Here is a 55,707-nt window from a genome sequence, read left to right as displayed (position 1 = left end):
GGGGAGCGCGCGGGCCTGCTCCGCGCCGAGGGCGTCGAGTTCCACCCCGGGGGTGCGGCCTGCGAGCACCCCTGAGGTGTTGGCGGTGGACCGTCCGTGGCGGACGAGGAGGAGCGTGGGCATGTCTGCCAGCGTACGACCGAGCTCTCGCGGCGCGGAGCCCTCCGGCGCCCGTAACTCCGGGACCGGTGCGGGCGTTGTGCCCCGTGACGGCCGTGGCGGGGAGACCCCGAGCCCCCACCACGGCCGTGGGACTTCACTCTTTCCGGGCGGATCGGCACCGGGCCGCCGCCGGCCCTTCCCGCCCGTCCGCGGTCGGCGCCCGTTCAGCCCGCCGCCCCCGCGCTCGGGCCGCTTCCGGCACCTCAGAGCTTCTTCCGGCACCTCAGGGCTTCGGCGGAGTTCGCGGTCCGGGGCGGCCCGGATCAGGCCGCGCCGGACCGCTCCAGGGCTTCCACTCCCGCCCGCAGCGCGGTGATCCGCTCCTCCAGGCTGAAGCCCGCCGGTGCCAGCGACAGGGTGCCGACACCCGCCTCCGCGTAGGCGCGCATCCGGTCCGCGATGCGGTCGACCGGGCCCAACAGCGTGGTGGAGTCGATGAGTTGCTCCGGTACGGCGGCGCCCGCCGCCTCCTTCTCGCCCGCCAGGTACTTGTCCTGGATCTCGGCGGCCTCCTTCTCGTACCCCATGCGCTGGGCGAGGCGGTTGTAGAAGTTCTGCCTGCGGCTGCCCATGCCGCCCACATAGAGCGCGGTGTAGGGACGGAACATGTCGGCCAGCGCGCTGACGTCCTCGCCCACCGCCATGGGGACGGTCGGGCAGACGTCGAAGCCCTCCAGCGTCTTCCCGGCCTTCTCCCGGCCCGCGCGCACCGGTCCGAGTGTCGTGGTCTCGGCGTGCTCGGGGGCGAAGAGCACCAGCAGCGCGCCGTCGGCGATCTCGCCGGTCTGCTCCAGGTTCTTGGGGCCGATCGCCGCGATGTAGAGCGGAATGCGCTCACGCTCCGGGTGCACGGTGAGCTTGATCGGCTTACCCGGACCGTCGGGCAGCGGCAGCGTCCAGTGCTCGCCCTCGTGGGTCAGTCGCTCGCGGGCCATCGCCTTGCGGACGATCTCCACGTACTCACGGGTGCGGGCGAGGGGCTTGTCGAACTTGACGCCGTACCAGCCCTCGGAGACCTGCGGGCCGGAGACGCCCAGGCCCAGCCGGAACCGGCCGCCGGAGAGCGTGTCCAGGGTCGCGGCGGTCATCGCGGTCATCGCGGGGGCGCGGGCGGGGATCTGGAAGATGCCCGAACCGACGTCGATGCGTTCGGTGTGGGCGGCCACCCAGCTGAGCACGGTGGGGGCGTCCGAGCCGTACGCCTCCGCGGCCCAGCAGACCTCGTAGCCCAGCCGGTCCGCCTCCTTGGCCACCTCCAGGTTGTCCCGGTCCATGCCGACACCCCAGTAGCCGAGGTTGATGCCGAGCCGCATGAGGGCTCCTCTCGTCGTTGAGCCTTACCCATCAGTAACGTTGCTGCCCCTGGGACTGTAGCGACTGCCCGAACTAGTCTCAACGCCCATGGAGCTAAGGCAACTGGGGCGCACCGGCCTCCGTGTCTCCAGGATCGGCCTGGGCACACTCACCTGGGGCAGGGAGTCCTCCGACCAGGAGGCGGCGCGCCTGCTGAAGACCTTCTGGGAGGCGGGCGGCACCCTCGTCGACACCGCCGACGTCTACGCGGACGGCGGCGCCGAGTGCCTGCTGGGGCGCCTGATGGAGACCCTGATCCCGCGCCGCGACCTGGTCATCGCGACCAAGGCGGGCTGCGTACCCGACCCCCAGCGGCCCACCGACGGCTCCAGAGGACATCTGCTGGCGGCACTCGACGCCTCCCTGCAACGGCTGGGCACCTCCCACGTGGACCTGTGGCAGGTGCACGCCTTCGATCCGCACACCCCGTTGGAGGAAACGCTCCAGGCGGTGGATCTCGCGGTGCGCAGCGGACGGGCCCGGTACGCCGGGGTGTGCGGGTTCAGCGGCTGGCAGCTCGCGAAGGCGGCCACCTGGCAGTTGGCGGGGGGCGAGTCGCGGATCCGGCTGTCCGGTGCGCAGTTGGAGTACTCGCTGCTCCAACGCGGCCCGGAGCGCGAGGTGTTGCCGGCGGCGCTGGACCTGGGAGTCGGGCTGCTGCCGTCCTCGCCGCTGGGACGCGGGGTGCTGACGGGCAAGTACCGGGAGGGCGCCAGGCCCCAGCACTCGCGCGGGGCGTCCGAGCGCATGGCAGGGTTCGTCGACCCCTATCTCGACGCCGCTTCGGAGCGGGTGGTCGAGGCCGTGCGCACCGCGGCGGACGGACTGGCCGTCAGTCCGCTGCAGGTGGCGCTCGCCTGGGTCCGCGACCGGCCCGCGGTCGCCGCCCCGCTGGTCGGCGCGCGCACAGCGAAGCAGCTGGGACAGGCGTTGTCAGTGGAGGCACTTACGCTTCCTGACGAGATAACCAGGGCGTTGGACGACGTGTCGGCGCCCGAGCACCGCTATCCTGATCAGGACTGGAGCACCCAGTGACCACTCCTCCCCCGACTCCCGGCTCCGGGGCCGGGCCGAGCGACGCCGACCACCCGCCGAGCGACGGCGCGGCTACAGGCACGGCGGACGGCGCGGCAGGCACCACCGACGAGCGGAGCGCGCCGAGCGGGCGGGCTGCCGAGCTGATGGCGGCGGTGCGAGCAGTGGAGAGCGGGGAGCGCGCCGCGACCGACTTCTTCGCCGCTCCCGCGCCGCCGCCCCGGGCTGCTCGGCGCGCCGCACCACCGGTGGCGCCCGCAGCGCCGCACGCCGCCGCGCCGCCGGAGGTGCCCGGTGAGGTCCACGAGCTCTTGGCCCGCGCCGGCGCGCCGGCAGCGTTGGCCGCTCCAGTGGTGCTCGCACTCGGCCCGCAGGCGGCGGAGGTGCTGCTGGAGGACCCGTGGCAGCTGCTCCTGGTCCCCGGCGTACGTCCCGAGCAGGCGGACGCGTTCGCCCGGGCGCTGCCCGGCGAGGAGCGCAGTCCGGACAGCCCCGCGCGCGGCCGGGCGCTCGCGGTGTGGCTGCTTTCCCGGGCCGCCCGCCAGGGCCACACGGTGCTCGAAGTGGGCATGCTGGCGCAGCAGTTGGCCGCCTTCTCGGTGAGCGAGGCGGAGGCCGCCGTGTACGCAGCGGCCGAGGAGGGGCTGCTGCTCGCCTTCGCCCCCGAGCAGGCACAGACGGACGAGCAGGCACCGGCTGACGGCACAGAGGCGGCGGAGCCCGCCGGCGACGGCGCGGCGGCGGAGCCCGCGGGGCCGGTGCTGGTCGGTCTCGAACGCTGGGCTCTGGCCGAGGAGAGCCTCGCCGAGGGCGTCCAGCGGCTGCTGACCACCTTCACCCCGGGCACCGAGGGCCGTGAGGAGTGGGAGAAGGCGGCAGCGTCCGTCTCCGGGCCCTCCGCCCGGGAGTTGATCGGCGCGGTCGCCGGCGCGGCGCTGGTGCTGCACTCCGGCGGCGAGAGCGCCAAGGCCGAGCCTGCCGCGCTGGCGAGCGCGGCAGCCGCGCTCGGGCTGCGCGTCTGTGTGGCCGCGTGGAGCGAGGAGGACCGCGAGCGGCTGCGTGTCGCGGCGACGGACGGGGCGGGGCGGGAGGATGCCTGCACCACGGTCACCGTCGCCGGGCTACTCGGCGGGAGCGAGGGGCCCGGCCGGGACGAGGAGGGCTGCTTCACGGTCGACCTGCTGATCGTCACCGATGCGGGCCTGCTGGGCACCGAGACCGCCGCCGCACTCGTCGAATCGCTGCCCGAGGGCGCGCGGCTGGTGCTGAGCGGCGATCCGCAGCTGCTCGGCTCGGCGGGCGCCGGGCAGGTGCTGGGCGATCTGTTCGCCGCACGGATCTGCCCGCAGGTCGTCTCCCGCACGCCCGACCCGGGCCCGCTCGGCGAGCTGGTGTCGAGCATCGGGATCGGTGAGCTGCCCCGGGTGGAGGCGCCCGACCACGAGGTGGTGATCGTCCCGGTGCGGGACGCGGGCGAGGCGGTGCACCGCAGCGTCCAGTTGGTGGCTGATTCGGTGCCGCGGGCGGTCGGTGTGCCGGCCGAGCAGACCCAGGTCGTCACCGTCGGTCAGGAGGGCGGCGCGGGCACCAAGGCGCTCAACGCCGCGCTCAAGCAGCGTCTCAACCCCGGGACCGGCGCTTTCGACGGCTTCGACGCCGGGGACCGGGTGCTGCACACCCCGCAGCCGGGCCGTTCGGTGCCTGCCACCGTCCTCGGCGCCGACGACGCCGGCCTGCGGCTGGAGTGCTTCGGCCAACAGGTCACGGTGCCCAGGGAGTTGCTGGCCGAGACCGTGCGGCACGGCTGGGCGATCACCGCGCACCAGGCGGCCGGCCGGCGATGGCCCGCCGCGGTCGTCGTGCTGCCGGGGGACGCGGGTGCGCTGCTGGACCGCCGCTGGGTCTACACGGCCTTCGGGCGCGGCGTACGGCACGTTTCGGTCGTCCAGGGGCTCGGTCCCGAGCTGGACCGGATCGTCGCCGAGCGGCCCGGCGCACCGCGCGTCACCAGGCTGCGGTCCCTGCTCACCGCCCAACGGGCGGAGCAGCAGCGGGCGGAGCAGTAGCGAGCGGGCGTCAGGGCTCGGGCCACCGCGGTGGCCCGAGCCCCTGCCCGTCGCGCATGCAGGCGGGGCGGGTGCGGCGGCCCCGGAGCGCCCGTTGCGGGTCTCGGATCGCCCTGCCCGTCCGGCCCCAGCAGCCCCGGTGGGCCCGGGAGTTCAGTGCCGGCGGTCCCGGGAGTCGTAGAGCTCGTCCTCGTCGAAGACGGAGCTGACGTCGAAGCGGCAGATGACGCGCTCGGGGTCGGCGGCGTCGAAGGGCGCGCTCAGCCACTCCCCCGCCTCGGCCGGTTCGTCCGCCGCCAGCACCCAGAGCGTGGAGTCGCCCTCCTCGAGCCCGAACTCCTTGTGCCTGGTGGAGATCTCGTCCGGCTCGAACTCCCCGAACAGCACGCCGAGCGCGGCGTGCACGCTGCTGCCGGCCTCCTCGCCGTCCTCCTCCTCGGCGTCGACCGAGTCGGGATCGAGCTCGCTGATGCGTCGTGCCTGTGCGAGCAGCCGCAGCGGCTCGGCGACGGTGTAGTCCCGGCGCACCAGGACGCTCATGGCGCTCGGGTCGTCCGGCCCCATGTACGGCGGGAGGCTGTCCGCGCCCGGGATCTCGAACGGCGTGACCTCGTCGTGGGCGTCGTAGAGCAGCGCGTCGTACACCTCGCCGGCGGCGGCCAGTTCGTTGAAGGCCGCGTAGACAGCGGCGTCCTCCTCGGGGCCGGCGGCATCGGAACCGTCCCGTTCCTCGATGGCGTCGAGGTGACGGTCCAGCGCGGTCTTCAGGGCTTCGACGGCGGCTCGTACCTCGGCAGCGGCGGGCTGCGCAGCATCAGACATACAGCAGACGCTATCCGTAGTCGGGCCCCGCCCGCACAATAGATGCGATGCCGGAACACAAGAATCGTCCGGCAGGCTCCGGCCCGACCCGCCACCGGGCCCCGGAGAGCCGGTCGGCGGGCCGTTCCGGGGCGGCCGGGTGTCCGCGCCCGCGTCCCGTACCGCTCCCACTCCGCACCGGCCCAGCGCTCTCCTGCGACGCCCCGGCGTCGGGCACCGCCGCGGTCCCGTCGGCCGGCCGTGGCGGCGGCACCCGCCGGACGGCCCCACGAGGACGCAGGCATGTCCGGCGTGATGCGGGTACCTCGGAAGTACGAGGTACCCGCATCGGGTTGACGCCTCCACAGTGGTCGGTGCGTACCTGTGGGGGGCGCGGCGGCGGGCAGGTGACGCCGTCTGTCCAGGGAAAATGGGGGCAACTATGAAGAAGGCCCGAGCACTGGCCGCCGCCGCTGCGGCCACCGCCGCCGGAGCGGCGATCCTCATCGCGCCGGGCACTGCCCAGGCCGCGGAGGACACGAGGGCGCAGGCCGCGTGGAACTGCGCCAAGGGCAATGTGTGCTTCTACTCGGGGGCCGGTGGCACCGGAGTCTCGTGCCGCAGCGACGGCACGGAAGCGAGGTGGGTCAACCAGACCTGCCTGAACACCACCTTCAAGTCGTTCTACAACAACGGCTATGTGGGTCCGCTGGACCACGTGAGGGCCTACACCGGCTTCAACTTCACCGGCACTTCGTACTGCCTACACGTCGGCTGGGACGAGGGCCGAGGGTCCTTCCCGGGGTCCGGGGTCAAGCTCAAGTCGCACAAGTGGTTCACCGGCGAGTGCTGAGCCGGTACTCCGCCCGACAGCAGCAGGCCTGCTGCTGAGGGTGCTCCGCAGCAGAGTGCGGATGTAACGGGTACGGGCCCCGGGAGCGGATCGCCGCTCCCGGGGCCCGTACCCGTTGCCGCCTCCCGGGCCGCCCCCTCGCGCCCGTACCGTCGCTGCCGACTGCGGTCCCGGCGGACACGACACGCGGACTCGCTTCCGGCCGCCGTCCGGATCACGCAGACTTGGCCCCGCCCGGCACGTGTACGTTCGCCCGGACCGGGAGAGTCTGAGGGAAGTGCCGAGAAGCTGGACGATCTCCTGCGACGTCTCTTCTAGCCCAGCGCGGGACGACCTGTGAGCGGATCGTGGTCGCACGTCTCTGAACTGGGAGATTGGATCGGTTTCACGTTCGATGCCGGAATACGAGTTTCGCGATGTGTACGTCCCCCGAGGCGTCTCCCGGAGCGCCGCGACGCGTCTGCTCACCGAGCACGCGGAGTACGGGCACTGGGAGCTGGACAGGTTGCGGCTGCATCCGGACGGGAGTCGGCGGGTACGGCTGCGTCGGCGGATCATCCGCCAGCTGCGCGCGACCTGGTGAGGCGGGAGCGCAGACAGCGGGAGCGGGCCCCGCGACTGCGGGACCCGCTCCTGGTGTGCTTACGGGCGCCGCGTCCGTTCCCAACCGGGTGCACCCGCGGCGCCTGCTGTGTCAGCGCTGGGCGACGCGGCCCCGCCTGAACAGCACATAGCCGCCGAGCATCATCGCGACGGCCACGGGAGCCGCAGCTCCGAGGGCCGGGGCCCCGGTCTGCGCCAACTCGGGCTGCGACTGCTCGGTCTGGGGCTCGACGACCCGCTCGGGGGTCTCCTTCTCCGGAGCCTCGGGCTTCTCGGGAGCAGGCTTCTCCGGAGCTTCGGGCTTCTCCGGGTGCTCCGGCTTCTCGGGGGCCGGCTTCTCGGGGGTCGAGTCGTTGACGCACTCGTTGCCGATTGCCGGGTTCAGCGCGCCGACGACGTTGACGCTGTTGCCGCAGGCGTTGATCGGTACGTCGACCGGGACCTGGACGTTGTTGCCGGACAGCACGCCCGGCGAGCCCTTGGCGACGCCCTGGGCTCCGGCACCGCCGGAACCGCTCTCGTTGCCGCCGCCGGACCGCGTCTGGGTGGCGGAGGAGTCACTGCCGTCCTGGGCGGCGCGGTGCTCGCCGTGGCCGCCCTTGTGCGAGCTGTCGCTCACGTTGGCGCAGAAGTTGCCCACGGCCGGGTTCAGGAGTCCGATCACGGACACCGTGTTGCCGCAGATGTTCACCTGCACGTTCACGGGTACCTGGACGTTGTTGCCGGACAGCACGCCGGGAGAACCCTCGGCGACTGACTGGGCGCCCGAGTCCGCGTACGCGGTACCGCTCGCCAGTGCGAGCACGCCGCCCGCGGCGGCAACGGACACCAAGCTCTTTCTGGTGACCTGTCGCATGGTTGTTTCCTGCCTTATCTGCTTGCGAGTACGCGAGCGGGGCGTGGCATTGCGCCGGCAGTCGCACCTGCTCGCCCGGAACCCGGCGACCCCGGAGCGCATGGCGCGCGCTCCGGGGTCGCGGCGTTAATCCCTGGGGGATCGAGTCAACAGATCTCAGTCGTTGACGCAGGTGTTGCCGAAGGCGGGGTTCAGCAGCCCGATGACGCTGATGGAGTTGCCGCAGACGTTCACGGGCACGTGGACCGGAATCTGGATAACGTTGCCCGACACGACGCCCGGGGAGTGCACAGCGGCACCCTGCGCACCGGAGTCGGCGACGGCGGCACCCGCGCCTGCGAGAACCAGACCACCGGTGGCAGCCGCGGCTGCGACGACCTTCTTGAGCATTTTTCCTCCTAGTTGGCAAAGCGATCCAACCTGCGGACCGCATCACGTGTAACGAGGAGTACGGGGGCGGGCTACGACCTGCCGCCGCGATTCACTCTTCCTGAGTAAGCACGCACACCCGCCCGAATTCGCCTGCCGCGCACGGCACTTCGGCCCGCGACCGGTCCGTCCCGCGTCTCACGCCTGGTCGAGGAAACGGTCCAGGACCCGTACGCCGAACTTGAGCCCGTCCACCGGTACCCGCTCGTCCACCCCGTGGAACATCCCGGCGAAGTCCAGCTCCGGCGGGAGTTGGAGCGGCGCGAAGCCGAAGCACCGGATGCCGAGGTCGTCGAAGTGCTTGGCGTCCGTACCGCCGGAGAGCATGTACGGCACCGCGCGGGCGATCGGGTCCTCGGCCCGCAGCGCGTTCTGCATCGCGTCGACCAGCGCTCCGTCGAAGGTGGTCTCCAGCGCGCGGTCGGCGTGCTCGTCCACCCGTTTGACCCGCGGCCCTAGCACCTTGTCCAGCTCGGCGAGGAACTCCTCCTCGTGGCCGGGCAGGAAGCGGCCGTCGACGTGCGCGGTGGCCTGGCCGGGGATGACGTTGACCTTGTAGCCGGCACCGAGCTGGGTGGGCGCGGCGGTGTTCTGGAGAGTCGCGCCGATGATCTTTGCGATGCCGCCGAGCTTGGCGAGCGTCTCCTCCATGTCCTCGGGGTCGAGCTCGGTGCCGAGGGCGTCGGAGAGCTCGTCGAGGAAGGAGCGAACTGTCTTGGTCATCCGGACCGGGAACTTGTGCCGGCCGAGGCGGGCGACGGCCTCGCAGAGCTCGGTGATGGCGTTGTCGTTGTTGGTCATCGAACCGTGGCCCGCGGTCCCCTCGACCGTCAGGCGCATCCAGTGCATGCCCTTCTGGGCCGTCTCCACGAGGTAGAGGCGGAGATTCTCGTTGACGGTGAAGGAGAACCCGCCGACCTCGCCGATCGCCTCGGTGACGCCCTCGAAGCGATCGCGGTGGTGGTCCACCAGGTGCCGCGCCCCGTAGAGGCCGCCCGCCTCCTCGTCGGCCATGAAAGCGAGCACCACGTCGCGCGGGGGCTTGCGCCCGCTGCGCATCCGCTCCCGCACGACCGCCAGGGTCATCGCGTCCATGTCCTTCATGTCGACCGCGCCCCGCCCCCACAGGCAGCCGTCGGCGATCTCGCCGGAGAACGGGTCATGGGTCCAGTCCGCCGCGTTCGCCGGGACGACGTCGGTGTGACCGTGGATCAGCAGCGCAGGGCGAGAGGGGTCCTCACCCTCGATGCGGGCCACGGTGGACGCCCGCCCGGGAGCGGACTCGAAGATCTCCGGCTCGAGGCCGACCTCGGCCAGCTTCTCGGCGACGTACTCGGCCGCCGCGCGCTCACCTCTGGCCTCCCCACCGCCGAAGTTGCTCGTGTCGATCCGAATCAGATCGCGGCACAGGTCGACGACCTCGTCCTCATCTGTGATGTTCCCACCGGCCGAAGGGCCCGATGCGCTCACGCTGCCTCCCTGAAGTAGCTTCTCGCCCCATCCTCCCGCTTTCCCCCGCACCGCCCAAGAGCACCCGTGATCGAGGACGTCGATCGCAGTGTTATCGTTGACCCCGTCGCAGGCCAACGGCCTGTGGACCACCGGTCCGGGTGGCGGAATGGCAGACGCGCTAGCTTGAGGTGCTAGTGCCCTTTATCGGGCGTGGGGGTTCAAGTCCCCCCTCGGACACAGAATCGGCGGCCGGTCGGGAGAGATTCCCGACCGGCCGCTTCGTCGTGCGCCCGGGAGCCTGCGGCTCAGCGCTGCCGAGCGAGCGGCTTCGCCGGCTCGGCGGGACGCGGCAGCCTGGCGGCGCGCGGGCCGGCGAGGTGGCGGCGCACATCGCGCACCAGACGTTCGGCGGTGAAGGTCGCGCCGTGGACGAAGCGCATGGCCGGCCCGAACGCGGGCGCGGCGAGCAGCCCGGCGAAGTAGAGCCCGGGGAGCGAGGACTCGAAGCCCGCGCCCAGCTTCGGTGCCCGGCTCGCCCCCAGCTTGCGGAGCGCCGCCCGGGTCGCCGGGTTGAGCAGCGCCAGCCGGTCCAGGTCGGGTACGAAGCCGGTGGCCGCGACCACGTGGTCGGTCTCGATCCGCTCCCGGCCGCCGTCGGCGGTGCGCAGCTCCAGCCCGACGCGGCGTCCCCGCAGTGCGGCGCTGCGCAACGTACGGCCCAGCCGCACCGGTACGCAGTCCTCGCAGCGCTCCCGCAGCCACCAGGCGCCGGCCGGGCCGAGCGCGCGGTCGGCGATGCGCAGCCGGGCGGCGGCCGGCAGTGCGCGCACCGCCCAGGGCGCCTCGGACCAGACCCAGCTCGGCCAGCCGGTGCCCAACCCGCAGTGGGGGTCGCGCAGTCGGCGCAGCAGCGGGCGCTTCAGCGGTTGCGGAGCGGTGTTCCAGGCGAGTCCGGCGGAGCGGGCGACGACCCGGGGGCGGGCCCCCTCCTCCGCCAGCAGGGTGGCGGTCTCCAGCGCGGCCTGCCCGGCACCGAGGACGGTGACGTCCAGATCGCGGAAGGCGGCCGGATCGCGCAGATCACTGCTGTGCGAGACGTACTGCGCGGGCAACTCCCGTACCTCTTCGGGGAGATGGGCGAAGGGCAGCACGCCGACCGCGAGCGCGACGGTACGGGTGTAGATCACCTCGCCGTCGTCGGTTCGGGCCTGGTAGTGGTCGAGGTAGGGCCGCACCGAGGTCACGGTGCGCTCCTCGACCGGCGGCACCGCCTGCTGGGCGAACCACAGACCGTAGCGGGTGAAGGTGTCGATCGGCAGCGGTTCGCCGTGCCCCGCGGCGACTCCACGGTCCGCGCAGTAGGCGGCCAGCGTGTGCACGGCGGCGGGGTCGGAGAGGTTGGAGGACCAGGGCTCGGACTTCAGGTACATGCCGCGCGGCATGTGGTCGCGCCAGGCGGCCATGGGACGGCCGAAGATCCGTACCCGCAGCCCGGCACTCGCGGCGTGCGCGGCGATGGACAGGCCGTAGGGGCCGGCGCCCACGACTAGCAGGTCATGCATCGGTGTTCTCCCCTGGAGGTGGTGCCGCCCGGTGTGCGTACCGGGGCGGACGGGGCGGGACGGGGCACGGCGGGGATCCGCACCGGGTGGCTCGGGTGGCGCGGACGCCCCGGACGCTGCGGGGTGGCGGGGGCGCGGCGCCCGCGGCACGGGGTCGGCGGGCCCACGCGTCTCGGCTCCCGCCGCGCCGCGGGCGCCGCTCCGGTCCGCGGCGCGCGTACCAGCCGTGCTCCGGGTACGGTCCACGGCGCGGGTACGAGCCGGCGGGACGGCCGGGGTACGGCGGCGCAGCGTCCGCCGCAGCCGGCAGAACAGCCGCGTGGCCAGGCGGCGTTGGAGCGCCGCGAGCAGCGCCAGGAACGGCAGCGGGTCGTCCCGTGCGTACCAGGCGGTCTCGCGACCGGTCGTGCGCGGGCGCCGGCAGGACGGGTCGGAGCGGCGCACGGGGGCGAGCAGGGTGGCGGCGAGGGCGTACTGCTCGACCACGAGCCGCCGTCCGGGCAGCGGAGTGTGCACGGGCACGGGGCGGCCGGTGAGGTCGAGATAGGCGGCGCGCACGACGTCGAGGCCGTTGGCGTCGGTGAAGAGCCGGAACTGTGCGCCGGGGCGGGGGTTGAAGTCCAGCAGGTGGTACGTGTCGCCGGCGGCCTCGTGGCGGAAGTCCAGGTCGAGGATGCCTCGGTAGCCGATGGCGGCGGCGAACCCGGTGGCGATGCGTTCGAGGCGGGAGTTGGGGACCCAGCGGCCGGTGGCGGTGAGCCCTGCCGACGGCGGCCAGCAGCGTTCCTTTCGGCCGGTGCCGCCGGCCAACAGCCGGCCCGCCGCGTCGATGTAGCCGTGAAAGAACCAGTCGCAGCCCGGCCTGGCGGGCAGTCGGCGCTGGAGCAGCAGCCGGCCGCCGCCGTGTTCCTCCCCGGGACCGCTGCCGTCCGACGCGGCGGAGTCGCCCGGCCCGTACGGCATCCGGGCGGCACCGGCCTCGTGGAGCGCGTGCGCCTGGCGGGGCTCGTACAGCACCGTCGTGCTGCGCAACCCGGAGCCGGGCGGCAGCTGCCAGGGCCTGCTCCATTTGGCGACCACCGGCAGTCCGAGTTCGCGGGCGGCGCGGGCGGCCTCGGAGGCGCTGCGGGGGCTGCGGGTCTCCGGGTGAGCGATGCCGTGCGCGGCGCAGAGCGCGGCCAACTCGCCCTTGTCCGCGACCCGTTCGAGCAGGGCGGGGTCCGGGTGGCGCAGCAGGTAGTGGCCCGCGAGGTGCTCGCAGAGCCGGGCGACGGCGAGCGCGCCGCGGTCGTCCAGGGGCAGGAGTACGGCCGGTCGGCCGATCTCCGCCGCGATCTCACGCAGTCGGCGCAGCAGTGGGGCGGTCCCGGCGGTGCCCTCGGGGCCCGGACGGTGGAGGCGGGTGAGGTGGCGGGAGCGTCCGAGGGGACCGACCGGTCCGTCGAGCAGGACGTGCGTCTCCACGCCCGCGCGCCCAAGTGAGCGGACGGCGGCGAGAGTTCCGTGGTGGAAGGGGTTCGCATCGAGACGGAGCAGCAGTGCGGGCACCGGGTTGTCGTACGACGGCATCGCGTCGGTCCTTCACGTCAATGGGCCGAGTGGGGGACACATTCCTCGAATGGGCTACGGGCCGGAGAACCGAACAGCCCATTAGGGCGATCGGCTGATTACGTTCAGTCGTGCGCCGAACGGTGCAACAGCCGGTCCGGAAGGAGTCCCACATGACCCACAGGCGTCGCTGGTTGACGGGCGGCTGCGCGGTGGTCGCGGCAGCCGGCCTGCTGTTCGCGGGCCCGTACGACCTCGACCGGGACCGGGACGGGCTCGGTGACGCCCGCAGCGACGCGGCTCCCCCGCCGAACACGGCGAACCCACCGGGCGGTTCCAGCGGTCCGGCAGCCGGGCCGGGCGCGCCGAGGGCGGGCGGCGGGCAGCAGGTCCCCGGCGCGGTCGGCGCCTTTCTGGCCTCGGGGCCCGAAACCATTCCGCGCCTCGGCGCGATGGAGCGCTGGCTGGGCGACTCGGGGCTGCGCGTGGGCCACACCTACCTGCCGGGCGATCTGTGGTCCAACATCGAGGGGACGCCGGGGCTGCTGGAGGGCTGGGCCCGCTGGCGGCAGGAGAAGCAGGACCGGCTGTTCGTGCTGAACGTGCCCATGCTGGAGCGCAACGAGGAGAACGTCCCCGACCACGAGGTGCGCGAGCTGCTCAGGGCGGGCGCCGACGGGCAGTTCGACCGGCACTTCACGAAGCTGGCCCGGCGCCTGGTCGACCTCGGCGTGCCGGACACCATCGTGGTGCTGGGCTGGGAGATGAACGGCACGACCTACACCCACCGCTGCGGGCCGGATCCGGACGCGTGGAAGGCCTACTGGAAGCGCATCGTGGGCGCGATGCGCGGCGTGGCGGGCCAGGACTTCCGCTTCGACTTCGCCCCCAACCGCGGCACCGACGACATCCCCTGGACCAAGTGCTACCCGGGCGACCACGTCGTCGACATCATCGGTATGGACTCCTACGACCAGCCGCCGGGCGACGACTTCGACGACCACATCAACCAGCCCTACGGTCTGCGGCACCAGGTCGACTTCGCCGCCGCACGCGGCAAGCCGATCTCCTATCCGGAGTGGGGCCTCTTCCGCAACGGCGACAACGACGACTACATGCGGCGGATGCTGGACTGGATGAAGGAGCACCGGCCGCTGTACCAGACGATCTCCGACTACTGCCCGCACGGAGTCTGGCAGTGCTCGGAGAACCCGCGCTCCGCGGCGATCTTCCGCAAGGAGATCGCCGAACGGCTGGTCGAGCACGCCGGGCGAGAGGAGGGCGTACGCCCCGACCCGTCCGTCTCCGGCGCCGCCCGCTGTCCGACGCTGCCGCTGCACGAGTGGGCCGGGCGCGGTGACGAACAGGGGTGCGCACGACCGGAGTTGCCGGCCGAGACCCCCGAGGGAAGCCGCCGGGAGGCCTCCGACTGAGGCCGGGTGCACGGGCGGTGCGGCTCCCCGCCCGTGCACCGGCCGCGCCCTGCCGCGAACGCGCGGACCACCCGTGCGTGGTGTGGCCCTGCGCGAGCCGACCCCGTGCGGACCGGCCCCGTGCGGACCGGCCCCGTGCGAGCCGACCCTGTGCGAGCCGACCCTGCGCGAGCCGACCCCGTGCGGACCGGCCCCGTGCGGACCGGTCGGGCCGGCGACGGGTTCGCGGGAGGAGCGTACGGCGGCGACACGCGGGCTCACCCCGTACCGCCGGCCGACCACGGGACCGCTGCGCGCAGTCGCTCGGCCCGACGCCGCAGCTCCGGCAGCCGGTCCCGTACGGCGTCGGCCAACCGGTCGCGTGCGTCCAGTCGGGCCAGATGCACCAGCAGCGCCGGGGCCGTGGTCCGACCGGACAGCAACAGCCGCTGGTTGACGACCCGTTCGGGGCGCCAGTGCTGCTTGTACGGTTCGGTGCCGCGCAGCATGCTCAGCACTCGTCGCCCGCTCTCGGTCACCTGGCGGGCGTCGTGCCGCAACAGCATTGTCGTGATGTCGACCTTCTGCTCGCGCAGCTCGGGGTGCGCACCGTAGAGGTAGCCGCCCGCCAACTCCGCGGAGAGCAGCGTCACATCACCCGCCACCACCCGGCCGCCGAGCCGGAACTCGGTGAGCACGGCGTCGCCGCTGCGCACCATCTGGCTGGTGGCCCGCACCAGGTGCTCGGCGAACCGGGGCCGCAGATGCTCGGGGGTCACACCGCGCCCGCGCCACTGCATACCGTGCAGTCGGAGCATGGTGCCCACCGCGCCGGCGACCTCGTGCGGCGGCACGGTGCGCTCCTCGATACCGAGCGCCTCCAGCCTCCGCAGCTTGGCCCGGAACCGACGGGCGTTGCGTCCCGGCAGGCGCTGGAGCAGCTCCGGCAGCGGTGCGCCGGGCAGTTCCAGGCAGACCGAGTCGGCGCGCCGCCGCGTGGGCCCGTCCCACTCCCGGTGGACCCGTTCGACGGCGGCGTGCGGGCGCACCTCGCGCAGATCCAGCAGCGCGGTGCGGGCGAGCCGCTCCAGCCCCCGGGTCAGCGCCCGTCCGGCGGGGCCGGCCCGGTCGTCGTCGAGCAGGACGTCGAAGAAGTCCGAGATCCCCCCGCCCAGCGGCACCAGTACCGGGTACGGCTGGTGGGTCAGCATCAGCGGCGCCGCGCCCACCAGTCGGTCGCCCTCGCGCACCAGGACCACCCGCAGCCGGTTCGGTACGCCGTAGGAGAGCCACCAGGAGTGCAGCCAGGCATGGCTCTGGAAGGGGGTCGCGGTCCCACAGGCGCGGTGCAGTCGCGCCCACTCCGGCGCGAGCGCGGCGAGCCCGTCCGGGTCGCGGCACAACGTCACCCGCATCGCGGACGGTTCGGCCCCGCTCACCGTGCCGCTCCGTTCGGGGTCTCCTCGGAGGCGGCGGTCGTGAGCTGTTCCTGCGCGGGCGTGCGGGACTGTTCGACGGGCCCGGTGCGCCGCGGCGTCGTGCGCTTGCGGCTCCTCCCACCGGAGGTCGCGCCCTGCTTCCCGGCTGCGGTCGTCCCGCTCGCCGTCACGTCCGCCTGCCCTTCCGAGGTGGTGGCCGTGGTGTCGTCCGAGGTCCTGGGCCGGGTTCGGGCGGAGGACTTCGTCGGGGAGGTGGGCGAGGACTTCGTCGGGGGCTTGCGCAGGGCTTTGGTCGACGACTTCGCCGGAGCGGGGTCGCGGCGAGTGGTGAAACGGCCCTCCGGCGCGGACGCCGCGACGGCCTCGAACGAACCGACCGCAGCAGACGGCTCGTTCCCGCCGACCGGCCCGGGGTCGTCGAGCAGGCCGGGGTCGTCGGTCCGTGGCTGCTCCGGTGTCGCCGCGGTGCGTCCGCCGGCTCGTCCCCCGGGGCGCACCAGCAGGGCGAGGCCGCCGACCAGTCCGCCGGTGCAGGCGCCGACCGCGGTGGCCACCGGGGTGGCCGGGGAGCTGGGCGCGGTCGGCGCGTGGGCGGCGGTCAGCACCGTCAGCCGTACGCCGGTGCTGCGCGCCGCGTCCCGGCTGGAGTCGGTCAGTGCGGCGGCGACCGCGTTGGCGGTCGACGCAGCCCGCTGCGGGTGGGTGGCGGTGCCGGTGATCTCGATCATCGGAGCGTCGGGAGAGGTGGCCGACCGTACCCGCTCGCGCAGTTCGGGCAACGGCACCCCGGAGGTGCGCTGGGCGGCAGCGAGTACGGCGGGGCTGGTCGCGATCCGGCCGTACGCCTGGGCGAAGCCGAGCGCGGTCGCCGGGTCGCCCCGCTCACCCGGCACCGCCACGACGTAACCGGTCGCGCTGTACTCCGGGGTGGCGACTGTCCCGTACCCGGCTCCGCACAGGGCCCCCAGCGCGACACCCGCGGCCAGCGGCCACCAGCGCGGCAACGTCAACCGCCGCAGCCGCGCCGCAGCCGCGCCGACCCGTCCGCGCGGCGCGGCTGCGGCGGTTGACGTTGCCGCGCTGGTGGCCGCTGGCCGCGGGTGTCGCGCTGGGGGCCCTGTGCGGAGCCGGGTACGGGACAGTCGCCACCCCGGAGGTGCGCTGGGCGGCAGCGAGTACGGCGGGGCTGGTCGCGATCCGGCCGTACGCCTGGGCGTTGGGCCTGCCGACCCGCCTGCCCGTACCCCGTGCGGTCGAGCGCTACGACATCTCCCGCAGCGCCGACCGCGGTGGCCACCGCGGTCGGCGCCTGCACCGGCGGACTGGTCGGCGGCCTCGCCCTGCTGGTGCGCCCCGGGGGACGCGGAGTCGCCGCGGCCCTCCGGTCCCCCGGGCCCGGGGGCGGACTCGGAGGCGGGGGGCGCCTGTTCGGTCTGCGTCATCGTTCACTCACCTGGTTGCCGATGCGTGCGCCGGCGGCACGCTCGTAGATGGCCATCTACGAGCGTGCCGCCGGCGCACGCATCGGCAACCAGGTGAGTGAACGATGACGCAGACCGAACAGGCGCCCCCCGCCTCCGAGTCCGCCCCCGGGCCCGGGGGCGGACTCGGAGGCGGGGGGCGCCTGTTCGGTCTGCGTCATCGTTCACTCACCTGGTTGCCGATGCGTGCGCCGGCGGCACGCTCGTAGATGGCCATCAGTCGGTCGGCGCTGCGGGAGATGTCGTAGCGCTCGACCGCACGGGGTACGGGCAGGCGGGTCGGCAGGCCCAACGCCCAGGCGCGGTGGTGCTGTTGCAGCGCCGCGTCGAGGTCGGCGGGCTCCGGGCCGATACGGCGGGCTCCGGGCGCCTCGTTGGCCGGGAGTTCGTCGATCGCCGGGCAGGTGACGTGCAGTACCGGCAGGCCGGCGGCGAGCGCCTCCAACACCACCAGTCCGAACGCCTCCTCGCGGGACGGGGAGGCCAGCACGTCCATCGCGGCCAGCAGTACCGGCAGCGGAGGTGCGCTGCTGGACGGCAGATCGCTGCTCTCGCCCGGCAGCAGCATCCGATCCGCACAGCCCAGTTCCGACGCCAGCCGCAGCAGGTTCTCCCGCTCCGGTCCGTCGCCGACCAGCAGCAGCCGTGCCTGCGGGAGTGCGGAGACCGACCGCAGCAGCCCGTCGAACCGCTTGCCCGGCACCAGGCGGCCCACCGCACCCACCACGTAGGCGCCGGGCGGGATGCCGAGCAGCGCCCGTGCTCCCTTGCGCGCGGCGGGGGCGAAGCGGAAGCGCGCCGCCTCGATGCCGTTGGGCACGGTCTCGATGCGCGGCCTGGGCACGCCCCAGTCGCGCAGCCGCCGGGCGACGGTGTCGGAGACCGCGACGGTGGTGGCGCCGAGCCGCTCGGAAGCGAGGTAGAGCGCCTGGTTGCCGAGGCTGAGCGGGCGGCCCTCGATCTGCGCGGCGCCCAGGGAGTGTTCGGTGGCGATGACCGCACGCACACCGGCGAGCCGGGCGGCGGCCCTGCCGTAGACACAGGCCCGGTAGAGATGGGTGTGGACCACGTCGTAGCGGCCGTGCCGGATGAGTCCGGTGAGCCTGGGCAGTGCGGACAGGTCGCGGTTGCCCCGCATGTCGAGGTGGAAGACGCGTCGTCCGTCGGCCCGGATGCCGGTGGCGACCGGGCCGGGGTTGGTGAGGGTCGCCACGTCGCAGTCCAGTGGGAGATGGCGCAGCAGCAGCCGCAGCTGCTGCTCGGCGCCGCCCACTCCCAGACCGGTGATGATGTGCAGCGCTCTCATCGGCTCGCCTCCCTGCCGACGGTGGGCAGTTGGGGCTCCTCGCCGAGCGGGCGCCGGCGCAGCGGGTGCAGCATGCGCTTGAGCTGGAGCCGCAACCGTCCGTCGTTCTGGCCGATGTAGGCGCGGGGCAGGGCGTACGGGCCGGTGAGCGTGCCGGGGTCGATGGCGCAGGCGTAGCTGTACCCGGCCCTGCGCACCGCCAGCGCCGAGCGTTCGTCGACCGCGCCGTAGGGGTAGCAGAAGCCCTCGGGCGCCCGGCCGGTGATGTCGCGGAGCAACTGCCTGCTGTAGGCGGTCTCCTGCTTGCGCACGGTGTCGTCGCCGGCCGGGAGGTTCGCGTGCTGGAGCCCGTGCGAGCCGATCTCGACGCCGGCGCGGGCCGCCGCCCGGATGCCCTCCGCCGTCAGCAGCGGTTTGCGCGGCCCGAGCGGGTCCCAGGCGTTGTCCTTGCCGAGCCTGCCGGGCAGTACGAAGAGAGTGGCCCCGAAGTCGTGTCGCCGCAGCAGCGGCAGCGCGTGCTCGACGAAGTCGGCGTAGCCGTCGTCAAAGGTCAGCCCGACCAGTCCCGAGCCGCGTCCGGCCGCCCTGGCGCGCAGCAGTTCGCGCACGCTGACACCCGTCAGACCGCTGCGGGCGAGCCAGTGCAGCTGCTGGTCGAGGCGGTGCGGGGAGACGGTGATCTGGTACGGGTCCTGCGCGGTCAGGGCGACGGAGTGGTACATCAGGATCCACGGCGGCAGCGGTGTGCGGCGCGCGCGCGGAATGGGGTTGCGGTGTGCGGACGCCTGGTCAGCGGACATGACGCACCTTTCGTTCGACTCGGGTGACGGCTCGCCCCACGGCGCGGCGAGCGGCGGACATCAGTGGCGGCACCTCAGGTGCGCGCAGCAGCAGCGCGGCGGCGGTGAAGACCGCGGCCACCAGCGCCGCCCCGAGCACCGCCGCGGGCAGCGCGGCGCCGCCGAAGAGCGGGACGGCGAGCAGCCCGGCGCCGGCTGCCGCGGCGGCGGCCACCAGCAGTCGGCCGACACCGCCCAGCACCGCGGGCACCTCGATGGCGATCATGCGGCGGCTGAGACCGCGCAGCAGGAGCAGCGCGGCAAGGGTGATGCCGGCGGCGTTGGCCCCGGCGATGCCGTGGATCCCCCAGTGCGGCGTGGCGAACGCTCCGAGGGCGATGGTGGCGGCGAGCCCCGTGCCCATGGCCAGCGCCGGGTACCAGGTCGGGCGCGCGGCGGAGAAGAACGGCCGGGCCAGCGCTCCGACCATGCTGTGGCCGAGCAGCCCGAGCGCGTACACCCGCATCACCGCTGCGGTGGCGGCGGTGTCGGAGGCGGTGAACGCGCCGCGCTGGAAGAGGACTTCGACGATCTGCGGGGCCAGCGCCAGGACGTACGCGCTGCCCAGCAGCACGATCAGCGCGGCGAGCGAGAGGTCGCGCTCCACCCGTCGGCGGGCGTCCTCCCGCCGGCCCTCGGCCATCGCCCTGGCCACCACCGGGAAGGTGACCGTGCAGACCATCAGCGAGAGCACCATGGGCAGTTGGGCGATCTTCTGCGCGTAGTTCAGGTGCGAGATCGCGCCCGCGGGCAATTCTGAGCCGAGGAACCGTTCGACCAGCACCTGCGCCTGGCGGCCCAGTGCGAACGTCACCACCGGCGCCAGCAGCCCGACGCTGATCAGCGACCGGGGTGCCCGGGCACGGCCGCGCAGCCGGGGTGCGGGGCTTCGGCGCGGCAGTCTGCGCAGGAACGACGGCAGCTGGACGAGCGTCATCAGCGCACCGCCGACCGCGACACCGGCCGCGGCGGCCACCACGCCCCAGCGGTCGTGCAGCAGCAGGACGGTGGCGATGATGCCGAGGTTGTACACGGCGTACACGGCCGCGGGCGGCAGATAGCAGTGGTGGGCGCGCAGGGTGGCGCTGAAGTAGCCGGTGATGCCGAAGCTCAGCAGCGTCAGTGCGGTCAACCGGGTGCATTGAACGGCCAGTTGAGGGTCTTCCAGGCCGGGAGCCAGAGCCGCGACGAACAGCGGCGCGCCCAGCGCCGCGCACCCCGCCACGGCGGCCAGTACGAGCGCCAGACGCGGCAGGGTGCCGGCGACCAGCTCGCGCACCGGGTCCAGCGGGCGGCCCGACTGCTCGGCGCGCCGGGCGAGCGCCAGGCTGACCGCCGGGACCAGGACCAGCGCCATCGCATCCTCGATCAGGAGGGTGGAGGCGAACTCCGGCACCGTCCAGGCGACGAGGAACGCGTCGGTGTCGCTGCCCGCACCGAAGAGGTGGGCGATGGTCTGGTCCCGGATGAGTCCCAGCAGTGAGCCGAGCGCGGTGAGCGCGGCGGTCCAGACGGCGGCGCGCGCGAGCACCCGACCCAGCGGCGAGGTGTCGGTGGGTCTGTCGGCGGGCTTCGGGGGGCCGGTGGCGAGCCGATCGGGCTCCGGGGCGGGCCGGTCCGGCGGCGGTTCGGGCCGCTCAGGGTGCTCGGGTGGCTCGGGTGGCTCGGGTGCCTCGGGTGCCTCGGGTGGCTCGCCGAGGGCGGTCGGGTCGTGCCCGGTCGGGTCCTGGGCGATCGGGCCGGGTGCGGTCGGGTCCTGTGCGGTCGGGTCCTGTGCGGTGCGGTCGTTCATCGCGCGGCTCCGGCGGGCGGCACCGTGTCCGCGCCGCGCAGCGCCCACCAGGCCACCAGCCCGAGCACCAGCGCGGTCAGCACCGTCGACGGGCCGCCGATGTCGGCGTAGAGGAAGTCGACCAGCTGCCACACGAGCAGTCCGACGGCGGCGGCCCCGCAGGCGGGAGGAGCCCCGTACGCCCGCCGTTCGGCCCGCAGCGACCGCAGGCCCAGCAGCAGCAGCGCCGCCCAGCTCCCTGCCAGGGCGGTCAGTCCGAGCAGCCCCTGCTCGCTGAGGACCAGCAGGTACATGTTGTGCGGGGAGAGCAGCGGCTCGCGGTGGAAGTCGCTGCCGGCGCCCGCGGTGTCGCCTCCCGAGGAGAGCGCCAGCGAGGCGTTGCCGTCGCGGTGTTCGGGGAAGCCCCTCGGCCCCACGCCGGTCAGGGGTTCGCGCTGCCACATGGACACGGCAGCCGCCCACATGCTGTACCGGTCGGTCACGGACTGGTCGGGGGCGTCGGCCACCTCGGTGATGCTGCCGAGCCGTTCGCCGACAAGCTCGCCCCCCACTCCCGCGCCGCCGACCAGCACCACGGCCAGCGCGCCCGTCACCGCGAGGGTGCGCAGCGCCAACCTCCGCCCGGACAGCAGCAGTACGGCCAGTACGGCCGCCCCGGTGGCGATCCACGCACCCCGGCTGAAGGACAGCACCAGCGGCACCGCGAGCAGTCCGGCGGCGGCCAGCGCGAACACGCGAAGCCGGCGGTTGCTGCCCGGCGGGGGCAGCAGCCCGAGAGCGAGGGCGAGGACCAGTCCGTAGGAGACAAGCGTGGACATGCCCATCACATCGACGGCTCCGAAGGTGCCGACCGCGCGGATGTCCGCGCCCCGGTACGAGGCACCGGTACCGGTGGCGTACTGGTGGACGCCGACCGCTCCCTGAAAGAGGGCGAGCACGACGAGCGCGCCGCCCAGCACCGCGAAGTCCCGTCGGTCGCGCAGCAGCAGCACCACCGCGGCCGGAACCAGCACGAAGATCTGGAGCGTCCGGACATAACCGGGCAGGCCGGCCGCCGGATCGAAGGAGGCGATCGTCGCCACGGTGACGCCGAGCGCGGGCAGGGCCAGCAGCAGCGCCGCACGGGCGGTGAGCGGCCTGGCGCCGCGGCGCACCAGGGTGAGCGCCATCCAGCCGACGAGTACCGCCGAGGCGAGGTCCGCCGGGCCGACGGTCGCGCCCTGCCCCGGGTCCGCGCCGCCGGCCGGGGCGCAGACCAGCACCACGACCGCGAGCGCCGGCAGCAGCGGCAGCGACCGCCGCACCCGGAGACGCCACCCGCCCGCCGAGGGCCCGGGCGCCGTACGCGACACAGGCGGCCGTGCGGGGGCGTGCGCGGACGCGGGCGCCGGACGCGGCGCGGACGCGGGCGCCGGACGCGACGCGGACGCGGGCACAGGCGCGGACGCGGGCGCCGGACGCGACGCAGGTGGCGGGGGCGCCGTACGCGACGCAGGTGGCGGGGGCGCCGTCGGCGGGCACTGACGCACGCTCAGCTCCCGCCCTGCCGAAAGACGGAGCCGACGGTGCGCAGCAGAATGGACATGTCCAGCCACGGCGACCAGGTGTCGATGTAGTGGTTGTCGAAGCGCGCCCGGTCCTCGATGGAGGTGTCGCCGCGCAGGCCGTGGACCTGGGCCAGGCCGGTGATGCCGACGGGCATCCGGTGCCGGGCCCCGTAGTGCGGATGGACCTCGCTGAACCGTGCGACGAAGAAGGGGCGTTCGGGCCGCGGCCCGACCAGGCTCATATCGCCGCGCAGCACGTTCCACAGCTGCGGCAGCTCGTCCAGCGAGGTACGGCGCATCCAGTGTCCGACTGCGCTCATCCGCCGGTCGTCCGCAACGCTCCACCGAGTGGCCGCCTCGTACGGGTCGGTGGGGCGCAGGGTGCGGAACTTCAGCACCGTGAAGGGGCGTCCGTCCCGGCCCACCCGCTCCTGCCGGAAGAGGACGCCGGGTCCGTCGGACAGCCGTACCGCGAGGGCGCAGAGCGCCAGCAGCGGCGAGAGCAGCAGCAGCGCGAGACCGGACGAGGCCATGTCGAAGGCCCTCTTGCCCGTGTGCGCGGGGGTGCGCGCGGGCGGCGGCAGGATCCGGCTGCAGGCGAAGCCCCAGAGCTGGCCGGCGGGCCTGGCTGCGGGGAGTTGGGGCCCGCCGACGCACCACACCGCGCAACCGAGCGAGGCGAGGTGGTCGACGAGCGCGGCGAGCTCCGGTCCCGCCGGCGGCCGGGTGAGGACCGCGTCCCGCACGCTGTTCTGGATCACGGCCCGGGTGACGTCCTCGGAGGTGCGCAGCACCGGCAGCCTCGGTGGCTCGCCGACGTGTTGCTCGCCCGGGCCGCACGCGACCAGCCCCACCGGCCGCATCGCGTACTCCGGCCGGGCGAGCAGCGCCGCCGCCAGAGTCCTGGAGGTCGGCCCGAGCCCGACGATCAGAGTGGAGCGCGGCCGGCGCCTGCCGCGCACCCGGCGCAGCCGGTACGTCGCGGACCGGCCGGCGGTCGCCAGCACCGTGTGCAGGGTCAGCAGCGACAGCAGGGCGGGCAGCGCCATGGCGTGCTCGGGGTCGGCCGACGCGGCGAGAGCGGCGGTCACGGCCCATGCCAGCGCGGCGCTCGCGAACAGCGCCGGCACCTCGTCGAGGCCGGAGGGCGACGGGCGGCTGCGGTAGAGACCTGCCTGCCTGTTCAGGGCGAGGACCGCGAGCAGCCCCGCGGCGAGCGCAGTCGGCGGGAGCGTGGTGGTCTCGGAGGCGACGAGCGTCAGGGCGGCCGTCATCGCCAGGCAGTCCGAGACCAGCGCCGCCCGTACGGACGGCCCTCGGCGGGGGCGGCGCCGCGCAGCGCCGGGGTCGGCCGCGGTGCGCGGCGGCGGGAAGGGGAGCGGGCTCTTTCGCGGGGGGCCCGCGGGGCCGGTGAGCGGTCCTGAGGTCTCGGTGCTGTCTGCGGTCATCGGGCGAGGCGCTCCCTGCGGTCCTGGTGCGGGCGCCGGAGCAGTTCGCGGTACAGGTCCCCCACCTCCGCGGCGCTCCGGCGCACATCGTGGTTCGTGGTGACATGGGCGCGGGCCTCGATCCCGGCGGCGACGAGGCGCCGGGGTTCGGCCAGCAGCTCGCCCAGCGCGCGGCCCAGAGTGAACGGGTCGTCGGCGGGCACCAGTTGACGGGCGGCGTGGCCGTTCGGCAGGCACTCGCGCGCGCCCGCGACATCGGTCAGCAGCACCGGTCGGCCGCACGCCATCGCCTCCAGCGGGGCGAGTGCCATCCCCTCCCACCGCGAGGGCAGCACGACCAGGTCGGCGGCCTGGTACCAGGTCCGCACCGTGCGGACGGCGCCGGCGAACACCACGCCCGCGGGTGCCGCCGCCCGGAGCGTCCCGGCAGCCGGGCCGTCGCCCACCAGCACCAGCAGCGCGTGCGGATGCCGGGCGGTGACGGTGGGCCAGGAACGCAGCAGCACGTCCTGGCCCTTCTGCTCGCTGAGCCTGCCGACGCAGACCACCAGGGGCGCCTCGGGCGGCAGCGCGGCGCACTCGGGCAGCGCGGCGCGGGCGGTACGGCGGCTGTCGGTGGCGGTGGTGAGGTCGAGCGGATAGCGGCCCAGGTCGATGCCGTTGGGCACCACCGTCCAGTCGCCGAGCACACCCGCGTCCTCGCCGCGACGTCGCTCCGCCTCGCTGACACACAGCAGACGGCCGGTCCAACGCGCGGCCCGGCGCTCCCACTTCAGCGCCAGCGCGCGGGCGGTGCCGGTAACGGCCTCGAAGGACCAGGCATGTGGCTGGAACACGGTCGGAACCCGTCCGCGTGCGGCCAGCCGACCGGCGAGGCCCGCCTCGGCACTGTGCAGATGCAGCAGGTCCGGGCGGAGCCTGTCCAGGAGACCGGCGATCCGGCAGACCTCCGTGAACAGACCGGGGCCCGGTCCGCGGCCAGCGGGCCAGTCGTGCACCCGCGCACCGGCAGCCCGGGCGGACTCCCCGAGCGGCCCCGGCGGGCACCCCAGGTGCACCTCCAGGCCCGCCCGCCGCTGAGCCGCGACCAGATCGGTGACGACCGTGGCGACCCCTCCCTCGACCGGCTGGGAGAGATGCAGCACGCTGGGCCGGCGGCGGACGCCCGGCACCCGGGGTTCGGCTGTCGCGGTCTGCTGTGCTCGGTGGCGCGGGCCGTGGAACCGTCCGTCCGGCGGCCCGCCGAACTGTCCGTCGTACGACACGTATTGATCTCCCCCGGGTGCACCGGCCAGTGGAATTGGTTTCCGGTGGCGTCGGAACTCCGGAATTTCAGCTCCCGGTTGTCGCCGCCACGGCGAGCACACCGAGGTGAAAACCGTCGGCGCCGGGCGTGAAATAGAAGGAGAGGGAATCCGCGCCGTGCTTGACCGCGGCAGTGACGTCGAACCGGTCGGAGTCGTATCCGAGCGTGTTCTCGTGGGCCGGCTCTCGGCTTTTCACCGGCCGACCCAGATCACTGATGGTGGAATTCATCGCGTCCGCCGCGGGGTTGGCCGAATTGTTGAGTCGCATCGGGGATTTCCCCTTGGCCGCGATCTGCCAGCCGTCGCCGGTGACGCCGCGGTCACCGTCGTAGGCCACCACGGACGCGGTGCCGCGCGAGCCCGCGGGAATACCGAGCCCGGTGAGTGTGACGCGTGCGTCTCCCCCCTTGGGGGTGACGCTGCGGTAACCGTCCCACAGGGCCAGCCGGCGTTCGGGCGAGCGGTCGTTCTCGTAGGCGGCCACCATCGTCCAACCGCCCCAGGCGCCCGCGGCGGAGTGGCCCATCGCGACGTTCAACTGGGCGACGGTGTAGGAGCCCGAGCCGCTGCGGCGGACCAGGTCGGTGACGTCGGCCGAGGCCTGGTAGGAGTCGGTCAGCTTCGTGGTGCGGTGCGCGATCACGGAGTCGGCGAACACCTCCGTGTAGGAACCGCCCTGCTCGGCGAGGAGTACGCGGCCGTTGTCCTTCGGCGGCTTCTGCTCGCCGACGCGCAGGTTGCCTCCCCAGTACAGCCGGGCGTGGGTGACTCTCGACCCGGACGGCAGCTTCAGCTGCGCACGGCTGGAGTTGTAGGTGTCCGGATCGTCGTCGACGTCGATGTAGAACATCTCGTAGTCGCCGTTGACGCCCGCGCCGCGCTGGGCGGCCGGGCACGGACCGGCGCCCTTCCTCACCATCGACCGGCAGGTGATCGCGGAGTTGGCCGCCTGCGCGAACCCGCCGTGCTGCACTGTCGAGTACCGCTGGGTGAAGGGGAGTTGCTCCTTCACCCCGGGCGCCGAAACCGCGGCGCTCGGCAGCACCGACACGGCAAGCGCCGTCGCGAGCACACACCAGGCACCGCGACCCGCAGAACTGAAATTCGTTCGCACGACGTGCTCTCCGATTTCTGTGAACGACCTACCTCAGCAGTAGTGCAGAGTGACAGAAAGAAAGTGGCAACTCACGTCAGACGCGCTGATTGGGGAAATGCATGTTGGTCGCACCAACTGGGGCGGGAGTACGTCGTGTTGACCGAACCGTCAACACTGTGCCTCTTTTCGTAATCCCGCTACGCCATTTGTGCACGGCGCCGTATCCCGACCGACGGCCGTTCGTTGACTGCGGTGACCCCTTTTCACCTCGGTTGAGGAGTAAGTCATGAAGCACATCGTGAAGGTCGGGACCATGGTCGCCGCCGGTTGCGCGCTCGCCCTGGGCAGCGCGGGCGGCGCGGTGGCGCACGAGGGTTCGGGCGCGGGCGCGCAGGGCGTCGCCGCGCACTCCCCCGGCGTCCTCAGCGGCAACGTCATCCAGGTTCCGGTGAGCATCCCGATCAACCTCTGCGGCAACTCCGTGAACGTCATCGGTGCGCTCAACCCCGCGTTCGGCAACACCTGCATCAACAAGTGAGCTGAGCGCGCCCGTTCGGCGCGCGAGGCCCGCACGCGCGAGAGGCGGGCGGAGGACTCTTCCTCCGCCCGCCTCTTCGCACGCCCGCCTCCGCCCGCCTCACGCCCGCCGCTCGGCGCGGGCTCTCGGGCGTGCGGGTCCTCAAACGCGTGCGGTCTCCTCCGGCGCGTGCGGTTGCCGCGCTCCCGTGCCCGTGCTCCCCCGCGCCCGCCTCGCCGTACGTGTGTGCGCCCGCCTTCGCGTCAGTCGCTGCTGCGGGCCCGACTGGGTTGTACGCGCTTGGGTTCTCCGCGCATCTTGGGATGGTCGGGCGGGTACGGCATGTCCTCCTGGCCGTGGTCGCGGCGGTGTCGCTCGGCCAGCTCCAGCACGGTCTCCAGTCGGCCGGGTGCATCGTCCATGCCCGCGTGCACATCGCCCTCCCGCGCGTACCTCTCCGGCATGGTCGCCAGATCGAAGTCGGCGGGCTCCGCGTCCGCCAACTCCTCCCAGCGCAGCGGCGCGGAGACGGTGGCGTGGGGCGTCGGACGCACGGAGTACGCGGCGGCGATGGTGCGGTCCCTGGCCATCTGGTTGTAGTCGACGAAGATCCTGGCGCCGCGCTCCTCCTTCCACCAGGCGATGGTGATCCGGTCGGGGGCGCGGCGCTCGAGTTCGCGGCCGATGGCGATGGCGGCCCTGCGGACGTCGACGAAGGTCCACAGCGGCTCGATCGGCACATAGACGTGCAGCCCCCGGCCGCCGGAGGTCTTGGGCCAGCCGCGAAGGCCCAACTCCTCCAGCAGCTCGCGCAGTTCGCCCGCCGCGGCCCGGGCGTCGGCGAAGTCGGTGCCGGGCTGCGGGTCCAGGTCGATGCGCAGTTCGTCGGGGTGATCGGGGCGTTCGCGGCGTACCGGCCAGGGGTGGAAGGTGAGACAGCCGAGGTTCGCGGCCCACAGGACCGCGGCAGTCTCGGCGGGGCAGATCTCGTCCGCGTGACGCCCGCTGGGGAAGGAGATCCGGGCGGTGTCGATCCAGGAGGGCAGGTTCTTCGGTGCCCGTTTCTGGAAGAAGGACTCGCCGTCCACTCCGTCCGGGAAGCGTTGCAGGGTGGTCGGGCGGTCGCGGAGCGCGCGGGTGATGCCGTCCCCGACAGCCAGGTAGTACCGGGCGAGATCCAGCTTGGTGAAGCCCCTCGCGGGGAAGTACACCTTGTCCGGGTGGGAGAGGCGCACCGTCCGCTCGCCCGCCCGCAGTTCCACGCTGTCGGCCATCCGTCCACGCTAGCCCCGGGCGATCGCGTGCGCCGCTCGGCGGGCGGGGGCTCGGCCGCGGGCGGACAATCGCCGCATGGACCTCCCGGTGATGCCGCCGCTGAAGCCGATGCTCGCCAGAGCCGCGGCCCGTATCCCGCCCGGAATGCACTACGAGGCGAAGTGGGACGGCTTCAGGGCCCTGGTCTTCCGCGACGGCGACGAGGTCGAGCTGACCAGCCGCTCGACCAACTCCCTGACCCGCTACTTCCCCGAACTCCTGGACGCGCTGCGCCGGTCACTGCCCCCGCGTTGTGTGGTCGACGGCGAGATCGTCGTCGTGCGCGGCGACCGGCTGGACTTCGAGGCCCTGCTGGAGCGCATCCACCCCGCGGACTCGCGGGTGCGGAAACTGGCGGCGGAGCACCCCGCCGCCTTCGTCGCGTTCGACCTGTTGGCACTGGAGGACCGTTCGCTGCTGGAGGCCCCGCTGGTCGACCGCAGACGGTTGCTTGCCGAGGCGCTGCACGGGGCCGACGGTTCGGTGCGGCTGGCCCCGGCCACCGACGACCCGGAGGTCGCGCGCCATTGGTTCGAGCGCTTCGAGGGCGCCGGGCTGGACGGCATCGTCGCCAAGCGCCCCGACCTTCCGTACGGGCCGGACCAGCGGCTCATGGTGAAGATCAAGCACGAGCGGACCGCGGACTGCGTGCTGGCGGGGCTGCGGCACCACAAGAGCGGTCCGGTCGTCGGTTCGCTGCTGCTCGGGCTCTACGACGAGTCGGGCGTGCTCCAGCACGTCGGGGTGTGCGCGAGCTTCCCGATGCGGCGGCGGGAGGAGCTGATGACGGAACTGGCGCCGCTGCGCACGGACTCGGCGGACCACCCCTGGGGCGCCTGGCAGGACGATGCCGCGCACGAGCACAGCCGGATGCCCGGCGGTCCGAGCCGCTGGACGGGGAAGAAGGACCTGTCGTGGGTGCCGCTGCGTCCCGAACGAGTGGTGGAGGTGGCGTACGACCACATGCAGGGCGACCGCTTCCGCCACACCACGCAGTTCAGGCGCTGGCGACCGGACCGCGAACCGCGCCAGTGCACCTACGCCCAGCTCGAGGAGCCGGTCCGCTACGACCTGGCCGAGGCCCTGGGCGGCCGACCCAGGGACTGACGCACCGGCGCGCCCCTACGGGCCTGCGCGAGTGCAGGCCGGCGGACGTCCGTCCCGGGCCGCCGCGCGGGGGCCGTACCGGCCCGTACGAACTGCCCGGGACGGGCGGCGCCGGTCCGTGGGACCACGGCGCACGTCCCCGTACGCCCGCCGGGGTTGCGGCTACCCGCCGATCGCCTTGGCGGCCTCCCGGCCCGCCGTGCGGCCGGAGAAGAGGCAGCCGCCGAGGAACGTCCCCTCCAGCGAGCGGTACCCGTGCACACCGCCACCGCCGAATCCGGCCGCCTCGCCCGCCGCGTACACGCCGGGCAGCGGGGTGCCGTCCTCGGTGAGCACCCGCGCGGACAGGTCGGTCTCCAGCCCGCCGAGGCTCTTGCGCGTCAGGATGTTCAGCCGTACGGCGACCAGCGGGCCGGCCTTGGGGTCCAGCAGCCGGTGCGGCGAGGCGACCCGGATCAGCTTGTCGCCCAAGTAGTTGCGGGCGCCCCGGATGGCGGTGACCTGGAGGTCCTTGGTGAAGGTGTTGTCGATCTCGCGGTCGCGGGCGGAGATCTCGCGGTGCAGCGCGCTCTCGTCGATCAGCGAGTCACCGGACAGCTCGTTCATCCGGGCGACCAGCCGGCCGAGGTCCTGCTCCACGATGAAGTCGGCGCCCTTGTCCATGAAAGCCTGCACGGGGCCGGGCGGGCCGCCGCGGGCCCGGCCGAGCACATCGCGGATGCTGCGCCCGGTGAGGTCGGGGTTCTGCTCCGAGCCGGAGAGGGCGAACTCCTTCTCGATGATCTTCCTGGTGAGGACGAACCAGGTGTAGTCGTAGCCGGTCCGCTGGATGTGTTCCAGGGTGCCGAGCGTGTCGAAACCGGGGAAGAGCGGGACCGGCAGCCGCTTGCCGGTGGCGTCGAGCCAGAGGCTGGAGGGGCCGGGCAGGATGCGGATGGCGTGTTTCGGCCAGATCGGGTTCCAGTTCTCGATGCCCTCGACGTAGTGCCACATCCGGTCCCCGTTGATCAGCCGGCCGCCCGCACCCTCGGCGATCGCGAGCATTTTGCCGTCGACGTGCTCGGGCACCCCGCTGAGCATCTTCTTCGGCGGAGTCCCCAGCCGCCGGGGCCAGTTGGCGCGTACGAGGTCGTGGTTGCCGCCGATGCCGCCGGTGGTGACGATGACCGCCTGGGCCCGCAGTTCGAAGCTCTCGTCGCTCTCCCGGCCGCTCGGAGTGCCGCGCGGCGCCGCGCTCGGCGCCAGCACCTCTCCGGAGACGGTGTCGACGGTCCCGCCGGTCCGGCTCAGCCCGGTCACCCGGTGCCGGAACCGCAGTTCCACGCGGCCCGCCGCGACACCCGCACGCACCCGGCGCTCGAAGGGCTCCACGACACCCGGCCCGGTCCCCCAGGTGATGTGGAAGCGGGGTACGGAGTTGCCGTGGCCCGTGGCGTCGTAACCGCCGCGCTCGGCCCAGCCGACGACGGGGAAGAGCTTGAGACCCTGCTGCCGAAGCCAGGAGCGCTTCTCACCGGCGGCGAAGTTTACGTACGCCTCCGCCCAGCGGCGCGGCCAGTGGTCCTCGTCGCGGTCGAAGCCGGCGGTGCCGAGCCAGTCCTGCCAGGCGAGTTCGAAGCTGTCGCGGATGCGCATCCGGCGCTGCTCCGGGGAGTCCACGAAGAACAACCCGCCGAAGGACCAGTGCGCCTGCCCTCCGATCGACTGCTCTGGCTCCTGGTCGAGAAGGATGACCCTCCGCCCGGCCTCGGAGAGTTCGGCGGTGGCGGCGAGACCCGCCAGGCCCGCACCGATCACGATGACGTCCGCGTCGTACGACATGCGCGAAGAATTACTTGTGGGTAGGTGCACCGTCAAGATTTCTGCGCCAACGGATGGCCCCGCGGACGGGTTCCGTCCGCCGCGTCGTCCGGACACGGCGGCACGGCTCGGGCGCGCGCGGGCGGCACGGCTCGGGCGCGCGCGGGCGGCGCGGGTGGGGCGCGCAGGGGCGCGGCGGCGCGGGTTGGGCGGCGCGCGCCCCGATGGCGGATGATCCACGGGACGCGGGCGTCGACCGACTCGCGGACGGCGAGGCACGAAGGAGTGCGAGTGATGGGCGGCAGGCTGCGCCAGGACGTGATGCTGTGGGTCTCGCCCCGGCGGATGGAGGCGGAGGGCAGTGCGCCGGACTTCCGGTTCTCGCTGGCCAACGAACGCACCTTCCTCGCCTGGATACGGACCGCGCTCGCGCTGGTCGCCGGCGGGCTGGCGGTCGACCAGTTCCTGACCGGACTCGCGCACCTGCCCCGGACCGTCCTCGCGGTGGCGCTGCTGGCCGGCGGCGCGCTGTGCGCGGTACGGGCGATCCACCACTGGGCCCGGTGCGAGCGTGCGATGCGCCGCGGTGAGCCGCTGCCCGCCTCGCACTTCCCGGCGCTGCTGGCCGTAAGCACGGCCCTCGCCTCGCTGCTGGTCGCCGCGGCGCTGGTGTTCGGCCCGGACCGGTGAGCGGGGTACGCGATCCGGGCGCCCAGCCCGAACGCACCCGGCTCGCCTGGCGGCGCACGACGCTCGCCGCGACGGTCGTGCTGCTGCTCACGGTGCGCCACCAACTCGTCGCCTCCGGCGGGGTGTTGGGCTGGGCGGCGGTGGCGGTCGCGGTCGCGGCGTGGCTGGGGCTGCTGGTGGCGGCGCACCGCAGGCTGCGCCGCCTGCTGTGCGCCGCGCCCGTCGCGGCGCGCCCCCGGCATCTCGCGCTGGTCTGCGGCTGCGCGATCGCGCCGGCCGCGGCGGGCGCCGGACTGCTGCTCCTGCGGGGCGGATAGCGCGCGGTTCAAGCCCCGGGGCCGGAAGGGGCTGGACTGCGTACCGGCCAGTCGGCAGGATCATGAAGACGTCCCGCGGGACCTGCGCCGACGACGGTCCCGCGGATCGGCGCCGCAGCCCGCCGTCCGACCGCGTACCACCCGGAGGTGGCCCCATGCCCGAGCAGAACCCGCCCGGCCTCGACCCGGAGCGGCTGCGCACCCATCTGGAGCGGGAGCTGCCCGGCACGGTCGCCGGTCCGCTGAGCGCGACGCTGATCCAGGGCGGCCGGTCCAACCTCACCTACCGGGTCGGCGACGGCACGCACCAGTGGGTGCTGAGGCGTCCGCCGCTGGGCCATGTGCTGGCCACCGCGCACGACATGGCCAGGGAGTTCCGGGTCATCGGTGCACTCGGCCCGACCGGGGTGCCGGTGCCCGAGGTCCTGCACCTGTGCGAGGACACCGAGGTGCTGGGCGCACCCTTCTATCTGATGGAGTACGTGCCCGGCACTCCGTACCGCACCGCCGAGGAGCTGACGGCGATCGGCCCCGAGCGCACCCGCGAGGTCGTGCTCTCGCTGCCGGACACCCTGCTGGCCCTGCACGCGGTGGACCCGGCGCAGGTCGGGCTGGCCGACTTCGGGCGGCCCGAGGGATTCCTGGAACGGCAACTGCGGCGCTGGAACAAGCAGTTGGACGCCTCCCGCAGCCGGGAGCTGCCCGGCGTCGAGGAGTTGCAGCGGGCGCTCGTCGAGCAGTTGCCCGTCTCCCCCGCCGCGGGCGTGGTGCACGGCGACTTCCGGTTGGACAACGTGCTCGTCACCCCGGACGACCGGGTCTCGGCCGTGCTGGACTGGGAGATGTCCACGCTCGGGGATCCGCTCACCGACCTCGGCCTGCTGGTGATGTACAGCAGCCTGCCGGCCCTGCCCGGTTCGCCGATCAGCACCACCTCCGGCGCGCCCGGACACCCCGGCACCGACGAGCTGGTGCAGCGGTACGCGGCCGGCTCGGGGCGGGACGTCTCCCGGATCGGCTGGTACACCGCGTTCGCCCATTTCAAGCTCGCCGTCATCGCGGAGGGCATCCACTACCGCTACACGCTCGGGCAGACCGTCGGCGAGGGGTTCGACCGGGTGGGCGCGGTCGTACCGATGCTCACCGAACGCGGCCTGGACGAGCTGGGGAAGGACTGAGCGGCGATGGACTTCGGCCACGACGCGCGCACCGAGGAGCTTCGCACCCGGCTGCGCGACTTCCTGCGCGAACGGGTGCACCCCGCCGAGGAGGTCGCCGAACAGCAGCGGGCCGAGCAGGACTCGCCCTGGCGGACACCGCCGGTGGTCGAGGAGCTCAAGGACGAGGCACGCCGGCTCGGCCTGTGGAACCTCTTCCTCCCGGACGGCGAGTACGGCGCGGGGCTGACCAACCTCCAGTACGCCCCGCTCGCCGAACTCACCGGCCACAGCCCCGATCTGGCGCCCACCGCGGTCAACTGCGCGGCACCCGACACCGGCAACATGGAGCTGCTGCGCGACTTCGGCAGCGCAGAGCAGCGTCGCCGCTGGCTGGAACCGCTGCTGGCGGGCGAGATCCGGTCGGCCTTCGCGATGACCGAGCCCGAAGTCGCCTCCTCGGACGCCACCAACATCACCACGCGGATCGAGCGGTCCGGCGACTCGTACGTGATCACCGGACGCAAGTGGTACATCTCCGGCGCCATGAACCCGGACTGCGCCGTCTTCGTCGTGATGGGCCTGACCGATCCGGACGCCGAGGTGCGACGGCGGCAGTCGATGGTGCTCGTTCCCCGGGACACTCCCGGCCTCACCGTGCGCCGCGCGATGCGCGTGTACGGGTACGAGGACCACGCGCACGGCGGCCACGCCGAGGTCGTCCTCGACGGCGTACGGGTGCCGCGCGACCACCTGGTGGGCGAGGAAGGCGGCGGATTCGCCATCGCCCAGGCGCGGTTGGGCCCGGGGCGGATCCACCACTGCATGCGGCTGATCGGCATGGCCGAGCGCGCGATCGAGCTGATGTGCCGCCGGGCAGTGTCCCGCACGGCCTTCGGCGGGCCGCTCGCCGAGCAGGGCGTGGTGCGCAACTGGATCGCCGACGCCCGGGTCACCGTGGAGCAGTTGCGGCTGCTGGTGCTCAAGACGGCCTGGCTGATGGACACCGTCGGCAACAGGGGCGCGCACACCGAGATCCAGGCGATCAAGATCGCGGTGCCCCGGGCGGTCGTCTCGATCCTCGACCGCGCGGTGCAGCTGCACGGCGCGGGCGGCGTCAGCCAGGACACCCCGTTGGCGCATCTGTGGGCCGCGGCCCGCACACTCCAACTGGCGGACGGCCCGGACGAGGTGCACCAGCGTTCCCTGGCACGGCGCGAACTGCGGCCCTACGAGCAGGAGTTGCGCGGCTGAAGCCGGAGCGACGCTCCTCACGGCGGACGGACGGGAAGGAACGGGCGGGCGGGACTGACGGGGCGCGGCAGTTGCTCCTCGGCGCCGCGACCGAGGCAGCACGCGCCCCCGGATTCACGGCACGCATCCCCGGATTCACGGCACGCATCCCCGGGTTCACCGCACGCGCCCCCCGGCTCACCACGCGCGGCCCGGATTCACGACGCGTCCCGCGGGGGCGCCTCGAGCTTCTGCTGGAGGCGGTTCATGCCGCTCAGCCAAGCGTCCGGGTCGGCGGCCCGGGCGGCGGCGTATCCGGCGACCTCGGGGTGCGGCAGTACGAGGAAGCGGCCTTCGGCGATCGCCTCCCGCAGCGCCTGCGCCACCTCGACGGCCTCGATCGCACTGGGCGCCAGCACCAGTTCGCCGGTGCGGCCGGTGGCGGCGAGCATGTCGGTGCGCACCCCCTGCGGGCAGACGGCGTGCACCTCGACGCCGCGGTGCCGGTGGGTGACGGAGAGCCATTCGGCGAACGCCAGCGCGGCGTGCTTGGACACGCTGTAGGGAGCCGAGCCGACCATCGTCAGCACCCCGGCGGCGGAGACCGTCGCCACGAACCGCCCCGCGCCCCGTTCCAGCCAGCCCGGCAGCAGTGCCCGGGCGGCCCGTACATGGGCCATCACGTTGAGGTCCCAGGACGCCTGCCACTGGGAGTCCGACGCCTCCGGGCCGCCCTCGGTGGCGACTCCGGCGTTGGCACAGTAGACGTCGACGCGTCCGTCCAGCAGGGCGAGCGACCGCTCGGCGGCGGTGGCGGCGTCACCCGGCAGGGCGATTCCGTCGATCTCGCGGGCCAGCGCGTGCGCCCGTTCGGCGTCCAGGTCGTTGACCACCACCCGCGCACCGGTGTCGGCGAACATACGGGCGTACGCGGCGCCGATGCCGCTGCCCGCGCCTGTCACCACGACGTTGCCGACCGCCGTGGACGGGCTGCTGACCGCTGTTTCCGCATCGCTCCCGCGCGCCGTCATTCGGATCCGTCCTCCGTGTTCGGGGCAAGTGACTGCGGAGACTAACCGGTCGGCACGAGCCCGCGGAAGACGGAGAAAAGTCGACCCCCGGGAACGGGAGCCGATTCGCCTTCGTATACGTCACATCCCCAACGACTCCGGTCTACCCTCTCGGAGGTGGAAACCTTGGCCGGTTTCAGAGCACTCGCCGCCCAGGTCCGCGACCCCGGCCGCGAGCTGTCCCAACGACGAAGGGCGCTGCGCAAGTGCCTTGAGCGCTTCGCCCCCTACGGACACCGCGCAACCTGGCACCATCTGTGCGAGCGTGCCGGCTTCGACCCGCGCGAGCGTGTTCCCGATCCTGCGCTGCTGCTGGCAGCGCTGGAGGAGCTGGAGGAGGCGCGGGCCGTGTGGCTGCGCCACGAGCGGGAGTTCGCCCACCGCCGCAGGCGCCAGAAGCACGACGGTATCCGGCAGCCGACAGCACCCGACGACTGGCACACGCACACCTGGGGCGGCCGAGCGCTGCTGCTCCTGGACGACCCGAAGCATCCGCCGCGGGTACGGCTCGCGGTGGTGCTGCGGCGGCTCATCGCCACCATGGAGGGCAGCGAGCGCGGGCCGACAACCCGCGTCGTGCGCCAGGTGGCGTTCGCCGGCTGATCCCGCGCCGCCGCGGGAACCGGGCACCGGCCTTTCGCCGAGCAGCGGCGCGAGGGAGCGGCTCCGTCACGGGGACGGGGCCGCTCCCTCGTACCCGCACGCACTCCACCCCTGTCGGCACTCCGCTCGCGTCAACAGGCCGTTGACAGCACCGGTGGCACCGCTCATGCTGAGCGGGCGCTTAGCAGGTGCCCGGAGAGTTTTACGGAGAGGTGAGCAGACGTGGCGGCGGAGTCCAGGACCTTCGGGTCGGCGGCGGAGCTTCAGGACGCGGTGGGCGGCGAACTGGGCCCCGGTGACTGGCTGGAGGTGGACCAGCAGCGGGTCGACCTGTTCGCCGAGGCCACCGGCGACCACCAGTGGATACACGTCGATCCCGCGCGCGCCGCCGAGGGCCCGTTCGGCACCACGATCGCGCACGGCTATCTGACGCTCTCCCTGCTGCCGTACCTTGTACCGCAGGTTCTGCGGGTCGAGAACGCCAGAATGGGCGTCAACTACGGCGTGAACAAGGTGCGTTTCCCCGCCCCCGTACCGGTCGGTTCACGCGTGCGCGCCCGGGTCCGGATCGCGGACGTCAGCGAGACCGCCGACGGCGGTGTGCAGGTGACGACCCGGGTGACCGTGGAGCGAGAGGGCGGCGAGAAGCCGGTCTGTGTCGCCGAGAGCGTGAGCCGCTACTACTTCTGACGCGCCCCGCACCGACCGGCGACCGGACCGGCGGCAACGCTCGGTCAGGGGCAGCAGTCGGACAGGCGGTAGCGCTCGACCGGGCAGCACCGGTCGGGCGCGGCCCGGCGTCAGTGGCGACCGGTCGCCCGCGGCGCGAGGACCATCCGCAGCGCGAGGTCCGCATAGAAGTCGCCGATCTCCTCCGGCGTGCGCCGCCCGCCCGGCCGGTACCAGCGGGCGACGTCCAGGCACAGTGAGAGCATCGCCAGAGCCGTGGCTCGCGCGTCCAGCACCTCGAACTCGCCCGCCCGTACGCCCTCCTCGACCAGGTCCCGCACCACGGCCTCGGTGCGCCGCCGCAGGGCGACGATCTCGGCGTAGTGGTCCGGGGAGAGCGCGCTCAGCTCGTACTGCACCACCCTGGCGGTGGTGTGCTGCTCCGCGTGCCAGCGGCCGAACGCCCCGACGGCGGCGGCCAGTCGGTCCGACGGCCCGCCCCGGCCCGCGGCGGCGTCGCGCAGCAGCGAGAGCGAACGCTCGTGCCCCACCTGGCTGATCCGGTGGAGCAGTTCTTCCTTCGTCTTGTAGTGGATGTAGAGCGCGGCCGGACTCATCCCGGCGCGGCCGGCGATGTCGCGGGTCGTGGTGGCGTGGAAGCCGCGTTCGGCGAACGCCTCCACCGCGGCGATCAGCAACCGCCGCGCGGCGTCCGGCGCCACCGACCGCCAGGAGTCGCAGCCCGCGTGCCGATCCTCGGCCGCCACCGGCTCCTCGCCGCCGGGACGGGTTTCGCCGGTCCGACCCGATGCCTGTGCTGCCATAGCTGTCCTCGCCCTGTCCTCGCCCTGCCCGGTCGCCACAGGGCGAACACCCTACCCCGGGGCCCTGAGCACGCGCTTAGCAACAGCCCGGCGCGGGCACCGGCGCGTCCGCCTCAGAACGCGGATACGTCCGTCAGCGCGCGGCCGATGAGCAGTTTGTGGATCTGGCTGGTGCCCTCGTACAGCGTCATCACCCGGGCGTCGCGCACCAGCTTGCCGACCGGGAACTCGTCGGTGTAGCCGTAACCCCCGTACACCTGGAGGGCGTTGTTGGACGCCCGGACGGCGGCCTCGCTCGCGAACAGCTTCGCCACCGAGGACTCCTTGGCGAACGGCTGACCGCGGTCGATCAGATCGGCGACCCGCCAGGTGAGCATCCGGGCCGCCTCGGTGTCCACCGCGATGTCGGAGATCAGCTCCTGGACCAGTTGGTGCGCGGCGATCGGCCGGCCGAACTGCTCGCGCTCGCCCGCGTAGGAGACCGCCGCGTCCAGCGACGCCTGAGCGATGCCCACACAGCCCGCGGCGACCGACATCCGCCCCTTGGCGAGTGCGCTCATCGCCACCGAGAAGCCCTTGCCCTCGGGCGCGATCCGCGCCGAGTCCGGGACCCGTACGCCCTCCAGCACCAGCTCCGCGGTGGCCTGGCCGCGCAGCCCGAGCTTGCCGTGGATCTCCCGGCGGTGGAGCCCTGGGGTGTCGGTGGGCACCAGGAAGGCGGTGATCCCGCGGTGCCCGTCGGCGGGTTCGCCGGAGCGGGCGAAGAGCAGTACGACGTCGGCCCAGGTGCCGTTGGTGATGAACATCTTGGTGCCGTCGAGCAGCCAGTCACCGCCCTCGCGCCGCGCCCGCGTGGTGAGGTTGGCGGCGTCCGAACCGGTGCCCGGCTCGGTGAGCCCGAAGCAGCCGAGCAGTTCACCCGAGCACAGCCCCGGCAGCCAGCGCCGCTTGTGCTCTTCGCTCCCCCAGGCCGCCACGGACTTGGCGACCAGGCCGAGCGAGACCGAGAGCACTCCGCGCACCGCGGAGTCGCCGCGCCCCAGCTCCTCGGTCACCAGGCAGTACGCGAAGTGGTCGCCCCCGCTGCCGCCGTACTCCTCGGGAATCGTCAGACCGAGGAAGCCGAGCTCGCCCAGGCGCCGGACGACCGAGCGGTCGATACTGCTGTCCCGGTCCCACCGGGCGGCGTGCGGCGCGATCTCGCGGTCGACGAACCGGGCGGCGAGCGCGCGCACTTCGTGCTGTTCGGTGGTCAGCGCCAGGTCCACGGCACACACCTCGATCCTGGTCCGGCACGGGCAAGAAATTAGCAGTGCTAGTTAAAGGCCGCCACTACTATGTGCCGCATGGCCCGCCCCCGCAAGCCCCTGCTCAACCGCGACCGGATCGTCGGGGCAGCCCTCACCGTGGTCGACCTGGAGGGCCTCCAGGCGGTGTCCACCCGACGGCTCGCCGCCGAACTCGGCGTGAGCGGGCCCTCGTTGTACAACCACTTCCGCACCAAGGACGAGATTCTCGACGCGGTGGCGGACCGGGTGTGCGCCGAGGTCGACCTGTCGATGTTCCGGGACGGGACGCGGTGGCCGCAGGCCCTGCTGCGCTGGGCGCGCTCCTACCGCGCCGCGCTGACCGCTCACCCGAACATCGTCCCGCACCTCGTCCGGGGCCCGGGCCGCCGGCCGAGCCAACTGCGCATGGCGGACGAGGTGTTCGGAGCGATGGTCGCAGCCGGCTGGCCGCGCGCACAGGCCACCCGGATCGGCGCGCTGATGCGCTACTTCGTGGCCGGTTCGGCGCTCGGCTCCTTCGCCGGCGGTTTTGTCGACGACGCGGCACTCTACGACAGCGACTATCCACACCTTGACCAGGCGCATCTGCTCGCCGAGCACCGACGGCGAGTGGACGAGGGCGCGTTCGAAACCGGCCTGCAGGCGCTGGTCGACGGGCTGGGGCTGCAGTACGGCGCGCGGGACGACGGCGCGCGGGACGACGGTGAGCGTGCCGACGCCGACCATGCCGACGGCGCGCGGCAGAGACCGGCTCGGCCTCGCGGGTGAGTCGGCTCTCCGGCCGCCTCCGCTCTCGCCGCCGGCCGCCCCTCCGCCACGACGCTCAGAACACCACCAGTGCACGACCGCCGCGCCCGTGGACCATCTCCCCGAAGGCGTCCGGGATGTCCGCGAGCCCGATGCGCCCGGTCACCAGCGCGCCGAGGTCGAGCGCCCCGGTGCGCACGTACTCGGCCAGCACCGGCAACTCGCGGGCCGGGTCGCAGTTTCCGTAGACGCAGCCGGAGAGCGTTCTGGCGAAGTGGAACAGCTCCAGCGCGGAGAAGGACACCTTCTCCTCCCGCCCGCCGATGCCGACCACCGTCGTACGGCCGCCCCGACGGGTGGCGCCCCAGGCGGTGCGGATCGTTTCGGCCCGTCCGACGCACTCCACCGCCACATCCGCGCCCAGCCCCGCGGTGAGCGCACGTACGTCCTTGGCGGTCGACTCGGAGGCGACCAGGAAGTCCGTCGCCCCGCAGGCGCGCGCCAACTCCTCCTTCCGCGGCGACACATCGACCGCGATCACCCGCTCGGCGCCCGCGATGCGCGCGGACTGAAGCACCGCGAGGCCGACTCCGCCGAGGCCGACGACCACCACGGACTCGCCCGCCTGCACCCGCGCACTGTGGTGGACCGCGCCGTATCCGGTCAGCACGGCGCATCCGAGCAGCGCGGCGTCCAGCAGCGGCACCCCGGCCGGCAGCGGCAGCACCGCCCGTTCCGGCACCACCGTCTCCTCGGCGAACGCGGCGACGCTCAGCCCCGGGTAGAGCGCTCGTCCGGTGGCGTCCCGGGCGTAGGGAACGGTCGTCGCGTCGTTGGCGTGCGGACAGAGCCAGGGCTCGTTCAGCCGTACGCAGAAGTGGCAACCGCCGCAGGAGGGCGCCCAGTTCAGGATCACCTCGGCGCCCGGCGCCACTGTGGTGACCCCCTCGCCCACGCTCACCACCACACCCGCGCCCTCGTGGCCGAGCACGGCCGGCACCGGCTGCCGCAGGGTGCCGTTGGTGAGCGAGAGGTCGGAGTGGCAGACACCGGCGGCGGCCAGCTTGATCCGGACCTGCCCCGGCCCGGGCTCGGGCAGTTCGATCTCGGTCAGGGTCAGCGGCGCGTTCACGGCCTCGAGTACGGCGGCACGGGTCATACGGGCGGCTCCTGAGGTTGCCGGCGACCGGTCGCCGGGGACGTACACCGTTGCGGGAACTGCGGGCTGCGGCACGTGCTCCGACGGGCTGTGGCTGCGGGCTGCGCGGGCAGCCGGGTCGGGGCGGACGTCAGAACTGCAGGGACTGGGTCTGGAGGTACTCGGCGAGCCCGTGACTGCCGAGCTCGCGGCCGATCCCGGACCGCTTGTAACCACCGAAGGGCGCAAGGGGGTTGAAGCGTCCGCCGTTGATGTCCACCTGCCCGGTCTCCAACCGGCGTGCGAACGCCACCGCTTCGTCCTCCTCGGCTGCCCACACGGCCCCGGCGAGTCCGTAGACCGTGCCGTTGGCGATCCGTACGGCGTCGTCGGTGTCCTCGTAGCGGAGCACGGTCAGCACGGGGCCGAAAATCTCCTCCTGCGCCACGGTCATCGACTCGGTCACCTCGGCCAGGACAGTGGGTCGCACCCAGTGGCCGCGTTCCGTCCCGTCCGGCTCGCCCGGCCCGCCGACGACCGCCTGCGCGCCCTCCTCCAGCGCGCCGACCAGGTAGTCGTCCACCCGCGCGCGCTGGGCCGCGCTGACCACCGGCCCGATGCGGGTGGTCTCCTCGCGCGGGTCGCCCGGTACGTACTCGGCGACCGCCCGGGCGGCGATCTCCACCGCCTCGTCGTAGCGCGCGGCGTCCACCAGCAGCCGGGTCCAGGCGCTGCAGGTCTGGCCGGAGTTGGCCATCACATTGGCGACCCCGACCTTCACCGCGCGGGTGAGATCGGCGCCGGGCAGCACGACGTTGGCCGATTTGCCGCCGAGCTCCAGCGCCACCGGTTTGATCGCACGGCCCGCGGCGGCGCCGATCCTGCTGCCGACCGCGCTGGACCCGGTGAAGGAGACCAGGTCCACTCCTTCGTGTGTCGCCAGCGCCTCCCCCGCCTCCGGCCCCAGCCCCGTCACCAGGTTGAACACCCCGGCGGGCAGGCCCGCTTCGTGCACGGCGTCGGCGAAGAGCTGGGCAACCAGCGGGGTGTTCTCCGCGGGCTTGACCACGATCGTGCAGCCGGCGGCCAGAGCGGGCGCGACCTTCGCGACGATCTGGTGCAGCGGGTAGTTCCAGGGGGTGATGGCACCGACGACACCGATCGGCACCTGGTGGATGTGCGAGTTGCCGACCTCCTCCAGGAACTCGTGGGAGGCGGCCAGCCGCGCGTAGGACCCGGTGACCAGGACCGGCAGCCCGGCGTGCACCGGCACCGAGAAGCCGATGGGGGCGCCGAGTTCGGCGGTGACGGTGGCCGCGACGGTGTCCCTGCGCGCGTCGAGCACGGCGCGCAGTGCGTCGAGAGCGGCTGCCCGCTCGGCCGGCGGGGTGGCCGCCCACCCGGGCAGCGCGGCGCGGGCGGCGCCCACCGCGGCGTCGATGTCCTTGGCGCCGCCGGCCGGCACGCTGCCGATCAGCCGCTCGTCGGCCGGGTTGTGGACCTCGATCGAGGTGGTGGCCGCGGCGGGGCGCCAGGCACCGTCGATGTACATCGCGTCGTATCCCTGCATGCCCACAAACTAGCGGCGCTAGTTTGCGCTGTCAGCCCCCGTCCCGCGTCCCGTCGCACACCACCCCCTGCCCCCGACTCGCGAACGCCCCTCGACACGCCCCGTGTTCGGGGTCTTGCCTGGGGGAGCATTAATTCCTATGGTCGAGCACAGGAATGATGGATCGGACTCGGTCGGGAGCGCGCGAAATGAACGGTGAGCAGGTACGCAGGACCGTGCCGGAGCTGACCCACAGCCCGGGCTTCGGGAACGAGCACAGCAGCGAGGCCGTCGCCGGCGCACTGCCCATTGGCCGGAACTCGCCCCAGCGCGCACCCCTCGGCCTCTACGCGGAGCAGCTCAGCGGTACGGCGTTCACCGAGCCCCGCGCCCACAACCGCCGCTCGTGGCTCTACCGGATCCACCCGTCCGCGGCGCACCCCGCCTTCACCCGCATCCCCTCCGGCCGGCTGCGCTCCGCCCCGTTCCACGAGGTCGCCGACCCCAACCGGCTGCGCTGGAACCCCCTGCCCGAGCCGGCCCCGGGCACCGACTTCCTGGACGGACTGTGGACGCTCGGCGGCAACGGCGACGCGAGCCGGCGCACCGGAAGCGCGATCCACCTGTACGCGGCCGACGCCTCGATGACCGACCGGGTCTTCAGCGACTCCGACGGCGAGCTGCTGATCGTCCCCGAGCGCGGCAGCCTGCTGCTGCACACCGAGTTCGGGCGGCTGCACGCTCCGCCGGGCCACATCGCGCTGATCCCGCGCGGTGTCCGCTTCCGCGCGGAGCTGCCCGAGGGCACCGCCCGCGGCTACGTGCTGGAGAACTACGGAAGGCCCTTCGTCCTGCCCGACCTCGGCCCGATCGGCGCCAACGGCCTCGCCGCACCCCGCGACTTCCTCGCCCCGACCGCGACGTACGAGGAGGAGGACCGGGAGACCGAGGTCGTCAGCAAGTTCTGCGGCAACCTCTGGTCGGCCCGCTGCACGCACTCCCCGCTGGACGTCGTCGCCTGGCACGGAAACCTGGTGCCCTACGTCTACGACCTGCGCCGCTTCAACGTCCTCGGCAGCATCAGCTACGACCACCCGGACCCCTCGATCTTCACCGTGCTGACCTCGCCCTCAGACACCCCGGGCCTGGCCAACGTCGACTTCGTGGTGTTCGCACCGCGCTGGCTGGTCGGCGAGGACACCTTCCGCCCGCCCTACTTCCACCGCAACGTCATGAGCGAGTACATGGGCCTCGTCGAGGGTGCCTACGACGCCAAGGCCGAGGGCTTCGTCCCCGGCGGCGGCTCGCTGCACAACATGATGTCCGCGCACGGACCGGACCGCGAGACCTTCGACCGGGCGAGCGCGGCCGAGCTGGCCCCCGCCAAGATCGACGACGGTCTTGCGTTCATGTTCGAGACCCGCTGGCCGGTGGCCGCCACCGAGCAGGCGATGTCGGCAGACCACCGCCAGCAGTCCTACGACGACGTATGGCAGGGGCTCCAGCGGCACTTCCGCTCCTAGGATGGGCCCGGGAGGAACCTTGACCGTCTTCGCACCGGACTCGCTGGCACTCAATCGCAAGCTGCCCCTGTGGTACCAGGTGTCCCAGTCCCTGCGCGCCTCGATCCTGGGCAGGCCCCCGGGGGCGCCGCTTCGTCTGCCCACCGAGGAGTCGCTCGCGGAGCACTACGGGGTCAGCGTGCTGACGATGCGCCAGGCGCTGAAGGAGTTGGAGACCGAGGGGCTGATCAGCCGCCACCGACGGCGCGGCACCTTCATCGAGCCCGACGCCCGCCGTGAGCGCACGGTGCGGCTGCTCGGCTCGGTCGACACCATCGTGGCCCAGCAGTCGGGCGAGGACACCACCCTGCTCGACCACCGCAGCGCCGCCGTGCCGCCCGAACTGGCCGGCCACTTCCCCGGGTTGACGGAAGTGACGGTCTACCGGCGGCTGCGGCGCGACCGGGCCGGAGGCGAGCCGACCAACTGGGCGGAGAACCTCATACCCCCCGCCGTGGCTGCCGCGATCGACCCCGCGGCGCTCGCCGGAATGCCGATGACCAAGCTGCTGCGCGACGAGGTGGGGGTCCGGATCAGCCGGATCACCGACACGGTGGAAGCGCGCCTGGCCGACCCGAAGACCGCTGAACTGCTGGAAGTTCCGCTGCTCAGCCCCATCCTGCACTACACCGGGGTCACCTACGACGAGACCGGCTCCGTGGTGGACGTGGCCCGCATCCACTACCGGGGGGACCGCTTCTCCTTCTCGATGACGGTGGAGAACATCGCAGCCGAGACCGCCGGCGGCCGGAGCCGCCCGGCCCACCGGCCCCCAGCCGGCGAGCAGGACTGACCCCACCAACGGGCCGGGCGCACGCTCGGCCGCGCAGCTCCTCGCAGAGACGTCGAGGCGGGCGCCCGGGAACCCCGGCGCCCGCCTCGCTCCGAGGCTGCGCCGACGCCCGCTGCCTCACCGAGGGGCGCAGAGATGCCGAAACGACCGTACGCCCGCGGGTGGGTGCGGGCGTACGGTCGAACGGTTCAGAAGCGGCGACGCGCAGGGCAGGGCGGGCTTGCGGTGGTGGCACGGCGTACTGCCTGGACCGGCCGGACCGCGGCAACGACCCGGACGGACGAGCGGGCAGGCGTCAGCCGTGCCCGCCGAAGAGCGAGCGCCGAAGCCGCCGAAGCGGCGCGAACAGCGAGACCTTGGCGCTGCGGCTGGCCCGGGAGCGCTGCCGGTCGCGGGAGGTCAGCTCGCGCATCAGCACGGTCGCCTCGTCGCCCTTGCCGGGTGGCAGCGCAGGGCCGCCCATCACGCTGAGATGGCGGTCCAGGCGCGAACTCACCGCGGAGCTACCGCAGTTGATCGCAGGCACACGCGGCCTGTTACGCACTGTTATCTGCTCCATCTGACTCCCCACCCGTACGACGGCGCCCTGCCTGGGCAGGTTAACCCTATCGCCCAGACGCGGCATGCAGGTATCCCGGTCTACCGGATCGCATGCCCAGCAAGGGCGTTCGTCACTCCTGAAAGGCACCGGCAATCCGACCGGTCGGCACCCTCCGCGAGGACTGCTTCCACCGTCGAGGGCTACCACGACCAGCAGGGTTGGCCGAACGTTTCACGCCAGGCAAATGGTCGGCGCAGAGGGTGAGTTGACCGCTCACCACGCGGCGTGATTTCACCGTCACGGATGATGCGTGACGGATGTGACTCCCGCTTCGGCCGCCCTCCCACCGGCACGTACCGGCCCGCGACGCCTGTTGACCGGGAGTCGCGCGCCCGCGACCGGGCCCGGAACGTCCGCACCTGTCCGGCGCGCACGGCGAACAGTGCGAGAACAAGCCGATCGGAGTCCGAAAACGGGATGCGTACACGGTGATCTTTCGTTGACGATGTTCCCCATGGCTACGGACGACTCCCCCTCCGCGACGGAGCCCGCGGTGCCGGTACGGCTCAGCATCAGCGACGGCGACAGCCCCTCCGAAGTGATCGACGGCATCTTCAACACCCGCTTCGCCGCCGGCGCCCAACCCTTCGCGCGCTCCCGGACACTGCGCAATCCGAAGCCGGGCCACAGCCTGCTTCCCCCCGGGGCCACGGTGCTGCGCAGCGCACACGCCGAGAAGCAGCACTCCACGCTCGCCGAGGGCCGGGGGTGGACCGCCCTGGTCACCAAGTGGGGGCAGAGCACGGATGTCCACATCTGCGCGGTCACCGACGAACTCGCCTCCTCCCTGCTGGAGTCGGCCGTCGCCGACGCCGAGCACGAGGAGGAGCCGGTGCCGGACGAGGTGGCCCTGGGCTTCTGGCACCTCTCCCCCGCACGCGGGCCCTACCGGGCCAGCCGTACGATCGCCGCCCCCGCGTGGGAGGACGTCCGGGACAACTACACGGCACCGGTCGCCGACGACCTCGCCCGGCTGATGAAGCTGCGCCCCGACGACCTCAGCGGACGCCTGCTCCTGCTGCACGGGCCGCCCGGCACCGGAAAGACCTCTGCGCTGCGCACCCTGGCCCGCTCCTGGCGCGACTGGTGCCAGGTCGACTGCGTGCTCGATCCCGACCAGCTCTTCAACGACATCGGCTATCTGATGTCGCTCTCCATGGGCGAGGACGACGATTCCGACCGGTGGAGACTCCTCCTCCTGGAGGACTGCGACGAGCTGATCCGCGGCGAGGCGAAGTACGCCGCCGGCCAGGCACTCTCGCGGCTGCTGAACCTCACCGACGGGCTCCTGGGCCAGGGCCGCAACGTACTGGTCGGCGTGACCACCAACGAGGATCTGGAGCGGCTGCACCCGGCCGTTGTACGACCCGGCCGCTGTCTGGCGCGCCTGGAGGTCGGCGCCCTCACCCGCCCCGAGGCGGTCCGCTGGCTCGGCCGCGAAGAGGGCATCGGGCCGCGCGGCGCGACGCTGGCAGAGCTGTACGCACTCAAACGCGGGCTCCCCGCGGTGGAGTTGCCCGCTCGGGAGGACCAGAAACAGGGCATGTACCTGTGACCGGACAGCGGGCCGGGTCGCGCACCGCGCCCCTCTTCTTCCGAGGGCTCGCCGGCGCCGCAACCGGTGCCCGGCCCCAACCGCTTCGGCCCGGCTGCTTCGGCCCGGCTGCCCCGGCCGCCGGCGGGGCGGGCGCGCTACTCCCCGGGCGGCGGCTCCCGCAGTTCGTACAGGCCGCGGAGCCGTACGGACAGGCAGGTGACGCAGCCCTCAAGCCGCTCGTACTCGCTCAGTTCCACCGGCACCGGCTCGTGGCCGAGCGAGGCGAGCAGCTCCGCCGTGCGCGGGGCGGCGGCCGAGAGCAGCAGCCGGTTGCCGCCCAGCAGCACCACATGGGCGCCCGCCTCCTCCGGCACCGACAGCAGCCGCGGGAAGAGCCCCGGCTCGTCGACCAGCGAAGGGTGACCGATGACGGTGCCGTCCGGCAGCGCGGTCACCGCGGACTTCAGATGGAGCACGCTGCGGACCGGTACCGGCACCACGGTCGCGCCGAACGGCTCGAAGGCCGTGCGCAGTTGGCGCACGCCCTCGGCGTTGGTACGGCCGCCGCAGCCGACGTACACCGTGTCGCCGACCTTCAGCACGTCGCCGCCCTCGAGCGTTCCGGGCGCCCGCACCCGTGCGACGAACAGGCCCGCCTCCCGCAGCAGTCGCTCGGTGCCGGCCGTCTCGGGCAGCCGGGAGGGCGCGCCGGGACGCGCGATGAGCGCGGCGTTGCGGTACACCACGACGGTGTCCTCGACGAAGACGCCGTCCGGGCAGTCGTCGGCAGGCTCGACCTCCCACGTCCGCCAGCCGTGCTCGCGCAGCAGCGCGGTGTAGCGGTGCCACTGGCGCAGCGCGAGCTCGGCGTCGACGGGGGTGCGCTCGATGTGGGTGACCAGTCCGTCCGCGAGCGAGGGCGAGGGCCGTCGGACGAGAGCGACCGGCCCCGCACCGGCTCCGGAGCTGCCCGTGCTCATCGCGCCGGCTCCTCTCCGTAGACGGCCCGCAGCGCCTCGCGCACCGCCGCCAGCGCGTCCACACGGTCCAGACCCAACCGGTGTGCGCGCGCCGCGTACTCCTGGGCCGCGGTCGCCGCCTCCCGCTCGGCGCGACCGCCCTCGGCGGCGATGAACGTACCGCCCCTGCCCCTGGTCTCGATCACGCCGTCCGTCTCCAGGGCCCGGTAGGCCTTCGCGACGGTGTTGGCCGCGAGACCGAGCTCCCCGGCCAGTCCGCGCACGGTCGGCAACCGGTATCCGGCGGGCAGCGTGCCGGCGCTCGCCTGCTCGGCGATGTGCGCACGCAGTTGCTCGTACGGCGCGGTGGCCGAGGTGCTGTCGATGGCGATTCGCAGGCTCAAGAGGCTCTCCGGAGACCGGTGTTGGGGCGGGGGCGCCGCGGTTGCGGGCCGGTACCGACCATAGAGCCTGTCGTGCGGATCTTCGCTGGGCTCGCGACGCCCGGCACGCGCGTCTGCCGCGCTGCCGTCAGTCGCCGCTGCTCCGCGGGGCTCCCTCCTCCGCCTCACTACCGCACGCCTCGGACACCGCTGCCTGATCCACCAGGGTCCCCGACAGGCCCCAACCCCGGCCGTGCGGGGCGACCGCCCTCGGTCGACGCGCTCCGGCCCGGGCGGAGTACAACCTTTGCACCGTATGCACGGTCTGGACAGACAGCTTCGCGTCCGGGCACCGTTCGGACGTCACCACCTCGGGGAAGGCACACATCCATGCGCACCAGTTCCCTCCTGCGACCGGGCACGGACGGGCGCCGTCACGGGTACCGAGCGCTGCGGACCGCGGCGGTCGCGGTCGCCGCCTGCGCGCTCGCGCTCACCACCAGCGCTGCCGGCGCCGCGCCGAAGAGCAGCGCGGCGCCCGGTTTCCTGGACGCCGACGAGCTTCCCGCGCACCCCGGTTCGCAGTGGTACGCGGGCGAGGTCGCCGACGGGCTCCCGGAGATCGTGCCGTTCTGCGTGGACGGTCCCGAACTGCCCGCCGAGGGCGCCTCGCACCGCCTCTTCCACACCGACCTGGACACCGGTGCGAGCCAGGTCAGCTTCACCGCCGGCAGCGAGCAGAGCGCGCAGGCGCTGGCGGCGCAGCTCCGGGACTCCTCCGCCGGCTGCGCCGCGGACTGGCTGCGCGACAACCCCGGCGGCACCGCGTCCTGGCGCGATCTGGGCAACCAGGACGTCGGCGACGGCGCCCACTCCTACGGCGTCCACATCGAGTCCGCCCACGGCTCGCAGGACGTCCACCTCTTCGGCGTCGGCCGCGACGGGAGCACCGTCACCGTGGTCGCCTGGGGCCAGATGGGCACGCTCGCCGACGCGCCGGTGGAGGCGTACCGCACCACGCTGCGAACGGCCGTGGAGAAGCTGGCCGGCTGACCCGTCCGCCTGCGCGGGCCGGCGGGTCAGCGCAGGCGGTGCCCGACCCGCCCCAACGCCCGGGCCAGGACGTCGAGTTCGTCCGGCTCCAGTACGTCGATCAGAGCCGTGCGCACCGCGTCGACATGGCCGGGCGCTGCCTGCCGCAGCGCCTCGTACCCCTGGTCGGTCAGCTGCGCGAAGACCCCGCGCACATCCGTCGGGCAGGAGCGCCGGCGCACATGGCCGCGCTTCTCCAACTGGCCGATCTGGTAAGTCAGTCCGCTCTTCGACGTGATCAGAAGACGCGCCAGTTCGGTCATCCGCAGCTCGCGCCCGGGGGCGTCCGCCAGGCGCACCAGCACCTCGTACTGCGGGTGCGACAGCCCGGCGTCCTCCTTGAGCTGCTGCTCCAGCGCGCGCTCGACCCGGTGGCTCGCCTCCAGGAAGCCGCGCCAGGCGGCCCTCTCGCGTTCGTCCAGCCAGCGTGTCCGCGTCATGCCTCCCAGCCTAGCGCGTTGTTCAAATTCGAACGAACCGGTACGGTGACCGGCGACCAGGTTCGAATTCGAACCACTTGCCCTCTCACCGCCCTGGAGGCATGCCGTGGCATCCGCGTTCGGCACCACCCGGCTCTCCCCGCAGCAGGACCCCGCCCCCTCCGCGCCCGACGCGCACGACGTCGGGCTGCTCGTCCTGCGCGTCTGCCTGGGCATCGTCATGGCCGCGCACGGAGCGCAGAAGCTCTTCGGCTGGTTCGGCGGCGGCGGCCTCGAAGGCACCGAGATGTTCTTCGAGTCCGTCGGCTACCCGATGGCGGGCGCGATGGCGCTGCTCACCGCGGTCATCGAGACCTTCGGCGGACTGGCGCTGATCGTCGGTCTGCTGACCCCGCTCGCCGCTGCCGCCGCTTTCGGCACCATGCTCAACGCCATCTCGGTCAAGTGGGGCGGCGGCTTCTTCCTCCCCGACGGCCTGGAGTACGAGATCACCCTCGCCGCCCTCGCCGCCGGTATCGCTCTGACCGGCCCCGGCCGGCTCGCGATCGACCGCGGCCTGCCCGTACTGCGCGACCACCGGCTGAGCCACGGCGCCGCCGCGGTGGCCCTGGGCGCTCTCGTCGCCGGCCTCGTCCTGCTCATCCGCAACTGAGACGACCCGCACGACGCGGCCGGTCGGCACTCCCGGGCCCGATCGGCCGCCGCCGGCATGTCCAACCGACCGGCCCGCGGACACCGCCCCGCTGCGACCCGGCCGGGGGCAGGACCCGGAGCACCGGCCGGTCAGGCTCAGGGACACGGCTCGGGGGGCGCGGCTCGGGGCCGACCGCGTTCAGGACGCCGGCAGCACAACCAGTCGGTGCGGCCCGTGCGGAGAGTGCTCCACCGCATCCTGCGGTTGGTGCCAGTGGAGGACGAACCGCTCGCCGGCCCGATAGGCGTCGAGCCCTGCCCGGCAGTACGCGACCATCTGCGGCGGCAGGTCCTCCAGGGCGTGCCAGCCGATGCCCGCGCACTTGTCCGGCTCGGTGTTGACCGGCTGCTCGCCGTCGCCGAGCCACGCCTCGAAGAACCAGCCGATGCGCGACTCGGCGCCGGGCCCGCGGTGCTGCATCACCAGCGCCACCCGCAGCCGTTCAGGCGCGAGCACCAACCCGATCTCCTCGGCGGCCTCCCGGATCACGGCCTCGCGCACGTCCTCCCCGTCCTCGACGTGGCCGGAGGGGGCGTGCAGCAGCCCGTCCGCGTACCCGGTGTTCGCCCGCCGGCTGAGCAGCACCTCACCGCCACGGCGCAGCAGGAGGTGGACGTCGACCACCTCGGTGTGCCGCCGGACGGGCGCGGGCGCGGTGGTGTGATCGTCCATGGCACCGATCATGCCACCGCCGCCACGCCCGCCACCGACGCGTCAACGCCCGGCCGGCCGGCCCTAGTCGGGCCGGTGCGAGTCGGGCCGGGCCCCGGGGGCCGCGCTACGAACTGCAGCTCGCCGGAGTGGCGTTCGCCGGGTCGAGCGCGTTCGCCGTCTCGTGCCAGGCGGTGCGGTCGGTGAGCGCGATCGCCACATGGCCCGAGAGGCTGCGGGGGCACAGATCCTGCAGCAGTACGTTCCTGACCCGCTCGCCCTCCAGGTACTGGGTCTCGTAGGGGGTCACGACCAGGTCGTACCGCGAGGCGATGACCGTGTAGTCGACGCCGGGCACCGTGTCGCCGCCCCGGTTGAGCTCGGTCAGGAAGTCGGAGCCGACGACCTGCTGGTCCAGCGCGGGAGTATGGGTGCCGATGGCCTCCTTGGCTCCCGGCCACAGGTCGAGCAGCCGGGTCAGCCCGCTCAGCGTCGTTCCGTGACTGCTGGGAGCGATACCGACGAGCGCGTTCACCTTCTGCGCTCCGCCGAGGAACTTCAGATAGTGGCGCGGCATCATTCCGCCCTGGGAATGGCCGACGATATCGACCTCGGTCGCACCGGAATCCGCGAGCACCCGGTCGACGAAAACGTCGAGCTGTGCGGCGGACTTCTCGATGCGGTCGAGTCCGTGGAAGATCGGGACCCCGGGCAGTTGCCCGTAATCCATCGCGTGAACGCAGTGGCCGCGGTTCTTCAGATAGGCCGAGAGGCCGGTCCAGTTGGTCTTCGAGCTTCCGAAGGTGCCGTGCACGAGCACCACGGGACGCGGGTGCTCCTTCGTCGGCGTACAGGAGGCCGATTTCTGTACGTCGTGCGATTCCGCGGTGGCGGCGATCCGTTCCTGCGGGGCGTCGACTCCGGAGACCGCGTTCCCGGCCGCGGGTACGAGTACGACCGCGACCGCGAGCGCGGTGGCGGCGACCAGCTGACGGGTACGCGTGCGGGACAATTTCATGCGCATTCCTCCGTGAGGGATGAAGATTTCCGAAAGGTCGACTGCGAACCCCAGACACCTGTACGGACAACGCGCGCCGGGACGTTCTCCATTAACGGGCGAGTAACCTACGAAGAAAAGGGCCGCAACCGTGAAGAAAGCACCACACGATCTTCACTCGTCAACGACAGCTGAAAGGCAGCGCGCCCAGGCTCATTCTCCTGCGCACGCGTCTTGTCATTTCACTGAGCGGACCGCCTCGGACCCGGCAAGAAACCCGAACTGCACTCCGCGACATGCCTGAAACGATTGAGGCGGCTGTGCCGATCCTCTGCGTCACCGACAGCGCCCGCGCCCTGGCCTGGTACGCGCGGCTCGGCTTTCGCGCCACCTGGCAGCACCGCTTCTCCCCCGAGCTGCCCGCCTTCACCGAGATCGACCGCGCGGGGGTGCGGCTCTTCCTCTCCGAGCACGAGGAGGACGCCCGGCCCGACACTCTGACCCATCTCCAGGTGCGCGAAGTGGAGGCGTTGGCCGCGGAGTTGAACACCGCCTCCGAGCTGACCGAATGGGGCACGCTGCAGTTCGAGGTGCGCGACCCCGACGGCAACCGGCTGCGCATCGGTACGCCCGTCGACGAGGTCTGAGCGCCGCACGCCGGCGCGCACCCCGCTCGCCCGACCACCCGCGCCGCACTCCCACCGTGCACACCCTGCCGCGCTCCGGCGCGAAGGGCGCGGACCGGACGGACCGGACGGACCGGAGTGACCGAATGTGACCGATCTCAAAGGATTGGCCCCTGCTGAGCAGCTCGGTGCAGGGTAGGGGCCGGACAACGGGACACACGCACAGACTGAAGGAGCCCCATGAGGATCGGCATCGTCGGCGCCACCGGCCAGGTCGGAACCGTAATGCGAGACATCCTGGCCGAGCGGGACTTCGCGATGGAGGAGCTGCGGCTGTTCGCCTCCGCCCGCTCCGCGGGGCGCACGCTGCCCTGGAAGGGCGGCGAGATCACGGTCGAGGACGCCACCACCGCCGACTACTCGGGCCTGGACATCGTGCTGTTCTCGGCGGGCGGTGCCACCTCCCGGGAGCTGGCACCGAAGGTCGCGGCAGCCGGAGCCGTCGTCATCGACAACTCCTCCGCCTGGCGCTTGGACCCGGAGGTGCCGCTCGTCGTCTCCGAGGTCAACCCGGCCGCCGCCGCCCAGCGCCCCAAGGGCATCATCGCCAACCCGAACTGCACCACCATGGCCGCGATGCCGGTGCTGCGTCCGCTGCACGAGGAGGCGGGGCTGCGGGCCCTGATCGTCGCCACCTACCAGGCGGTCTCCGGCAGCGGCCTGGCGGGCGTCGCCGAGCTGGACGGCCAGGCGCGCAAGGCCGTCGAGTCGGACGCCACCAGGCTCGCCTTCGACGGCGACGCCGTCGACTTCCCGGCCCCGGACAAGTTCAAGCGCCCGATCGCCTTCAACGTCCTGCCGCTCGCCGGCTCGATCGTGGACGACGGCCTCGAGGAGACCGACGAGGAGCAGAAGCTCCGCCACGAGAGCCGCAAGATCCTGGACGTTCCCGAGCTCAAGGTTTCCGGCACCTGCGTGCGCGTCCCCGTCTTCAGCGGGCACAGCCTCCAGGTGAACGCGCGCTTCGACCGCGAGCTCAGCCCCGAGCGCGCCCGCGAACTGCTCGCCGACGCACCGGGCGTGGAGCTGTCGGACATCCCCACCCCGCTGCAGGCGGCCGGCCGGGACGCCAGCTACGTGGGCCGCATCCGCCGCGACGAGACCGCGGAGAACGGCCTGGCGCTGTTCCTGTCCAACGACAACCTCCGCAAGGGCGCCGCACTCAACGCGGTGCAGATCGCCGAACTCGTCGCGGACGAACTGCGCGCCGCACGCTGACCGTTCCCCTTCCGTACGCGGGTGGTCGAAAGCGGGCGGACCGGGCGCACACAGGGCAAGGGCCCCGGAACCTTGGAAGGTTCCGGGGCCCTTGCTTCATGCAACCCCATGAGCCACGTACAGACGCAGACTCTCCAGACGTCAGCCGATCTCGGCGCCGTAGTCGGCGAGCGCCTTGGCAACCGGACCGTAGAAGGTCTGGCCGCCGGAGGAGCAGTTGCCGCTGCCGCCCGAGGTCATGCCCAGCGCGTCGCTGCCCGCGAAGAGCGAGCCGCCGCTGTCGCCCGGCTCGGCGCAGACGTCGGTCTGGATCAGACCGTTGACCGTGCCCTCCGGGTAGCTGACGGACGCGTCCACCGCCTCGACGGATCCGCCGTGCACCTGAGTGGTGCTGCCGCTGCGCTGGACGTCCTCACCGACGGTCGCCTCACGGGCGCCGGAGATGTCCTGCGAGCCGCCGTCGTAGAGGTTCACCGAGCTCGGTGCGTCCACGCCGCCCTCGTACTTCACGAGCGCCTGGTCGCTACCGGGGAAGGTGCTCTCCTCCATGGTGCCGATCGGCGATCCGCCCGAGGAGTCCGACCACGAGCTGCCGGCGCTGCCGCAGTGGCCCGCGGTCACGAAGTAGGCCTCGCCGCCCTTGGTGACGTTGAAGCCGAGCGAGCAACGGGCACCGCTGCTGTAGATGGCGTCGCCACCCTGGATGCGGAGGCTGAACTCACCCGCGCTGCGCTTGAGTTCGGCCTTGCCGTTCTGGGCGGTGACGAGCTTCTCCAGCTCGGCGAACTTCGCCTTGCTGACCGTCTTGTCCGCAGTCACGACGACCTTGTTGGTCTTCGGGTCGACGGAGCGCGCGGTACCGACGATGTCGGCCTTGTCGATCGCGGACTTGGCGGTCTTGAGCTCCGCCGTGCTGTGCTCGACGACCTTCGCCTCGGCGCCGGCACTCTGCACCGTCTTGACCGCGGACTCGGAGGTCACGTTGACGACGAGCTTCTTGCTCTCGGCGTCGTAGTACGTGCCGGCGGCGGTGTCCGCTCCCAGCTTGCCCTCGAGCGTCGTCGCCAGCTCACCGGCGGCGGAGGAGGTCAGGGTGTCCGCCGTGAAGACGGGCTCAGCGGCATTGGCGTTGGCCACGGTGAACGAGCCGGCCACCAGTGCTGCCACACCTGCACCGGCAATCGTCATGCGCCGCTTGTTGATCCGTCGTGTTCTCAACTCATGCCTCCTGTGGGGGGAGGGAATCGCTCCGGGCGGAGCGCTTCCGGAGGTTGTTCCGGACAACTGCCCGGCGGGGACACGATCGCGTCCATGCCAAGCAGTGGGTTGGAGTATGGACAGGGTGACTCGGCACACACAAGGTCGAGTTCACGTCACTGAGAGATGAAGTGATGGGCAGGATTCCGCTTCTGAGGCTCCGACAGTTGTGCACGTCAGTCTGCCGCGCCTGAGGTCTCACATACCCGTGGCGAGCGAAGATCACCCGGGGGTGAGGTCTACACCTGTCTTGAAATCGACGTTCTCGACGCTGTTGGTCGGCCCATCTCCCGGACTGCTGCTGCGAGTCCGGGCGGCGTATCCACCATCGGCGTTGTTTCCTGCTTTTGACTGATTTCCGCTGTTCAGTGGAGGCGCTCAGGGGCAAAGCGGACGACCTCGGCCGTCCTCGTCACCCCCCATCCC

At 72.9% G+C, this 55,707-nt stretch carries 50 protein-coding genes, 1 tRNA gene and 1 pseudogene (1 of these 52 only partly in view); 22 read left to right on the top strand and 30 right to left on the bottom strand.

What is annotated here, in order from left to right:
• Together JGS22_RS20015 and JGS22_RS20010 are read right to left on the bottom strand one after the other, a co-directional pair.
• Positions 1-123, bottom strand: the 5' portion of a protein-coding gene (locus JGS22_RS20015; RefSeq protein ID WP_211041503.1) for a histidine phosphatase family protein. It extends 585 nt beyond the left edge of the window; the window shows 123 of its 708 coding nt (coding positions 1-123); its start codon is at positions 121-123; the stop codon falls past the left edge of the window.
• A 302-nt stretch (positions 124-425) separates the two neighbouring features.
• The gene (locus JGS22_RS20010) at positions 426-1,475 is read right to left on the bottom strand and encodes an LLM class F420-dependent oxidoreductase (protein ID WP_211041502.1); all 1,050 of its coding nucleotides are present in this window, start codon (positions 1,473-1,475) and stop codon (positions 426-428) included.
• An 88-nt stretch (positions 1,476-1,563) separates the two neighbouring features.
• Between JGS22_RS20010 and JGS22_RS20005 the strand changes: the two genes are divergently transcribed.
• Together JGS22_RS20005 and JGS22_RS20000 are read left to right on the top strand one after the other, a co-directional pair.
• The gene (locus JGS22_RS20005) at positions 1,564-2,550 is read left to right on the top strand and encodes an aldo/keto reductase (RefSeq protein WP_211041501.1); all 987 of its coding nucleotides are present in this window, start codon (positions 1,564-1,566) and stop codon (positions 2,548-2,550) included.
• Positions 2,547-4,616, top strand: coding sequence for a helix-hairpin-helix domain-containing protein (locus JGS22_RS20000; protein ID WP_308405764.1), 2,070 nt, complete (start codon positions 2,547-2,549; stop codon positions 4,614-4,616). Before JGS22_RS20005 ends, JGS22_RS20000 begins: the two co-directional genes overlap by 4 nt.
• 153 nt (positions 4,617-4,769) lie before the next feature.
• Here JGS22_RS20000 and JGS22_RS19995 read toward each other — a convergent pair whose 3' ends face one another.
• Positions 4,770-5,438: a hypothetical protein gene (locus JGS22_RS19995; RefSeq protein WP_211041500.1), complete on the bottom strand. Its 669-nt coding sequence runs from the start codon at positions 5,436-5,438 to the stop codon at positions 4,770-4,772.
• 421 nt (positions 5,439-5,859) lie between these two features.
• Between JGS22_RS19995 and JGS22_RS19990 the strand changes: the two genes are divergently transcribed.
• Entirely contained in the window at positions 5,860-6,270 is a 411-nt protein-coding gene (locus JGS22_RS19990) for a peptidase inhibitor family I36 protein (RefSeq protein WP_211041499.1), read from the top strand.
• Positions 6,271-6,664: 394 nt separating this feature from the next.
• Positions 6,665-6,853, top strand: coding sequence for a DUF5703 family protein (locus JGS22_RS19985; protein WP_211041498.1), 189 nt, complete (start codon positions 6,665-6,667; stop codon positions 6,851-6,853).
• 111 nt (positions 6,854-6,964) lie between these two features.
• On the opposite strand, the gene JGS22_RS27165 is transcribed toward JGS22_RS19985, so the two are convergent.
• From JGS22_RS27165 to JGS22_RS19970, 3 genes are all read right to left on the bottom strand, one after another.
• Positions 6,965-7,729 (bottom strand): chaplin, encoded by a 765-nt coding sequence (locus JGS22_RS27165; RefSeq protein ID WP_211041497.1) that lies wholly within the window; start codon positions 7,727-7,729, stop codon positions 6,965-6,967.
• 156 nt (positions 7,730-7,885) lie between these two features.
• A complete protein-coding gene (chpH, locus tag JGS22_RS19975) occupies positions 7,886-8,119 on the bottom strand; it encodes a chaplin ChpH (protein ID WP_211041496.1) in 234 nt (77 codons plus the stop codon).
• 177 nt (positions 8,120-8,296) lie between these two features.
• Complete coding sequence (locus tag JGS22_RS19970; RefSeq protein ID WP_211041495.1) at positions 8,297-9,628, bottom strand: M20/M25/M40 family metallo-hydrolase; 1,332 nt, start codon at positions 9,626-9,628, stop codon at positions 8,297-8,299.
• 134 nt (positions 9,629-9,762) lie between these two features.
• On the opposite strand from JGS22_RS19970, the gene JGS22_RS19965 reads away from it, so the two are divergent.
• A tRNA-Leu gene (locus JGS22_RS19965) sits at positions 9,763-9,847 on the top strand.
• A 68-nt stretch (positions 9,848-9,915) separates the two neighbouring features.
• On the opposite strand, the gene JGS22_RS27160 is transcribed toward JGS22_RS19965, so the two are convergent.
• Positions 9,916-12,741 carry an NAD(P)-binding domain-containing protein gene (locus JGS22_RS27160; RefSeq protein WP_308405763.1) on the bottom strand — a complete coding sequence of 942 codons (2,826 nt, stop codon included), beginning with the start codon at positions 12,739-12,741 and terminating at the stop codon, positions 9,916-9,918.
• Positions 12,742-12,893: 152 nt separating this feature from the next.
• Here JGS22_RS27160 and JGS22_RS19955 point away from each other — a divergent pair, with 152 nt between their 5' ends.
• Positions 12,894-14,153 (top strand): glycoside hydrolase family 26 protein, encoded by a 1,260-nt coding sequence (locus JGS22_RS19955; protein WP_211043183.1) that lies wholly within the window; start codon positions 12,894-12,896, stop codon positions 14,151-14,153.
• A gap of 257 nt (positions 14,154-14,410) precedes the next feature.
• On the opposite strand, the gene JGS22_RS19950 is transcribed toward JGS22_RS19955, so the two are convergent.
• The 9 genes from JGS22_RS19950 to JGS22_RS19910 all read right to left on the bottom strand — a co-directional run bounded on the left by JGS22_RS19950 (position 14,411) and on the right by JGS22_RS19910 (position 26,405).
• Entirely contained in the window at positions 14,411-15,571 is a 1,161-nt protein-coding gene (locus JGS22_RS19950; protein WP_372454287.1) for a GNAT family N-acetyltransferase, read from the bottom strand.
• Positions 15,568-16,581: a YveK family protein gene (locus JGS22_RS19945; RefSeq protein ID WP_216815043.1), complete on the bottom strand. Its 1,014-nt coding sequence runs from the start codon at positions 16,579-16,581 to the stop codon at positions 15,568-15,570. Before JGS22_RS19945 ends, JGS22_RS19950 begins: the two co-directional genes overlap by 4 nt.
• 628 nt (positions 16,582-17,209) lie before the next feature.
• Positions 17,210-18,358 carry a glycosyltransferase gene (locus JGS22_RS19940; RefSeq protein WP_211040665.1) on the bottom strand — a complete coding sequence of 383 codons (1,149 nt, stop codon included), beginning with the start codon at positions 18,356-18,358 and terminating at the stop codon, positions 17,210-17,212.
• Positions 18,355-19,158, bottom strand: coding sequence for a polysaccharide deacetylase family protein (locus tag JGS22_RS19935; RefSeq protein WP_211040664.1), 804 nt, complete (start codon positions 19,156-19,158; stop codon positions 18,355-18,357). Before JGS22_RS19935 ends, JGS22_RS19940 begins: the two co-directional genes overlap by 4 nt.
• A complete protein-coding gene (locus JGS22_RS19930) occupies positions 19,148-20,989 on the bottom strand; it encodes a lipid II flippase MurJ (protein WP_211040663.1) in 1,842 nt (613 codons plus the stop codon). Before JGS22_RS19930 ends, JGS22_RS19935 begins: the two co-directional genes overlap by 11 nt.
• The gene (locus JGS22_RS19925) at positions 20,986-22,341 is read right to left on the bottom strand and encodes an O-antigen ligase family protein (protein ID WP_372454286.1); all 1,356 of its coding nucleotides are present in this window, start codon (positions 22,339-22,341) and stop codon (positions 20,986-20,988) included. Before JGS22_RS19925 ends, JGS22_RS19930 begins: the two co-directional genes overlap by 4 nt.
• A gap of 179 nt (positions 22,342-22,520) precedes the next feature.
• On the bottom strand, positions 22,521-23,984 hold the full coding sequence (locus tag JGS22_RS19920) for an exopolysaccharide biosynthesis polyprenyl glycosylphosphotransferase (protein WP_211040661.1): 1,464 nt from the start codon (positions 23,982-23,984) through the stop codon (positions 22,521-22,523).
• On the bottom strand, positions 23,981-25,156 hold the full coding sequence (locus JGS22_RS19915) for a glycosyltransferase family 4 protein (protein ID WP_211040669.1): 1,176 nt from the start codon (positions 25,154-25,156) through the stop codon (positions 23,981-23,983). Before JGS22_RS19915 ends, JGS22_RS19920 begins: the two co-directional genes overlap by 4 nt.
• Before the next feature lie 160 nt (positions 25,157-25,316).
• On the bottom strand, positions 25,317-26,405 hold the full coding sequence (locus JGS22_RS19910; protein WP_211040660.1) for a DUF3344 domain-containing protein: 1,089 nt from the start codon (positions 26,403-26,405) through the stop codon (positions 25,317-25,319).
• A gap of 268 nt (positions 26,406-26,673) precedes the next feature.
• Here JGS22_RS19910 and JGS22_RS19905 point away from each other — a divergent pair, with 268 nt between their 5' ends.
• Positions 26,674-26,925 (top strand): chaplin, encoded by a 252-nt coding sequence (locus JGS22_RS19905; RefSeq protein ID WP_211040659.1) that lies wholly within the window; start codon positions 26,674-26,676, stop codon positions 26,923-26,925.
• 242 nt (positions 26,926-27,167) lie between these two features.
• On the opposite strand, the gene ligD is transcribed toward JGS22_RS19905, so the two are convergent.
• A complete protein-coding gene (ligD, locus tag JGS22_RS19900) occupies positions 27,168-28,178 on the bottom strand; it encodes a non-homologous end-joining DNA ligase (protein ID WP_211040658.1) in 1,011 nt (336 codons plus the stop codon).
• 76 nt (positions 28,179-28,254) lie between these two features.
• Between ligD and JGS22_RS19895 the strand changes: the two genes are divergently transcribed.
• Positions 28,255-29,325, top strand: a complete 1,071-nt coding sequence (locus JGS22_RS19895; RefSeq protein ID WP_211040657.1) for an ATP-dependent DNA ligase — start codon at positions 28,255-28,257, stop codon at positions 29,323-29,325.
• Positions 29,326-29,487: 162 nt separating this feature from the next.
• On the opposite strand, the gene JGS22_RS19890 is transcribed toward JGS22_RS19895, so the two are convergent.
• On the bottom strand, positions 29,488-31,146 hold the full coding sequence (locus JGS22_RS19890) for an FAD-binding dehydrogenase (protein ID WP_211040656.1): 1,659 nt from the start codon (positions 31,144-31,146) through the stop codon (positions 29,488-29,490).
• A 273-nt stretch (positions 31,147-31,419) separates the two neighbouring features.
• Between JGS22_RS19890 and JGS22_RS19885 the strand changes: the two genes are divergently transcribed.
• The 4 genes from JGS22_RS19885 (at position 31,420) to JGS22_RS19870 (ending at position 34,543) form a co-directional block, all read left to right on the top strand.
• Entirely contained in the window at positions 31,420-31,815 is a 396-nt protein-coding gene (locus JGS22_RS19885) for a YidH family protein (protein WP_211040655.1), read from the top strand.
• Entirely contained in the window at positions 31,812-32,132 is a 321-nt protein-coding gene (locus JGS22_RS19880) for a DUF202 domain-containing protein (RefSeq protein WP_211040654.1), read from the top strand. The genes JGS22_RS19885 and JGS22_RS19880 overlap by 4 nt, the downstream gene beginning before the upstream one ends.
• A gap of 155 nt (positions 32,133-32,287) precedes the next feature.
• Positions 32,288-33,310, top strand: coding sequence for a phosphotransferase family protein (locus JGS22_RS19875; protein ID WP_211040653.1), 1,023 nt, complete (start codon positions 32,288-32,290; stop codon positions 33,308-33,310).
• A gap of 6 nt (positions 33,311-33,316) precedes the next feature.
• Entirely contained in the window at positions 33,317-34,543 is a 1,227-nt protein-coding gene (locus JGS22_RS19870) for an acyl-CoA dehydrogenase family protein (RefSeq protein ID WP_211040652.1), read from the top strand.
• 197 nt (positions 34,544-34,740) lie between these two features.
• On the opposite strand, the gene JGS22_RS19865 is transcribed toward JGS22_RS19870, so the two are convergent.
• Positions 34,741-35,553, bottom strand: a complete 813-nt coding sequence (locus JGS22_RS19865; protein ID WP_211040651.1) for an SDR family oxidoreductase — start codon at positions 35,551-35,553, stop codon at positions 34,741-34,743.
• 165 nt (positions 35,554-35,718) lie between these two features.
• On the opposite strand from JGS22_RS19865, the gene JGS22_RS19860 reads away from it, so the two are divergent.
• Complete coding sequence (locus JGS22_RS19860) at positions 35,719-36,195, top strand: hypothetical protein (RefSeq protein WP_211040668.1); 477 nt, start codon at positions 35,719-35,721, stop codon at positions 36,193-36,195.
• Between the two features lie 222 nt (positions 36,196-36,417).
• Positions 36,418-36,885, top strand: coding sequence for a MaoC family dehydratase (locus JGS22_RS19855; RefSeq protein ID WP_211040650.1), 468 nt, complete (start codon positions 36,418-36,420; stop codon positions 36,883-36,885).
• A 110-nt stretch (positions 36,886-36,995) separates the two neighbouring features.
• Here JGS22_RS19855 and JGS22_RS19850 read toward each other — a convergent pair whose 3' ends face one another.
• On the bottom strand, positions 36,996-37,688 hold the full coding sequence (locus JGS22_RS19850; RefSeq protein ID WP_211040649.1) for a TetR/AcrR family transcriptional regulator: 693 nt from the start codon (positions 37,686-37,688) through the stop codon (positions 36,996-36,998).
• 113 nt (positions 37,689-37,801) lie between these two features.
• Positions 37,802-38,956: an acyl-CoA dehydrogenase family protein gene (locus JGS22_RS19845; RefSeq protein ID WP_211040648.1), complete on the bottom strand. Its 1,155-nt coding sequence runs from the start codon at positions 38,954-38,956 to the stop codon at positions 37,802-37,804.
• 78 nt (positions 38,957-39,034) lie between these two features.
• Between JGS22_RS19845 and JGS22_RS19840 the strand changes: the two genes are divergently transcribed.
• Entirely contained in the window at positions 39,035-39,745 is a 711-nt protein-coding gene (locus JGS22_RS19840) for a TetR/AcrR family transcriptional regulator (protein WP_211040647.1), read from the top strand.
• Positions 39,746-39,800: 55 nt separating this feature from the next.
• Here JGS22_RS19840 and JGS22_RS19835 read toward each other — a convergent pair whose 3' ends face one another.
• Together JGS22_RS19835 and JGS22_RS19830 are read right to left on the bottom strand one after the other, a co-directional pair.
• The gene (locus tag JGS22_RS19835; RefSeq protein ID WP_211040646.1) at positions 39,801-40,883 is read right to left on the bottom strand and encodes a zinc-binding dehydrogenase; all 1,083 of its coding nucleotides are present in this window, start codon (positions 40,881-40,883) and stop codon (positions 39,801-39,803) included.
• 130 nt (positions 40,884-41,013) lie between these two features.
• The gene (locus tag JGS22_RS19830) at positions 41,014-42,432 is read right to left on the bottom strand and encodes an aldehyde dehydrogenase family protein (RefSeq protein WP_211040645.1); all 1,419 of its coding nucleotides are present in this window, start codon (positions 42,430-42,432) and stop codon (positions 41,014-41,016) included.
• Positions 42,433-42,620: 188 nt separating this feature from the next.
• Between JGS22_RS19830 and hmgA the strand changes: the two genes are divergently transcribed.
• Both hmgA and JGS22_RS19820 read left to right on the top strand, forming a co-directional pair.
• Positions 42,621-43,934, top strand: coding sequence for a homogentisate 1,2-dioxygenase (hmgA, locus tag JGS22_RS19825; protein ID WP_211040644.1), 1,314 nt, complete (start codon positions 42,621-42,623; stop codon positions 43,932-43,934).
• A 19-nt stretch (positions 43,935-43,953) separates the two neighbouring features.
• Positions 43,954-44,766, top strand: coding sequence for a GntR family transcriptional regulator (locus JGS22_RS19820; protein WP_211040643.1), 813 nt, complete (start codon positions 43,954-43,956; stop codon positions 44,764-44,766).
• 295 nt (positions 44,767-45,061) lie between these two features.
• Here the strand turns inward: JGS22_RS19820 and JGS22_RS19815 are convergent, their stop codons facing one another.
• Positions 45,062-45,325, bottom strand: coding sequence for a hypothetical protein (locus tag JGS22_RS19815; RefSeq protein ID WP_211040642.1), 264 nt, complete (start codon positions 45,323-45,325; stop codon positions 45,062-45,064).
• Positions 45,326-45,821: 496 nt separating this feature from the next.
• Between JGS22_RS19815 and JGS22_RS19810 the strand changes: the two genes are divergently transcribed.
• Positions 45,822-46,922, top strand: a complete 1,101-nt coding sequence (locus tag JGS22_RS19810; RefSeq protein ID WP_211040641.1) for a DUF5925 domain-containing protein — start codon at positions 45,822-45,824, stop codon at positions 46,920-46,922.
• A 137-nt stretch (positions 46,923-47,059) separates the two neighbouring features.
• Here the strand turns inward: JGS22_RS19810 and ddaH are convergent, their stop codons facing one another.
• Together ddaH and JGS22_RS19800 are read right to left on the bottom strand one after the other, a co-directional pair.
• The gene (ddaH, locus tag JGS22_RS19805; protein ID WP_211040640.1) at positions 47,060-47,884 is read right to left on the bottom strand and encodes a dimethylargininase; all 825 of its coding nucleotides are present in this window, start codon (positions 47,882-47,884) and stop codon (positions 47,060-47,062) included.
• Positions 47,881-48,267, bottom strand: a complete 387-nt coding sequence (locus tag JGS22_RS19800; RefSeq protein WP_211040639.1) for a GntR family transcriptional regulator — start codon at positions 48,265-48,267, stop codon at positions 47,881-47,883. The genes ddaH and JGS22_RS19800 overlap by 4 nt, the downstream gene beginning before the upstream one ends.
• A gap of 369 nt (positions 48,268-48,636) precedes the next feature.
• On the opposite strand from JGS22_RS19800, the gene JGS22_RS19795 reads away from it, so the two are divergent.
• Positions 48,637-49,299, top strand: coding sequence for a hypothetical protein (locus tag JGS22_RS19795; protein ID WP_236073217.1), 663 nt, complete (start codon positions 48,637-48,639; stop codon positions 49,297-49,299).
• 26 nt (positions 49,300-49,325) lie between these two features.
• Here the strand turns inward: JGS22_RS19795 and JGS22_RS19790 are convergent, their stop codons facing one another.
• Positions 49,326-49,778 carry a MarR family winged helix-turn-helix transcriptional regulator gene (locus JGS22_RS19790; RefSeq protein ID WP_211040638.1) on the bottom strand — a complete coding sequence of 151 codons (453 nt, stop codon included), beginning with the start codon at positions 49,776-49,778 and terminating at the stop codon, positions 49,326-49,328.
• A 106-nt stretch (positions 49,779-49,884) separates the two neighbouring features.
• Between JGS22_RS19790 and JGS22_RS19785 the strand changes: the two genes are divergently transcribed.
• Positions 49,885-50,430, top strand: a complete 546-nt coding sequence (locus JGS22_RS19785; protein WP_211040637.1) for a DoxX family protein — start codon at positions 49,885-49,887, stop codon at positions 50,428-50,430.
• Between the two features lie 180 nt (positions 50,431-50,610).
• On the opposite strand, the pseudogene JGS22_RS19780 reads toward JGS22_RS19785, so the two are convergent.
• Positions 50,611-51,117 (bottom strand): annotated as a pseudogene (locus JGS22_RS19780) (NUDIX hydrolase); the annotation flags it as partial.
• Positions 51,118-51,250: 133 nt separating this feature from the next.
• Positions 51,251-52,141, bottom strand: coding sequence for an esterase/lipase family protein (locus JGS22_RS19775; RefSeq protein WP_211040635.1), 891 nt, complete (start codon positions 52,139-52,141; stop codon positions 51,251-51,253).
• Positions 52,142-52,416: 275 nt separating this feature from the next.
• On the opposite strand from JGS22_RS19775, the gene JGS22_RS19770 reads away from it, so the two are divergent.
• Entirely contained in the window at positions 52,417-52,767 is a 351-nt protein-coding gene (locus JGS22_RS19770; RefSeq protein WP_211040634.1) for a glyoxalase superfamily protein, read from the top strand.
• Positions 52,768-52,986: 219 nt separating this feature from the next.
• On the top strand, positions 52,987-54,024 hold the full coding sequence (locus JGS22_RS19765) for an aspartate-semialdehyde dehydrogenase (RefSeq protein ID WP_211040633.1): 1,038 nt from the start codon (positions 52,987-52,989) through the stop codon (positions 54,022-54,024).
• A gap of 141 nt (positions 54,025-54,165) precedes the next feature.
• Here the strand turns inward: JGS22_RS19765 and JGS22_RS19760 are convergent, their stop codons facing one another.
• Positions 54,166-55,242, bottom strand: coding sequence for a S1 family peptidase (locus JGS22_RS19760; protein WP_236073216.1), 1,077 nt, complete (start codon positions 55,240-55,242; stop codon positions 54,166-54,168).
• Positions 55,243-55,707: the final 465 nt, after the last annotated feature.

It is taken from the genome of Streptomyces tardus (assembly GCF_018101125.2).
In the GTDB taxonomy this organism is placed as follows: domain Bacteria; phylum Actinomycetota; class Actinomycetes; order Streptomycetales; family Streptomycetaceae; genus Streptomyces; species Streptomyces tardus.
Note: the sequence above shows the minus strand (reverse complement) of the source record. Positions and strands in the feature narration are given on the sequence as shown.

What these genes read in the sequence shown, in the direction of transcription:
- JGS22_RS19905 (WP_211040659.1), top strand. Translation starts at nt 26,674, where the DNA reads ATGAAGCACATCGTGAAGGTCGGGACCATGGTCGCCGCCGGTTGCGCG.
- JGS22_RS19985 (WP_211041498.1), top strand. Translation starts at nt 6,665, where the DNA reads ATGCCGGAATACGAGTTTCGCGATGTGTACGTCCCCCGAGGCGTCTCC.
- JGS22_RS19995 (WP_211041500.1), bottom strand. Translation starts at nt 5,438, where the DNA reads ATGTCTGATGCTGCGCAGCCCGCCGCTGCCGAGGTACGAGCCGCCGTC.
- JGS22_RS19775 (WP_211040635.1), bottom strand. Translation starts at nt 52,141, where the DNA reads ATGAAATTGTCCCGCACGCGTACCCGTCAGCTGGTCGCCGCCACCGCG.
- JGS22_RS19890 (WP_211040656.1), bottom strand. Translation starts at nt 31,146, where the DNA reads ATGTCGTACGACGCGGACGTCATCGTGATCGGTGCGGGCCTGGCGGGT.
- JGS22_RS19885 (WP_211040655.1), top strand. Translation starts at nt 31,420, where the DNA reads ATGGGCGGCAGGCTGCGCCAGGACGTGATGCTGTGGGTCTCGCCCCGG.
- JGS22_RS19865 (WP_211040651.1), bottom strand. Translation starts at nt 35,553, where the DNA reads ATGACGGCGCGCGGGAGCGATGCGGAAACAGCGGTCAGCAGCCCGTCC.
- JGS22_RS19870 (WP_211040652.1), top strand. Translation starts at nt 33,317, where the DNA reads ATGGACTTCGGCCACGACGCGCGCACCGAGGAGCTTCGCACCCGGCTG.
- JGS22_RS19770 (WP_211040634.1), top strand. Translation starts at nt 52,417, where the DNA reads ATGCCTGAAACGATTGAGGCGGCTGTGCCGATCCTCTGCGTCACCGAC.
- JGS22_RS20005 (WP_211041501.1), top strand. Translation starts at nt 1,564, where the DNA reads ATGGAGCTAAGGCAACTGGGGCGCACCGGCCTCCGTGTCTCCAGGATC.
- JGS22_RS19850 (WP_211040649.1), bottom strand. Translation starts at nt 37,688, where the DNA reads ATGGCAGCACAGGCATCGGGTCGGACCGGCGAAACCCGTCCCGGCGGC.
- JGS22_RS19920 (WP_211040661.1), bottom strand. Translation starts at nt 23,984, where the DNA reads ATGACCGCAGACAGCACCGAGACCTCAGGACCGCTCACCGGCCCCGCG.
- JGS22_RS27160 (WP_308405763.1), bottom strand. Translation starts at nt 12,741, where the DNA reads ATGCCGTCGTACGACAACCCGGTGCCCGCACTGCTGCTCCGTCTCGAT.
- JGS22_RS19955 (WP_211043183.1), top strand. Translation starts at nt 12,894, where the DNA reads ATGACCCACAGGCGTCGCTGGTTGACGGGCGGCTGCGCGGTGGTCGCG.
- JGS22_RS19795 (WP_236073217.1), top strand. Translation starts at nt 48,637, where the DNA reads ATGCGCACCAGTTCCCTCCTGCGACCGGGCACGGACGGGCGCCGTCAC.
- chpH (WP_211041496.1), bottom strand. Translation starts at nt 8,119, where the DNA reads ATGCTCAAGAAGGTCGTCGCAGCCGCGGCTGCCACCGGTGGTCTGGTT.
- JGS22_RS19840 (WP_211040647.1), top strand. Translation starts at nt 39,035, where the DNA reads ATGGCCCGCCCCCGCAAGCCCCTGCTCAACCGCGACCGGATCGTCGGG.
- JGS22_RS19895 (WP_211040657.1), top strand. Translation starts at nt 28,255, where the DNA reads ATGGACCTCCCGGTGATGCCGCCGCTGAAGCCGATGCTCGCCAGAGCC.
- JGS22_RS19790 (WP_211040638.1), bottom strand. Translation starts at nt 49,778, where the DNA reads ATGACGCGGACACGCTGGCTGGACGAACGCGAGAGGGCCGCCTGGCGC.
- JGS22_RS19765 (WP_211040633.1), top strand. Translation starts at nt 52,987, where the DNA reads ATGAGGATCGGCATCGTCGGCGCCACCGGCCAGGTCGGAACCGTAATG.
- hmgA (WP_211040644.1), top strand. Translation starts at nt 42,621, where the DNA reads ATGAACGGTGAGCAGGTACGCAGGACCGTGCCGGAGCTGACCCACAGC.
- JGS22_RS20010 (WP_211041502.1), bottom strand. Translation starts at nt 1,475, where the DNA reads ATGCGGCTCGGCATCAACCTCGGCTACTGGGGTGTCGGCATGGACCGG.
- JGS22_RS19835 (WP_211040646.1), bottom strand. Translation starts at nt 40,883, where the DNA reads ATGACCCGTGCCGCCGTACTCGAGGCCGTGAACGCGCCGCTGACCCTG.
- JGS22_RS19940 (WP_211040665.1), bottom strand. Translation starts at nt 18,358, where the DNA reads ATGAGAGCGCTGCACATCATCACCGGTCTGGGAGTGGGCGGCGCCGAG.
- JGS22_RS19810 (WP_211040641.1), top strand. Translation starts at nt 45,822, where the DNA reads ATGGCTACGGACGACTCCCCCTCCGCGACGGAGCCCGCGGTGCCGGTA.
- JGS22_RS19990 (WP_211041499.1), top strand. Translation starts at nt 5,860, where the DNA reads ATGAAGAAGGCCCGAGCACTGGCCGCCGCCGCTGCGGCCACCGCCGCC.
- ddaH (WP_211040640.1), bottom strand. Translation starts at nt 47,884, where the DNA reads ATGAGCACGGGCAGCTCCGGAGCCGGTGCGGGGCCGGTCGCTCTCGTC.
- ligD (WP_211040658.1), bottom strand. Translation starts at nt 28,178, where the DNA reads ATGGCCGACAGCGTGGAACTGCGGGCGGGCGAGCGGACGGTGCGCCTC.
- JGS22_RS19935 (WP_211040664.1), bottom strand. Translation starts at nt 19,158, where the DNA reads ATGTCCGCTGACCAGGCGTCCGCACACCGCAACCCCATTCCGCGCGCG.
- JGS22_RS19930 (WP_211040663.1), bottom strand. Translation starts at nt 20,989, where the DNA reads ATGAACGACCGCACCGCACAGGACCCGACCGCACAGGACCCGACCGCA.
- JGS22_RS19815 (WP_211040642.1), bottom strand. Translation starts at nt 45,325, where the DNA reads ATGGAGCAGATAACAGTGCGTAACAGGCCGCGTGTGCCTGCGATCAAC.
- JGS22_RS19830 (WP_211040645.1), bottom strand. Translation starts at nt 42,432, where the DNA reads ATGCAGGGATACGACGCGATGTACATCGACGGTGCCTGGCGCCCCGCC.
- JGS22_RS19875 (WP_211040653.1), top strand. Translation starts at nt 32,288, where the DNA reads ATGCCCGAGCAGAACCCGCCCGGCCTCGACCCGGAGCGGCTGCGCACC.
- JGS22_RS27165 (WP_211041497.1), bottom strand. Translation starts at nt 7,729, where the DNA reads ATGCGACAGGTCACCAGAAAGAGCTTGGTGTCCGTTGCCGCCGCGGGC.